We start from the raw sequence: 57,671 nt of genomic DNA, 5'->3' as shown, positions 1-57,671 counted from the left end.
CAAGCGCTGGGGCCGGCCGGACGGGGTCGGTCCGTTGGCGCTCACCGCCTGGCAGTTGACAGCGGGCGGGTTGCTGATCGCCCCGGTCGCCCTCCTCGTCGAGGGCGCGCCGCCCGCGCTGGACGGCCGGGCGGTCGGCGGATACCTCTACCTCGCGCTGGCGAACACGGCGGTGGCGTACTGGCTCTGGTTCCGGGGCATCGGCCGGCTCAGCGCCACCCAGGTCACCTTCCTCGGCCCGCTGTCGCCGCTGACCGCGGCCGTCATCGGCTGGGCGGCGCTGGGGCAGGCGCTGACGCCGGTGCAGGTGGCGGGGATGGTGCTGGCGTTCGGGGCGACGGTGTTCGGTCAGATCGGGCCGCGTGGCGGGCGGCCGTCGGCTCCCGCCGCTGGATCGTTCAGTTTCTCTGAAAGGAATGGTCGAAAAGAGTCGATGGACGTGACGGTTCCCGCTTTGCGACGGTAGCCGGGCCGCGGGGACGCGGTCCCCGGTCGACCCACGACCACCGAGAGGCAAGGGACATACGTGGTTGTCCTGGACCGGACACGCACGCGCACACGCACGCACGGCGCCGCCCGGTGCGGGCGGCCACCGGCGGCGCGGCGGTGGGGCGGGTGCTGGAGGCTTTGCGGGAGGCGGCTGCGGGGCTGGGGGAGCGGCGATAACGTCACGTCGTCCGCGCGTGACGTAATTCCCGGATTCCCGGAGGTTCCTGTGGTCGACGTCGTGTGTCTTGGCTGCGGGAAGCCGCTGGCCGGGCGGACCGGGCGCAAGGGGCGGAGTTCCGTGTACTGCTCGGCCGCCTGTCGGCAGAGGGCGTACCGGGAGCGGCGGGCGGCGCCCTCGGACACCGCCCAGGGGCTCATCGAGGAGGTCGGGCGGCAGGTCCGTGAGCTGGTCCCGGCGCCGCCCGCCGTCTTCTACTCCGGGGTGAGCGAGCTGGCCACCTCCGTGGGGCGGTTGCGGCGCATCGCCCGGATGGCCCGCGACACGGCGAAGGACGACGGAAACGAGAAGGACGACGGAAACGAGAAGGACGACGGAAACGAGAAGGACGACGGAAACGAGAAGGACGACAGGAGCGAGGACGACAGATGCGAGGGGGAAGGGAACCGTGGGCCCGGCGCGGCGGATCTCGTCACGGCCGGTCCCGTTACGGAAGTGGCCCTCGCGGAGAGCGACTTCGCCGCGCTCGTCGAGTCCTACCGGCGCGAACTGCGCGTGCACTGCTACCGGATGTCGGGCTCGTACGACGATGCCGAGGACCTCGTGCAGGAGACGTTCCTGCGGGCCTGGCGGGCCCGGGACGGGTACGCGGGGCGGGCGAGCGTACGGACGTGGCTGTACCGGATCGCCACCAACGCCTGCCTGGACTTCCAGCGACGCACGGCGCGCCGCCCGCAGCGGTACGAGCCGCTGCCCGGGATGAACCACGGCGGTGCCGAGCCCCCGGCCCGCATCACCTGGCTCCAGCCCTACCCCGACGACGACCTGCCCTCCACCGAAGAGCAGCCCGACGCGCTCGCCGTCTCCCGGGAGACCATGGAGCTCGTCTTCCTCGCCGCGATCCAGCATCTGCCGCCCCGCCAGCGCGCCGTCCTCGTCCTGCGCGACGTCCTGGGGCTGGCCGCCGCGGAGACCGCCGCGGCACTGGAGATGACCGTCGCCTCGGTCAACAGCGCGCTGCAACGGGCCCGGCCCACCCTGCGCGACCACCTGCCCCGCCGCCGCGCCGACTGGACCGCGGAGGCGGACGCCCGCGAACGCGAGATCCTGGCGCGCTACATGGCCGCCGCCGAACGCCTCGACCTCACCGAGGTCGCCACCCTGCTCAGCGAGGACATCACGCTCACCATGCCGCCGAACCCGTTCTGGTTCGTCGGCCGCGAGGCGCTCGTGGAGTTCCTGTCCGTCAGCCTCGACCCCGCCTCCCCGATGTTCCTCGGCCACTGGCGCCACCTGCCCGCCCGCGCCAACGGGCAGCTCGCGGCAGGGGGGTACGTCCGGCGCCCGGGTACGACCGTCTACCGCGCGCAGGTCCTCGACGTCCTCCGTATCGAGGGCGACCGGATCGTGGAGATCACCTCCTTCGAGCCGCATCTCTTCCCGGCGTTCGGACTGCCGCTGAGGCTGCCCGCCGACCGATGAGTGAGAGACGGCGCGTACGTCTGCATGACCGACTCGTACGGCCCACTTGTACGGCCGACTCGTACGGGCCGCTCTTTCGGCCCACCTCACGGAGGTTCACCATGCTGCTCACCGACAAGACCGCGGTCATCTACGGCGCCGGCGGATCCATCGGCGGCGCCGTCGCCCGTACCTTCGCCCGCGAGGGTGCCCACGTGCACCTCGTGGGGCGTACGGCGGCGACGCTCGACGCGGTGGCCAAGGACATCGAGGCGGAGGGCGGCCACGCCAGGACGGCGGTCGTCGACGCGCTCGACGAGGCGGCGGTCGAGGCGCACATCGCCTCACTGGACGCCGTCGACATCTCCTTCAACCTCGTCACCCGGGGTGATGTACAGGGCGCCTCGCTGCTCGACATGCCCGTCGACGACTTCGTACGCCCGGTCGTCACCGGTATCCGCGCCAACGTCGTCACCGCCCGCGCCGCCGCCCGCCGCATGGCCGAGCGGGGCTCCGGCGTGGTCCTCACGCTCAACAGCGGTTCGGCGCACGGCAGTCCGATGATGGGCGGGACGGGTCCGGCCGACGCGGCGATCGACACGCTGGTACGGAACCTGGCGATGGAACTGGGGCCGCGCGGGGTGCGGGCCGTCGGCCTGTGGGCGGCCGGTGTGCCCGAGACGCTGACCCGCGAGAAGCTCGCCGCGGTCGACAGCGCCATGGCCCTAGACGAGAACGCCCTCCAGGGCCTGCTCGCCAACCTGGCCGGAATGCGCATGACCCGCCGCAACCCCACTCTCTCCGAGATCGCCGCGACCGCCGCCTTCCTCGCCTCCGACCACGCGGGCGGCATCACCGGCACCTTCGTCAACGTCACCGGCGGGATGTTCCCGGGCTAGGACGGCCGGCTGGGGCGACTGGCTGGGACCACCGGCTAGGACGACTGGCTGGGACCACCGGCTAGGACGACTGGCTGGGACCACCGGATAGGGGGACCGGCTAGGACGACCGACGGCCGCGGCGGTCGCGCCACCACGTCCGGGTCCACGCAGTGCAGACGGCCGACCCCGGAGGCGACCAGGCTCTGCGCGGCGTACCCGCCCGTGCCGCCGACGCCGACCAGCAGCACCCGGGCCCGGCGCAGCCGGAGCTGGGCGTCCCAGGGGCTCGTCCGGGGGCCGAGGTCCATCCAGCGCAGCAGCGGCACACCCCGGCTGTAGCGCAGCCGTTCCCGCTCGGACACCGGCACGGGCGCCGCCGCGTCCTCCACGAACCCGGCGTCGAGCAGGTCCGCCATCGCCTGCCGGGCGTCCTCGGGCGTGAGGTCGGGAAGTTCGGGATGCGCCCGCAGCACCTCGCCGACCACCGCCGACGGCTCCCGCGTTCCGTCCATCGTCTCGACCAGCGTCCAGACCCAGCCCTGCGGGTCCTCGATCTCGGCGCCGATGCCGTGGATGACACTGCCGATGCGGACGTTGCCGTCGATCGTGCGGTACGGCCGGTGCTCGGGCTTGATCCGGGGCCTGCGGAGCGTGTCGACCGGCACCGTCACCAGGACCCCTTCCCGTTACAGGTACATGCCTTGACACTCTGGTCCCCCGAGTCGAGCCTTGACAAGACGCGGTCGGCGATCGCGCCCGCAACGCTCAACGTCCGTATGGGCGAGAGGAGTTGGGGTGCCCACCAAGATTGTGATCCGCCCGTTGGACAAGAAGGAGACCACGGGCGACAGCAGTGGAGGCAACGGCGGCTGATCCGTTTCGCCGGACAGGCCCTCGGCCACCGCAGAGCCCACACAGAGAGGGGGCCACATGGCCGCCAAGATCGTGATCCGCCCGTTGGACAAGAAGGAGACCACCGGGGACAGCAACGCGAACGGCACCTGACCGGAGCCCGGCATGCGGGGAACCCCGTATCCCACCCTCGGTGAGCTGCTGCGACGCGCTCACGCGACGGTGGCGGCACGACCCGGTGCACTGCGGTTGCGTGTCGTCGGGACCTCGCGTGCCGGCCGGCCGCTGTGGCTGCTGTCGGCCGGACACGGCCCCCGGCACATCCTCACGGTCGCCGGCGCGCACGCCAACGAACCGGTGGGCGGGGTCACCGCGCTCTCCCTGGCCGAGAGGTTCGCGCGGGAGCCCGCACTGCTCCAGGAGTCCGGCTGCGCCTGGCACTTCCTGCTCTGCCTCGACCCCGACGGCGCGAGCCTCGCCGGGCGCTGGCTGACCGGGCGGTCCGGCGAGGGGCGGTCCGGCGAGGGACGCGCGGCCGAGGCCTCGCCGACCCTCCGGGGTTACTACCGGCGCTTCTACCGGCCCGCCTTCGCCGCGCAGCCCGAGTTTCCGCCGGTCGCGACTGACCCGCGTCCGGCGATGCCGGAGTCCGAGGCACTGGTACGGCTCATCGACGAACTGCGCCCGGTCGTGCAGTTCTCCCTCCACGGTGTCGAAGTGGGCGGATCCTTTCTGCAGTTGACTCGCGCGGTGCCGGGGGCGGCGGCCGCCTACCGTCGGATCGCCGAGGACCTCGGCATTCCCCTGGAACACCGGCCGTTCGACGGCATGGGATGGCTGGCCGAGAGCCCGGGCGTGCTCGTCCTGCCGGACAGCAGCCCCACCGTGGAACGGGACCCGTCCGGCTTCACCTCACAGGCGACCTGGCTGTACGCGATGCGGCACGGAACCGTGTCGGCGGTCGTCGAGGCGCCCTTTTGGAGCGTGGCGGGCGTCAGCGATCCACGGCCCGTCGCCGAGCCCCGGCGCGAGGTCGCGGAGGCGAGCGAGATCCTGCTCGGCCGGGCCAAACAACTGGAGGCGGTGGTCGGGGAGCTGGGGCCCAGGTCACCGCAGACCCCCGAAGAGATCGCCCACTTCACCGCTGCCCGCGAGCTCATGGACATCGGCCCCGGAGTCGTGGACACCTGGAACTCCGCCGAACTCGCCACCACCGTGGGCAACTCCGTCTCGCTCGGCGTCGCCGCCCGGCGCATCCCGCTGCGCGCGGCGGCCATGATGCGGCAGGCCCTGGGCGGCGCCCCCGCGCTGGACACCCTCGTGGAGGTCTGGGCCCGTGAGCTGGCGAGCACCTTCGACGCCCGCTGGGTCCCCGTGGCCGACCAGACCGAGCTCCAGACCCGCACGATGCTCGCACTCGCCCGCGCCCTGGTGTGACCCCGGGCGCCCACACGCACCCACACACGCCCACGCGCGCGCTCATGCGAAAGGGGGCTCCCGGCACAACGCCGGGAGCCCCCACCCACGTACGACCGACTACGCGGACGCCGCCGCCGCGTCCGCCGCCTGGGCCTTCAGCGCGCGCTCGACCCCGGAGCGCGACTCCGAGATCAGGCGCCGCAGGGCCGGGGTGGGCTCGGCCGAGGCCAGCCACGCGTCCGTCTTGGCGAGGGTCTCCTCGGAAACCTGGATGGACGGGTAGAGACCGACCACGATCTGCTGGGCGATCTCGTGCGAACGGGCGTCCCAGATGTCCTTCACCACGGAGAAGTACTTGTCCGTGTACGGGGCGAGCAGTTCGCGCTGGTCGGTCTGCACGAAGCCGCCGATCACCGCCTCCTGCACGGCGTTCGGGAGCTTGTCGGACTCGACGACGGCGGACCAGGCCTCCGCCTTCGCCTCCTCGGTGGGACGCGAGGCCCGGGCCGTCTCCGCGTGCCGCTCACCGGCCGCCGTCTTGTCGCGCTCCGCCTCGGCGCCGATCTCCGCCTCGTCGTAGCGCCCGACCGCCGCGAGCCGCTGGACGAACGCCCAGCGCAGCTCGGTGTCGACGGCGAGGCCCTCGATGGTCTCCCGGTCCTCCAGCAGGCCCTCCAGGAGGTCCAGCTGCTCCGGCGTACGAGCGGTCGCCGCGAAGGCACGTGCCCAGGCGAGCTGGTGGTCGCTGCCGGGCTCGGCGGCGCGCAGGTGCGCGAGCGTCGCGTCCGTCCAGCGGGTCAGCAGCGCCTCGCGGGCCGCCGGGTCGGCGTACAGCTCGATCGCCAGCTTCACCTGGCGCTGCAGCGACTGCACGACACCGATGTCGGACTCCTTGCCGATGCCCGACAGGACCAGGGACAGGTACTCGCGGGTGGCGAGCTCACCGTCGCGGGTCATGTCCCAGGCCGAGGCCCAGCACAGGGCACGGGGCAGGGACGACTCGAAGTCGCCGAGGTGCGCGGTGACGAAGGCGAGCGAGTCCTCGTCGAGGCGGACCTTGGCGTACGACAGGTCGTCGTCGTTGAGCAGGAAGACCGCCGGGCGGCGCTTGCCGACCAGCTCCGGTACGGCCGTCAGCTCGCCGTCGACGTCCAGCTCGACGCGTTCGTCGCGCACCAGCTTGCCGCTGTCGTCGTCGAGGTTGTAGAGGCCGATGGCGATGCGGTGCGGGCGGAGGGTCGACTCACCCTTGGCACCCTCCGGGAGCGCCGGAGCCTCCTGACGGATCGCGAAGGAGGTGATGGCCCCGTCCGCGTCGGTCTCGACCTCCGGCCGCAGGATGTTGATGCCGGCGGTCTGGAGCCACTTCTCCGACCAGGTCTTCAGGTCGCGCCCGGAGGTCTCCTCCAGGGCGCCCAGCAGATCGCTGAGGCGCGTGTTGCCGTAGGCGTGCCGCTTGAAGTACGCCTGCACGCCCTTGAAGAACTCGTCCATGCCGACGTACGCGACGAGCTGCTTCAGGACGCTCGCCCCCTTCGCGTACGTGATGCCGTCGAAGTTGACGAGGACGTCGTCCAGGTCGTTGATCTCGGCCATGATCGGGTGGGTGGAGGGCAGCTGGTCCTGCCGGTACGCCCACGTCTTCATGGAGTTGGCGAAGGTCGTCCAGGAGTGCGGCCAGCGCGACTGGGGGGCGTAGGCCTGGCAGGCCGCCTCGGCGTAGGTGGCGAACGACTCGTTCAGCCACAGGTCGTTCCACCACTCCATGGTGACCAGGTCGCCGAACCACATGTGGGCCAGCTCGTGCAGGATCGTGGCGGCCCGCACCTCGTACGCGGCGTCGGTCACCTTGGACCGGAACACGTACTGGTCGCGGATCGTCACCGCGCCCGCGTTCTCCATCGCACCGGCGTTGAACTCCGGCACGAAGAGCTGGTCGTACTTCTTGAACGGGTACGCGTAGTCGAACTTCTCCTGGAACCACTCGAAGCCCTGCCGGGTGACCTCGAAGATCGCGTCCGAGTCGAGGAACTCGGCGAGCGAGGGCCGACAGTAGATGCCGAGCGGCACGCTCTGTCCGTCCTTCTCGTACACGCTGTGCACGGAGTGGTACGGCCCGACGATCAGCGCGGTGATGTACGTGGAGATCCGCGGCGTCGGCTCGAAGACCCAGGTGTCGTCCTTGGGCTCGGGCGTCGGGGAGTTGGAGATCACGGTCCAGCCGGAGGGCGCCTTCACGGTGAACTGGAAGGTGGCCTTCAGGTCGGGCTGCTCGAAGCTCGCGAAAACCCGGCGCGCGTCCGGGACCTCGAACTGGGTGTAGAGGTAGGCCTGCTGGTCGACGGGGTCGACGAAGCGGTGCAGGCCCTCACCGGTGTTGGTGAACGCGCAGTCGGCCACGACGCGCAGGACGTTGCGGCCCTCCAGGAGTCCCGGAAGCGCGATCCGCGAGTCCTCGAAGACCTCGGCGGGCTCGAGAGGGTCCCCGTTCAGGGTCACCTCGTGAACGGCGGGAGCCACCAGGTCGATGAAGGTCTCCGAGCCGCTCTCCTCGACGTCGAAGCGCACCGTGGTAACGGACCGGTAGGTGCCGCCCTCCTGCGCGCCCGAGAGGTCGAGATCGATCTCGTACGAGTCAACGGTGAGCAGCTTCGCCCGCTGCTGCGCCTCTTCGCGGGTCAGGTTTGTGCCAGGCACGCGGTCATCTCCTCGTTATGTGACGGTTGCGCCATCCTTCCATGGGACCTGCACGGATGCGATGTCCGTTTCCCGCCGGTGCCAGGCACACGCGCGCGCGAGCCTGGAGACATGACGACGCACACGACGACGCACACGACGGACGCGACGACGGACATGACGACGTACGCGACGACAAACGCGACGACGTACACGGCACGTCCCATCCATCCGGCGGTCCTGAAGGATCTCCGCACAGCTGACGATGCGGACCGCCCGATGGTTCCCTTCGCGGACGAGGAGGGCGGTGCGCCGCTGCGCTGCTGTCTACGGCGCAGCGAACCCGGCGAGCGGATCGCCCTCGTCTCCTACGCGCCGCTGCGCCGCTGGGCCGCCGAAACGGGCGTCGACCCGGGCGCGTACGACGAACAGGGCCCGGTCTTCGTCCACGCCGACGACTGCTCGGGCCCGGACCTGCGCGGCTACCCCTTCCCGGGCGCTCACCGCACGGTCCGCCGCTACTCCGCCGAGGGCCACATCCTGGGCGGCCGTCTGGTCGAGAACCCCGACGCCCTTGACGAGGCCTTCGCGGAGGCCTTCACCGACCCGGAGGTGGCGCTCGTCCACGTACGGGCCGTGGAGTACGGGTGCTTCCTCTACGAGGTGCGGCGGGCGTGAGAAGGGGCGATCACCGTGCGGTGACCGCCCCCGGGGCACGTGGCAGGGCTGTCAGCCCTTGAGCTCCGCCGCCACCAGCTCCGCGATCTGGACCGCGTTCAGTGCGGCGCCCTTGCGGAGGTTGTCGTTGGAGACGAACAGGGCGAGACCGTGCTCGGCCGTCTCGTCGGCGCGGATGCGGCCCACGTAGGACGCGTCCTTGCCGGCGGCCTCGAGCGGGTTCGGGATCTCGGAGAGGGCGACACCCGGGGCGCCGGCCAGCAGCTCGGTCGCGCGCTCCACGCTCAGCGGACGCGCGAAGCGGGCGTTCACCTGGAGGGAGTGGCCGCTGAACACCGGGACGCGGACACAGGTGCCGGAGACCTTGAGGGCGGGGATCTCCAGGATCTTGCGGGACTCGTTGCGGAGCTTCTGCTCCTCGTCCGTCTCGTGCAGACCGTCGTCGACGATCGACCCCGCGAGCGGGAGCACGTTGAAGGCGATGGGGCGCTTGTAGACCCCCGGCTCGGGGAAGTCGACCGCGCCGCCGTCATGGGTCAGCTTGTCGGCGTCCGCGGCGACCTTCAGTACCTGGCCGTGCAGCTCGGCCACGCCGGCGAGGCCGGAACCGGACACCGCCTGGTACGTCGCGACGACCAGTGCCTCGAGCCCCGCCTCCTCGTGCAGCGGCTTCAGGACCGGCATGGCGGCCATCGTCGTGCAGTTCGGGTTGGCGATGATGCCCTTGGGGCGGTCCGCGATCGCGTGCGGGTTCACCTCGGAGACCACCAGGGGCACCTGCGGGTCCTTGCGCCACGCGGAGGAGTTGTCGATCACGACCGCGCCCTGCGCGGCGACCTTCTCGGCCAGCGCCTTGGAGGTCGCGCCGCCCGCGGAGAACAGCACGATGTCCAGGCCGGAGTAGTCCGCCGTCGCCGCGTCCTCCACCGTCACACCGTCGAGCACCGTCCCGGCCGAACGCGCCGAGGCGAACAGCCGCAGCTCCTCGACCGGGAACTTCCGCTCGACGAGGATCCTGCGCATGACCGTGCCGACCTGACCGGTGGCTCCGACGATTCCGACCCTCACGGCGACTCCCTTAGCGTGCGTTTTACGTGGTCCAGCGCTTCCATCATGCGTCTGACCCGTGCCCGCGTGTCCAATCCTTTGCCCGTGCCGCCCGAGGAATGGGACGCGTCCGCCGTCCGGTGTCCGTTCGGCATCCGAAAGAAACCCTTCCGTCGGCCGCCGGGGACCGCAAGCCGTACGGCGTGGGCGTCCCCGCGGGCCCCGGCCCGGTGTGACGTACGACTCCTTCGCGTTCGGCCGAACGTTTCCGCCCGCACCGGCGTCGTAGAGGAAACGCGGGAGGGGAGGGGCGGAGTGCTGCGCAGAAAGGCACGCCGTGCCCAGGGGGCGGACGATCCCCTGGACGCGGCCCAGGAACGCCGGGTGCGGGCGGTGCTCGCGCTCGGTGGCGTACCGCAGACGGACCTGCCGGACGGGGTGCAGCAGGTCCGCCTGCGGTTGCTGGAACGCGCGGCGAAGGGGGACGAGGCGCCGCGTGACGTGTCCGCGTGGGCGGCGGTCGTCGCCTCGAACCTGGCGATGGACTGGCACCGGGCCAAGCGGCGCCAGGAGCGGCTCGGCGAGCGGCTGGCCTCGCTGCGGCAGCCCGCGGACGCCCGTGACGAGGACTCCAGCGTGCTCTCGCTCGCCGTGGCGCAGGGCCTGGACGAGCTGCCCGACGCCCAGCGCCAGGTCCTCGTCCTGCGTTTCTACGCCGATCTGTCCGTGCGCGGGATCGCCGAGGAGCTCGGCATCCCGGAGGGCACGGTCAAGAGCAGGCTGCACTCGGCGGTCCGCGCCCTGCGCGCCCGCCTGCACGAGGACGAGGTGGTGTGACGTGGCCGAGTATGAGGGAGTGGACGCGCTGTTGGCCGCGATCACTGATGAGGCTCTGCCCGAAGGGGCCGGCGACGACCCGGAGTTCATGGCCGAGCACCGGTCGGCGGTGGCCGATGTGGCACTGCTGCGGGAGCAGTTGGCGGCCATCGGGGACGCGCTGGCGGACCGTGCGCAGGAAGCGAAGCCGGTCCCGGTGCGGGCGCCCAGAAAGCGCACCCGCCGCCCCGAAGGCGCACCCAGGAACCGCGGGCGCCGTCCCCTAGCCCTCGTCGTGGGCACCCTCGTCGTGGCCACTGTGGCCGCGATGGTCGTCGGCATGGGCTGGATCCTCGCGCACAACGGGGGAGGCGCGATGAGCACGTCGGACAGCAGCGGGGCCAAGGCGGCCGACAGCGGGAGCGCGGGCGAGGGGGCTTCGCTCAGCGGACCGGGCTACCTCGCGTGCGCCCGGCTCGTCGCGGAGGGCACGGTCGCCGACGTCGAGCCGCTCCCCGGCACCACGGAGAACCGGATCACCCTCCACGTGGACCGCTACTACAAGCCGGAGAAGGGGAAGGCCGAGGTCGTCCTCGTACTGGACGAGGAAGTGGCTCCCCGGCCGCGCGAGGGCGAGCACGTGCTCGTCGCCCTCCACGACGACCCGGCGACACCGACCGACTGGACCACGGGGGCGAAGGCCGTCGCCGACGAACGCGCGTGGATCGTGAAGGCGCTGCCCGAGTCCCGCACTCTCACGTGCCCGTGAAGAAGGCACGTGCCCGTGAAGAAGGCACGTGCCCGTGAAAAAGGCACGTGCCCGTGAAAAAGGGCGGGCGCCCGTTCCCGGACGCCCGCCCCTTCACCGACGCAGGTGTTACGGCGTGACCTTCTCGATCTTCACGCTGCCGAGGCCGGCGGCCGTGCCGCGGGCGTTCACCAGCTGGACCCGGCCGAAGAACTCGCGTCCCTCGGGGGCCGGCGCGGCCGCGGTGACCTCGCCGGAGACCGTCGCCGTACCGCCCGTGGCGAGCTTCACCGGCGCCGACTCGTCGACCTTGACCGAGCCGAGCGCGGAGGAGAAGAACACGTCACGGTAGTCGTACGCGGTCGAGCCCGACGGGACCGAGTAGCCCACGACCTCGATGGTGTACGTACCGGCGGCGGGGTGGGGGATGGAGACCGCCTCCTCCGAGTCGCCGTCCGCGGACTGCGCGACCTGCTTGCCGGTGGAGTCGTACACCGTCAGGTCCAGGTCGGCGGCCGTGTCCGAGACGTTGCCGATGGCGACGTCGAGCGACGCGGCGCCGGCCGGCACGTCGACCGTGCTGGTCTGGGTGGCGCCGCCCGCGATGGTCGGCCGGGCCGTCTTCGAGGAGCCGAGCGGGCCGCCCTTCAGGGTGCCGTCGATCGCCGCGAAGCCGTTCGTCACCTTCCAGGAGGCGGTGACCGGCGTGCCGACCTTGGCCTCGGGGACCGTCACCACGGCCGGGTCGAAGGCCGCGCCGAGCACGGTGGCCTCCAGCTTGTACGGGTTGTCGAGCAGCGGCGAGGTACGGCGCGCCTCGACCTCGACCTCCCAGACACCGGGCTGCGGGTCCGCGTACGAGCGCACGTCGGGCTTGCAGCCGTTGGTGTTCGGGTAGTTGCTGTAGCAGTACGGCGTGCCGGTGTCCTCGACCGGGACACCGTAGGGGTGGATGGAGATGAACCGGGTCTGGCTCAGGTCCTTCAGCCCGCCGATCGCGACCTCCAGCGCCTTCGCGCCCTCGGGCACGGTCAGGAAGTACGACCGCGTGCTGTTGCGCTGCACCGAACTCGACGCGGAGTAGCTGTACTTGAGCGGCGTGGAGACCACGACCGTCGTCAGGATCTGCTTGTCGAGACCCTCGGTCCGCGGGTCGTCGACCTCGAGGATCGCGCTCTTGATGCCGGCCGAGGAGGCCTTCGCGGCGACCTTGACGGTGACCGGCTTGTTCAGTTCGAGCTTGACCTCGTCGGAGCCGACGATCCGGAAGGTGCCACCGGCGTTGTTCTCGAAGTGCAACTCGTGGCGGATCGCCTTGTCCGGGCCGGACGTACGCGTGATGGTGATCTCGTAGGACTTCTTCACGCCGACCTTGAGGCCGCCCTCGCGGTCGTAGAGGCCGGTGCCGAAGCCCGGGGTCTTCAGGGCGTAGTCGATCGCGGTGTCGACCGGGGCCTTGACGGTGTAGTCGTGGGCGGTCACGTCGTCCTTGATCGACTTCCACGCGTCCACGATGTTGATGAGGCCCGCGCCCTCCTCGTACGCCTGCACACCCTTGATGTGGTCGGCGGTCGAGGTGAGGGCCGTGCGCAGCTTGGCGGGCGTCAGGTCGATGCCCTTCTGCTTGGCGGCGCTCAGCAGCAGCGCGGACGCGCCGGCGGCCTGCGGGGAGGCCATCGAGGTGCCCTGGAGCATCGAGTAGCCGGCCGGCAGGGAGTAGCCGGCCTGGGCGACCGGGGAGCCCGGCAGCCAGGTCTGCGTGGTGTTGATCGCGGCGCCGGGCGCGGTCAGCGTCGGCGTGAAGCCGCCGTCCTCACGCGGACCGCGCGAGGAGAACGGCATCATCGCGTACTTCTTCTCCACGACGGAGCCGTAGTTGGCGGCCCAAGTGTCCTTGGAGATGGACGCGCCGACCGAGATGACCTTGTCGGCCAGGCCGGGGTCGCCGATGGTGTTGGCGCCGGGGCCGGAGTTGCCCGCGGAGATCACCAGCTGGACACCGTAGGTGTCGATGAGACGCGTGTAGAGCTCGGAGCGCGCGTTGTTGCCGTCGTTCAGCGCGGGCAGGCCGCCGATGGACATGTTCACGATGTCGACGCCGTGGTTGACGACGAGGTCGATCATGCCCTCGGTGAGCGCGACGTTGGTGCAGCTCGGGCCGAACACGCAGGCGCGCGACGAGACGATCTTCGCGCCGGGGGCGGCGCCGTTCATCTTGCCGCCGAACAGGCCGTTCGCGGAGGTGATGCCGGCGACGTGCGTGCCGTGCTCGCTCGCGATCAGACCGATGTTGACGAAGTCGGCCTTCTTGCCGACCCAGTCGCCCCCGTAGGGGTCCATCGGCACGTCCTTGCGGATCTGCACGACGAACGGCTGGCTCTCGACGACGTCGGTGGCCGGGTTGTCGGTCCCGAAGTGACCGATCTGGTAGCCGTCCTTGTACGGCTTCATCGCGGTGTCGTCGCTGAAGTCGTGGTTGTTGTTCACGTCGACGGTGACGGTGCCGGCCGCCGGGTCGTACAGGACGCCCCACGAGTCGGTGGTGTCGCCGTCACGGTTCACGTCGCCCGCGGCGTCGCCGCCCGCGGTCGCGGACTCCCGGAACGTGCTGATCTCGTACGAGCCCGCCGGGGACGTCCAGGTCTGGCCGCCGTAGGTGAAGGTGGGCCCGGAGACCGCGCTGACCATGGGCCGCCAGCTCAGGTCGTTGTCGAGGATCGGGTCGGTCGAGGTGACCCAGTCGACGATCTTGCGCTCGCCGGTGGTGGTCTTCTGCAGCGCCGGGTGGCTCAGGTCCACACCGGAGTCGAGGATGCCGATGGTGATGCCCCGGCCGTCCGCCTTCGGGTTCTTCTTCACGAAGTCGACGGCGCCCGTCTCGAAGGACGGGTTGTACGGGTTCTCGGCGGGGGTGTTCTTGTCGGGCGCGGCGTAGGTCTTCGTGGCCTTCGAAGAGGCGCCCTTGACCGTGTCGGCGCTCGGCGTCGGGTCGTCGAGCGCGATGTCCTGGCGCAGGTCGATGCCGTGCACCGAGGTCAGCTTGGTGGCGGCGGCGATGGCCGCGTCGGCCTTGGCGGTCGGGACGGTGGCCCGGACGTAACCGAGCTTGTCGTACGTCTGGCCGACGGAGCCGCCCTTGACCGCGTCCATCTCCTGGGCGACCTGCTCGGTCTGCCCGGGAGCGGTGGCGATCATCATCGTGACGTTCTTGGCGCCGTCGGCCTTGGCCTCGGCGAGGAGGTCCGCGTCGTCCGAACCGAGCTTGGCGCTCGCGGACTTGGTGCCCGGGTCGGGCGTGGCGGGTGCGTGGTCCGCGGAGAAGGCCATGGGTATCGGCCCGGCCGCGGAGAACGCGGCCACCAGGCCTGCGGCCACGGCGATGCGGGCCACGCGTCTCGCGCCCGATATCGGTGCGCGCTGAGGATCGGTCATCAGCATCCCTTGTAGGTAAAGGAACGAGCGTGGAGTGACCGGTCCCGACGTTCCCACGGGACACGATCACATCAGTCCGGTATGTGGACCCGGATGACCGCTCAGCTTTACCTAAGGGGCAGTTGTTTGGGGAGAGTTGACCGAGGCGGGATGGAACCATGGCGTAATTCCGCCATGCGTCATGACGGTCAAAGCGCGATATGACAGGACATCGACAAGCAAGGTCGGCCGATCCCCGACCGACCGTCGCCCGCTCGCGGCCGCTCAGGCCTCCCGTGTGCGCGCGTAGTGGCGGGACGCCTTCGCGCGGTTACCGCAGGCCGCCATCGAGCACCAGCGGCGGGTGCCGTTCCGTGAGGTGTCGAAGAAATGCAGGATGCAGGTGTCGTGGGCGCAGCGGCGGATGCGGTCGGGGGCGGTGGCGAGCAGTCCGAGGTAGTCGCGGGCGGCGAGCCAGGCGGGCCCCCAGGACGGGTCGCCGAACTCCGCCTCCTCGCCGGGTCCCTGTCCGGTCAGCGTCACGCGGACGCGGCCGTGCGCGAGGACGGCGTCGATCCGGGCGGCGGCTTCCTCCAGGGTGCCGTCGACGGCCGAGCGCAGGGCGTCACGGGCTTCCCGTACATGCAGCAGCACGGCGTCGTCGGCCGGGAAGTCCAGCCCGTTGGCCGCCAGCCACACCGCCAGGCCCTCGGTGTCCGTCAGCAGGTCCTGCGTCACTCCCTCGCGGTTCCAGCGGGTGTTGAGCAGGTCGAGCGAGATCGGCTCCCCGGTGAGCGGACGGGGATCGGCGGTGGTGGGCATGAGGGGCTCCCTTCAGTGCTAACCGCTCAAGGGTAGGTCACTGGTTGACGCCCTTCACTCTAACCCCTAATGTCAACGACAAGGGTTAGCTCCTCCGTGGGGCGGCCAACGACAGACGGGACCGTCATGACCTTGCGCACCGGCCACATCGGCCTGAACGTCACCGACCTCGACCGCTCGCTCGCCTTCTACCGCGACCTCCTCGGCTTCGGAGTGATCGCCGAGGGCAAGGAGGAGGAACGGCGGTACGCGTTCCTCGGCTCGCTCGCCGGAGACGGCCGCCCGGTGCTCACCCTCTGGCAGCAGGCGCAGGGGTCGTACGACCAGGCCCGCGCCGGCCTCCACCACCTCGCCCTCGAAGTGGACTCGGTCGACCGGGTCAGGGAGTACGAGACGGCCCTGCGCGACTACGGCGTCGACTTCGCGTACGAGGGCGTGGTCGCCCACCGTGAGGGTTCGGCGTCCGGCGGCATCTTCTTCCACGACCCCGACGGCACCCGCCTCGAGATCTACGCGCCGAGCGGGGTGGAAGGGGCCCCGGTGCCGTCCGCCACCGCTCCCACCTGCGGTTTCTTCTAGGAGCTATGGAGAGCGGGGCGCGTCATGACATACCACTCAGGCTCACGGGCCGTACAGGAACGGGTGGGAGTGCGCGAGGCCGCCGACCATGTGGGGCGGTCCGTCGGACAGGGCATCCGTCCCGTGGCCGCCGCCTTCCTCGAACTCCAGCCGATGCTGGTGCTGGGCGCGGCCGATCCGGCCGGCGGAGCGGTGTGGGCCTCGCTGCTCACCGGCGAGCCCGGGTTCGTGCGGGCGACGGGTGCCCGGCAGATCTCGGTCACGGGCGGTGGCCTGCGCGAGGGCGACCCACTGGCGCCGGCGCTCGCCACCCCGGGCACCTCCGTCGGCACGATCGCGCTGGACCCGCGCACCCGCCGCCGTATGCGACTCAACGGACGGGCCCGACCGACCCCCCGCGGCTTCGCCGTCGAGGCCGACCAGGTCTTCTCCAACTGCCCGAAGTACCTGCAGAAGAGGGAGTCGTACGAGAAGGTCGAGCGCCCGCCCGGCACGCCCCGCCGGTCCGCCGGACTCTCCTCCGGGCAGCGGCGGTTCGTCGAGTGTGCCGACACCTTCTTCCTGGCCACCGTCCACGCGCACGGCGCCGACGCCAGCCACCGGGGCGGCAACCCCGGTTTCGTCCACGTCACTTCACCGAACGAACTGCACTGGCGCGACTACCCCGGCAACTCCATGTTCCTGACCCTCGGCAACCTGGAGACGGACCCGAGGGCGGGGCTGCTCTTCCTGGACTGGGAGTCGGGGACGGTGCTGCAACTGACGGGCACGGCACGCACGGAGTACGCGGCCGACGGGGAGCGCACGGTCGGCTTCACCGCCACCGAGGTCGTGCAGACGCCTGCCGCCAGCCCGATCCGCTGGTCGCCGCCGGAGTACTCACCGGCCAACCCGTCCCAGCCGTAGGCGACGTGCCATGCCCCCGTGCCGTAACGTCTGGGCATGCCGAAGCAGTTGAGGGTGGCGGCCTACGCCGTATGCGTGCGGGACGGGCGGATGCTGCTGGCCCGCTGGGTCGCGGGTGACGGAAGCAGGCGGTGGACCCTGCCCGGCGGCGGCATGGACCACGGCGAGGACCCCTACGACACCGTCATCCGCGAGGCCGAGGAGGAGACGGGCTACGCGGTCGAGCCTCTCGCGCTGCTCGGCGTCGACTCCGTACTGCGTTCGCACCCGCGCCGGCTCGGCTCGCCCAACGACTTCCACGCCCTACGGATCGTCTACGAGGCCCGCGTCACCGGCGGCGAACTGCGCCACGAGACGAACGGCTCCACCGACATGGCGGCCTGGCACCCGCTCGACGAGGTGCCCGCCCTCGACCGGGTCGCACTGGTCGACGTGGCGCTGCGGCTGTGGCGGGAACGACCGCCCCTGGGCCGCGTCGGCTCCGAAGAGGCGGGGAAGTAGCCGCGGGGGAGCAGCGACCGGGAACTGGTCCCCTACCCCGGAAAATGAACACGGAGTGACCGTGTCCCGGCCGTTCGGAGAGGGGTCGTGGGCGCGCAGGGTGCTCCAAGATCCACGTACGGTGATCGGCGCCGGCAGTTGCCGCCTCGTTAACGTCCAGGTCACCCGCGATGCGAACGATCCAGTGTGAGCGGGGAGTTGCCGCAACGAACCCCCCGCGACCACTGCCGACGCGTTCGCACTCGGGGAGACCGCGCCATGTCGCGCATACGCTCTGTCGCCACTTCCGCCGCCATGAACCGCCGTACCCTGCTCGCCGCCACCGGGGCGGTGACCCTCTCCGCGGGCATCGGCTACGCCCTGCGGCCCGACTCCGAGGCGCACGCCGCCACCACCGGCACCGGCGAGTCGGCCGTCGCCGTGTCACTCCCCCACTCTCGGCTTCGCTCGAGCGGGGGGACCCCCATGGCGCCCGCCGCCCCCCTCGCTCCCTACGAGCGCGGCACCACCCTGGAGAGCGTGGCCGCGCCGCGCTCCGGCTCGGGCGGCTACCGGCGGCTCGGTGACGGCCCCGCCTGGAAGCGGGTCGTACGCGGCGACCTGGCCGCGGCCAAGTCGGGCCGGGCCGACCGGCGCACCGCGCTCGCCGCGTTCGTGCAGTTCACCGACCTGCACCTGATCGACGTCCAGCACCCGCTGCGGCTCGAGTACCTGCGTACCGGCGCCGCGAACGCCTGGCGTCCGCACGAGTCGCTGACCGTGGCGGGCGCCGTCTCGCTCGTCGAGCGGGTCAACGCGCTGCGGGGCGCCCCCGTCACCGGCTCCCCGCTGCACTTCGTCATGACCACCGGGGACAACACGGACAACAACTCCAAGACGGAGCTGGACTGGTTCCTGAAGGTCATGAGCGGTGGCCGGATCAGCCCCAACAGCGGCGACCCGCGCCACTACGAGGGCGTTCAGAACAGCGGCCTCAAGCTGTACTGGCAGCCGGACGCGGCCCTGCGCGACGCCGACAAGCAGCGCGGCTTCCCGCACCTGCACGGCTTCCTCGCGGCCGCCATCCGTGAGCTGCGCAGCCCCGGCCTCGGCCTGCCCTGGTACTCCACCGTCGGCAACCACGACGCGCTGCCGCTGGGCTGCTACCGGCACGGCGACTCCTTCCTTGCCGAGTTCGCCGTCGGCGGCAAGAAGCTGATGACGCTGCCCGCCTCGGCGAGCGTCGCCCTGCGCGCCGCCATCAAGAACGACAAGGACCCCAAGGGCACCCAGCTCAGGGATCTCCTCAAGGCGCACGCGCGGCAGCTGCGCTCGGTCACCCCGGACGAGTCGCGCGCCCCCTTCACGCCCGCCGAGTACCTCAAGGCGCACCTCGACCCCGCGCACACCGGCCCCGGCCCGATCGGCCACGGCTACTCACAGGCCAACCTCGCCGCGGGCACCCAGTACTACGCCTTCCGCATCTCCGACGACATCATCGGGATCAGCATCGACACCACCGACCCGGGCGGCCACTACATGGGCTCCATCGGGACGACCCAGCTGCGCTGGCTGGACAAGACGCTGAGCGACAACAAGGACTCGTACGCCATCGTCTTCAGCCACCACACCAGCAAGTCGATGACCAACCGCCGCACCGACCCCGCGCACCCGAGCGACAAGCGCCACGGGGGCGAGGACGTGGTCGCCACGCTCGCCAAGCACCGCAACGTGCTGGCCTGGGTGAACGGCCACACCCACAAGAACGAGATCATCGCGCACTCCGCGCCGAACCACGGCTCCTTCTGGGAGATCAACACCGCCTCCCACGTCGACTTCCCGCACCTCGCCCGCATCATCGAGGTCGTCGACAACAAGGACGGCACGCTCTCCCTCTTCACCACCCTCATCGAGTCCGCGGCACCGCACCGTACGGACTTCTCCGACCTCAGCCAGACCGGGCTCGCGGCCCTCTACCGCGAGCTCGCCTTCAACTCCCCGGGCCGCAGCACCGAGCTGGCCGGCGCCTCGCGGGACCGCAACACGGAGCTCGTACTGAAGAAGGCCTGAGGAAGCCCGAAGAACGGCCGAAATCCACTCAACTGGCGTACAGGCGGGCAACCTTCACACCGGCCCGCCGAGTCCCTCCCCCCGACCGGGTTCACCGCTGAAGGGGGAACGGCATGTCAGTGCGTACGGGACTGGTGGCGGCGACGGCGGTGGCGCTTGCGGCCGCTCTGGCGGGGCCCGCGGTGGCGGCTCCCGCCGGGGCCGGTCACCACGGTGCGACCCGCGCCGCCATGGACGCCGCGGTGCAGGACGGAGTGCCGGGCGTGACGGCGACGGCGCGGGACACCGACGGCACGTGGTCGGCCACGGCGGGCGTGGGTGACGTGCGGACGCGCACGCCCCGCGGTACGGCCGACCACTACCGCGTGGGCAGCATCACGAAGACGTTCGTGTCGACGGTGCTGTTGCAGCTGGAGGCGGAGCGGCGGCTGTCGCTGGACGACAAGGTGGAGAAGTGGCTCCCGGGCGTGGTCCGGGGTCATGGCCACGACGGACGCCGGATCACCGTCCGCCAGCTCCTCAACCACACCAGCGGCATCTTCAACTACACGGCGGACGAGGACTTCGCCCGCACGTACTTCCTGAAGGACGGCTTCCTCGAACACCGCTACGACACGAAGACGCCCGAGCAGCTCGTGGCGATCGCGATGACCCACCAACCGCTCTTCGTGCCGGGTACGTCCTGGAGTTACTCCAACACCAACTACGTGCTGGCCGGCATGGTGATCGAGAAGGTCACCGGCCACTCCTACGCCACGGAGATCCGCCGCCGCGTCATCGAACCGCTCGGCCTGCGCGCCACGTCCGTCCCCGGCACCAGGACGACGCTCCCACGGCCCAGCAGCCACGCGTACTCGAAACTGGCCCGGACGACGACGGGCCCGACGTACGACGTCACGCGGCTCAACCCCTCCCTGGCCTCCTCGGCCGGGGAGATGATCTCCGACTCCGCCGACCTGAACCGCTTCTACGCGGCCCTGCTGGGCGGCCGGCTCCTTCCGCCGCAGCAGCTGAAGGAGATGAAGACCACGGTGAAGGCCGACGAGATCCCGGGCGCCCGCTACGGCCTGGGTCTCATCGACCGCAAGCTCGACTGCGGGGTCCATGTGTGGGGCCACGACGGCGGCATCCACGGCTCGACGTCCTCCGCCGTGACGACGGCGGACGGCCGCCACTCCCTGGCCTTCAACTTCAACGGGGACTGGTCGGGGGACAGCGATGCGGTGATCGAGGGGGAGTTCTGCGGCAAGTAGGCCCCTGAACCACCTCCTTGACGCAAGTCCGAGCCCGAGGTTCCCCCGGGCGCCCGCACGAGGAGGGGCCGCCGGATCTCCGGCGGCCCCTCCTCTCCCCTCCTGGTACCGCCCCGGTCCGTCACTACCGGGGCAGGACCACGACATACGCCGCCGGATCCCGGTCGTTCGCCGCCATCAGCGCGGTGCGGACCACCGCCGCCTGCTGCTCCATCGCCTCGCGCAGCTTCCGCGGGGTGATGTGGACGACCGTGATGCCCAGCCGCTCCAGGTGCTCGCGCTTGCGGGCGTACTCCGACCAGAGGGCGTCGTCGTCATGGCCGTGGCCTTGCCGGTGTTCCTGCCAGGGCGCCCGGGTGTCCAGCTCCATGGCCACCGCCTGCTCGGGCCAGTACGCGTCGAGGCCGCCCAGGTGGGGCCCGCCCGGCAGGTGCAGGTCGACGTTCCAGACCGGGTCGGGCAGGCCGTACTCCCGCACCATCCGGTAGAGGCGGTCCTCCGCGATCGCCCGGCCCTCCGCCAGCAGCGAGTCCACCGCGTCCACCACGTGCGGCCGGCTCAGCAGCCGGGCCTGCGTCAACTCACCTACCACCGAGGCCGGTTCGCAGTGCCCGGCGCGCACCGCCTCCGTCAGCAGCCGCCGTACCGCGCCCGCGTCCGACAGCTCCGCCACCGCGTCGGCGAGGGCGCGCGGCACGGGGGCGACCGGGACACCCGTGAGGTACGAGGGGGCGGGCAGCGAAGGCGTACGGACGATGTGGGCGCAGCCGTGCGAGCGCAGCCGGCGCAGCCGGGGGACCAGGACGTCGATCTTGTCGAGGGAGGTCAGCGGGGGCGACGAGGTGAATCCGTGCAGGGTCAGCGCCGCCAGGCCCGTGATCAGCGCGTCCGCGTACGGTCGCGGGGCGTGCGGTTCCTCGGCGCCCGGCTGGACGGGGATGCCCGGCGCCGGCTCGCGTGCGGGGGTGCGACCCGCGAACAGCAGGACGGCGTGCAGGCGTTCCTCGGAGGTGGGCGGCCCCGGGTGGAGGAGGAAGACGCCGGGGAGGATCTGCTGCCAGGGGCCGCCCGGCCGGCACTGCTCGTTCGTGTCGGCGGCCGTGACGCCGTGGGTGCGCAGCTGGGCGGCGGTCAGGACCCGCCGCTGCGTGTGGGACAGGTGGCGGAGGGGGTGGGGGGGGAGTGGGGTGTTGTGGTTCATGACCGGGGGTTTCCCGCGCCCGCTCCGTCCCCTAACCGCTGTTACACGCCTGTCGACAAATCCGGACAAGCTCGCCCTAAAGTACGGGCGTTCGACTGCCGAAAGACGCTGGTCCGGATCGGGGTTACGGGGCCCGGTGCGCGGGTTCGGTAACGGGGCCCCGGGCGGCCGCATGGGCGACCCGGGGCCCCGTCACTTCCCGGCCGTTGCCGCTACGACCCCGCCGCCGTGTCGCACGCCTGTCCCCGCAGGGTGCGCGCCAGGTCGTCCCGCGCCTCCAGGACCAGACGGCGCAGGGCCGGTGCCGCGTCCTCGTGGGCGGTGAGCCAGGCGTCCGTCGCGTCCAGGGTCTCCTGGGAGTCCCGCAGGGACGGGAACAGGCCCTTGACGACGTCCATGCCGATCTGGATGGACCGCTCGGCCCAGACGCGTTCGATGGCCGCGAAGTACTTCGCGGCGTAGGGGGCCAGCAGTTCCCGCTGGGAGGGCTGCGCGAAGCCCGCGATGGTCGCCTCGACCAGCGCGTTGGACAGCGCGTCCGACTCGACGACCTGCGCCCAGGCCTGGGCCTTGACCGCCGCCGAGGGGCGGGCGGCGAGGCAGCGGACCTGGTGGCGCTTGCCGGAGGCCGTGTCGTCGCGGGCCAGTTCGGCCGCGAGGAGGGACTCGTCGGCGACGCCGTGCGCCGCCAGCGGTTCCAGCAACGCCCAGCGCAGCTCCTGGTCGACGTCCAGGCCGTCGACCTTGGCGGTCCCCTCGATGAGGTGCAGCAGCAGCTGCAGATCGGCCTGCTCGGAGGCGACCGTCGCGAAGAAACGGGCCCAGGTCAGCTGGTGCTGGCTGCCGGGCTCGGCGAGCCGCAGTTCCTTCAGGGCGCCCTGGGCGAGGAGCCGGCCGCCCTCCGCACGCCAGTCGGGGGCCGCGTAGTGGACGAGCGCGGAGTGCGCCCAGGCGTGCAGCATCTGCAGGACGCCGATGTCGGACTCGCGGCCCGCGAAGCTCAGCACCAGTCCCACGAAGTCCCGGGCCGGCATCAGCGCGTCCCGGGTGAGGTTCCACAGCGCCGACCAGCACAGCGCGCGGGCGAGCGGGTCGGTGATGTCGCCGAGCCTCTCGCGCAGCGTGGCCAGCGAGTTCTCGTCGAAGCGGATCTTGCAGTACGTGAGGTCGTCGTCGTTGACGAGGACCAGCTCGGGGGCGTCCGCGCCGACCAGCTCCTCGACCACCGTGCGGGGGCCGACGACGTCGACCTCGGCGCGCGCGTACCGCACCAGGGACCCATCGGCGCCCTCACGCCGGTACAGGCCCACCGCGACGCGGTGCGGGCGCAGTTCGGGATGCGACTCGGGGGCCTCCTGGAGCACGGCCAGCTCCGTGATGCGGCCCTCGGCGCTCAGGATCACCTGCGGGGTGAGGGAGTTCACCCCGGCCGTCTGGAGCCACGCCCGCGACCAGGTGGCCAGATCGCGCCCGCTGGTCTCCTCCAGCGCCGACAGCAGATCGCCGAGGCGCGTGTTGCCGTACGCGTTCCGCTTGAAGTAGCGGCGCGCGCCCTCCAGGAACGCGTCCTGGCCGACGTACGCGACGAGCTGCTTGAGCACGCTCGCCCCCTTCGCGTACGTGATCCCGTCGAAGTTGAGCTTGGCGTCCTGCAGGTCGCGGATGTCGGCCGTGATGGGGTGGGTGGAGGGCAGCTGGTCGGCACGGTACGCCCAGGCCTTGCGGCGGTTGGCGAAGGTGATCCAGCCGTTCTCGAAGCGGGTCGCCCCGACCAGCGCGAACGCGCCCATGAAGTCGGCGAAGGACTCCTTGAGCCACAGGTCGTCCCACCACTCCATGGTGACGAGGTCGCCGAACCACATGTGCGCCATCTCGTGCAGGATGACGTTGGCCCGGCCCTCGTACGACGCCTGGGTCACCTTGCCGCGGAAGATGAACTCCTCGCGGAAGGTGACGAGCCCCGGGTTCTCCATCGCGCCGAGGTTGTACTCGGGCACGAACGCCTGGTCGTACTTCCCGAACGGGTAGGGGAAGTCGAAGTGGTCGTGGAAGAAGTCGAGCCCCTGCTTGGTCACCAGGAACACGTCGTCGGAGTCGAAGTGGGGCGCCAGACCCTTGCGGCACATCGCGCCGAGCGGGATCTCCAGCGTCGTACCGTCCTCGAAGGTGCGCGCGTAGCTGTCCGTGACGTAGTGGTACGGGCCCGCCACGAACGCGGTGATGTACGTGGAGATCGGCTTGGTCTCGGCGAACTTCCACACACCGTCGACGAGTTCACCGACGCCGTTGCTCCAGACCGTCCACCCCTCCGGGGCCCGCACCTCGAAACGGAAGGGGGCCTTGAGGTCCGGCTGCTCGAAGTTCGCGAAGACGCGCCGGGAGTCGGCGGGCTCGTACTGGGTGTAGAGGTAGACCTCGCCGTCCTCGGGGTCGACGAAGCGGTGCATGCCCTCGCCGGTGCGGGAGTAGGCACACTGCGCGTCGACGACCAGCTCGTTGTCGGCCTGGAGGTCCTCCAGCCGGATGCGGGAGCCGTCGAAGACCTCGCCGGGGTCCAGGTCCTTGCCGTTGAGCGACACGGCCGTGACGCTCGGTGCGAGCAGATCGGCGAAGCTCGCGGCGCCGGGCTCCGCGCAGCGGAAGCGGATCGTGGTCACCGAGCGGAACGTACGCGGCTCGGCCTCGATGTCGCCCAGGGCGGAGCGCAGGTCGAGGGAGACCTCGTACCCGTCCACGGACAGCAGCGCTGCCCGCTCCTGGGCCTCGTCGCGGGTCAGATTGTCACCGGGCACGGGCGGCACTCCCTCGGGGTGTCACGGAATGGATATGGATACTGCGGAACGGATGTCCGGCATCCGGCGGTGGACACGGCTGGACAGGAGCGATCCTGCCATGTGCCCCTGACGCGGGACAGCCGGGAACGAGGCGGGACACCCGGGAATGAGGCGAGCGGCCTCCGGTGTTGCTGCGGGAAACACCGCTTTCCGAGGAGAACCATGCCCGAGACCGCCTCCACCAAGACCCCCGTCGACTTCTGGTTCGACCCGCTGTGCCCCTGGGCCTGGATGACCTCGCGCTGGGTGCTGGAAGTGGAGAAGGTCCGGGACATCGAGGTCCGCTGGCACATCATGAGCCTCGCGGTCCTCAACGAGGACAAGCTGGACCAGCTGCCCGAGGAATACCGGGACATGCTCGCCACCAAGGCCTGGAAGCCGATCCGGGTGGTCACCGCCGCCTGGCAGAAGCACGGCGAGGACGTCCTCGGCCCGCTCTACACCGCGCTCGGCACGCGCATCCACAACCAGGGCGAGGGCGCGACCATCGAGGCGATCGCGGGCGCGCTCGAGGACGTCGGCCTCCCGGCCTCCCTGCTCGACTACGCCGACCAGGAGGACTTCGAGTTCGACGCCGAGCTGCGCGCCTCCCACAAGGAGGGCATCGAGAAGGTCGGCCAGGAGGTCGGCACCCCGGTGATCGCGCTCCCCGGCGACGACGGCGAGCAGATCGCCTTCTTCGGCCCGGTCGTCACGCCCACCCCGAAGGGCGAGGCCGCGGCCAGGCTGTGGGACGGCACGCTGCTGGTCGCCTCGACCCCCGGCTTCTACGAGATCAAGCGCACCCGCACGAAGGGCCCGGACTTCAGCAACCTGTAAGGGCCACCAGGAGTCATTGCGGCTCGGGCATCTTCTGGGGCGGGTCGAACGGCTTGACCCTCGATGCCGTGCGGATGTTGCGGCAGTCGAAGTCGGTGCGGCCGCAGATCCAGTAGTCGTCCACATACGCGTTCGGCTTCTGGAGGTTCGCCAGCTTGCGGATGATGTCCCGCTCCCGGTCGTCCCGGGGCTGGCGGTGCGGCTGGTAGGACCCACACGTGTAGCAGGGGTACGTCATTTCCCTCGGCATCCCGCAACGATGCCCCGGAAGCCCGCATACCGTAAGGCCCCGTGAGGCTCCTTTTCGCTCCTCACGGGGCCTTCGGGGTCCTGCCGAAAAGACCCGGACGGCGGGCTTCCGCCGGAGCGCACACGTGAGCGCGCCCCGACCGGAATACTGGCGGGTCATGAGTACGACGAGCATGACCCACAGCGCCGTGAGTCCCGCAGCTTCAGTGAGCACGACCCTGCTGCTCGCCCGGCACGGCCGGACCGTCTGGCATGCCGAGAACCGCTACGCCGGAGTGAGTGACGTCCCCCTCGCCGACGAGGGGCACGCCCAGGCCGAGGCGCTCGGCCGCTGGGCCGCCGCGCACCCCGTGGACGCCGTCTGGACGTCGACCCTCTCGCGCGCCGTCGCCACGGCCGAGCCCGCCTGCCGCGCCCTGGGTCTCACCGCGCACCGCGAACCCGCCCTGCGCGAATGCGACTTCGGGGTGGTGGAGGGCCGCACCCTCGCCGAGTTCGAGGCCGAGAACCCCGCCCGGGCGAAGGCGTTCCGGGTCGACCCGGTGTCGTACCCCTTCCCGGAGGCGGAGGACCCGCGCACCGCGGCGGCCCGCGGGGCGGCCGTCCTGCGCCGGATCGCGGCCGCGCACCACGGCGAACGCGTCCTGGTCGTCGCCCACAACACCCTGCTCCGGCTGGTGCTGTGCTCGTTGCTGTCCATCCCGCTGGGCGAGTACCGCAGGGTCCTCCCGCGGCTGCGCAACGCCGCGATCACCGAACTCCGTATGACGGACGGTGCCGCCGCGCTGCTGTCGCTCAACGTGCCCTGCGCCTGACGCGAGCCGTGCGCACAGGAGGGCCCCCGCGAGTCACGTCCTCGCGGGGGCCCTCCGTTTCTCCGCCTGCCACGTGAAAGGTGAGAAGACGATCACGAGCAGGACGTTTCATACCCGCCTCAGGGGGTCGGCAGCAAGACGTTCGCGCGGGACCTGGCCGCCGCGTATCGCCTGGCCACGTCCTGCCAGTCGACGACCTGCCACATCGCGTCGATGAAGTCGACCTTCTGGTTGCGGTACTGGAGGTAGAAGGCGTGCTCCCAGGCGTCGAACACCAGGATCGGCACCGAGCCCTGCCCCACGTTGCCCTGGTGGTCGTAGATCTGCTCGACGACGAGGCGACCGCTGAGCGGCTCGTAGGCGAGGACGCCCCAGCCGGAGCCCTGGGTGGTCGCGGAGGCCTTCGTCAGCTGCGCCTTGAATCCGGCGAAGGAGCCGAACGACTCGGTGATCGCGTCCGCGAGCTCACCCACACCGTCCACGGCGAGGGGCTCACCGCCGCCGTTCCCGCTCATGTTCGTCCAGTAGATGCTGTGCAGGATGTGGCCGGAGAGATGGAAGGCCAGGTTCTTCTCCAGCCCGTTGACCGCTCCCCACGACTCCTTGTCACGCGCCTGCGCGAGCTGCTCCAGCGTGTCGTTGGCCCCCTTCACATACGCCGCGTGGTGCTTGTCGTGGTGCAGCTCGATGATCTCCGGGCTGATCACGGGTGCGAGTGCGGCGTAGTCGTACGGCAGCTCAGGGAGTGTGTAGACGGGCATGACGAAGTCCCCTCCGGCCTCGTAAGACCTTATTGCACATAGCTTGCAAGTGCACGCTAGCAACAAAAAGGCCCTCGTGTGGGTCGCACGAGGGCCTTTCGGGGGAGCGGGAACGGTCAGCGGGCCGCGCGGGCCCGCTGCCATACGTATCCGACGGCCGCCAGGAGCAGCGTCATGCCGCCCGTCGAGTACAGCTGCACCCGGGTGTCCGGCTGCCGGGCCATCAGGACGAAGATCGCGGCCATGCCGGCCAGTGCCACCCAGGTCAGCGCCGGGAACAGCCACATCCGCACGACCAGCTTCTCCGGTGCCTCGCGCTCCACCCGGCGCCGCAGCAGCAGCTGCGAGACCGCGATGAAGATCCACACGACCAGGATCACCGCGCCGATCATGTTCAGCAGCCAGGGGAAGACGTCGTCCGGCCGCCAGTAGCTCAGCAGCACGCACACGAAGCCGAAGACGCAGGAGACGAGCACCGCGACGCGCGGGACCCCGGCCGAGACCCTGCCGAGGGCCTTCGGCCCCTGGCCGCGCTCCACCAGCGAGTAGGCGATGCGCGAGGAGCCGTAGATGTTGGCGTTCATCGCCGAGAGCAGCGCGACGAACACGACCACGTCCATCAGCCGGCCGGCGCCCGGGATGCCCAGGTGGTCGAGGGCGGCGACGTACGGGCCCTTCTCGACGACCTCCTTCGAGTCCCAGGGGACCAGCGTGACGATGACCGCCATGGAGCCGATGTAGAAGAGCGCGATGCGCCACATCGCCGTACGGACGGCACGCGCGACGCCCTGGACCGGATTCCGCGACTCGGCCGCCGCGATGGTGACCGTCTCCAGACCGCCGTACGCGAAGACCGACGCGAGCAGACCGACGACCAGCCCCTCGCTGCCGTGCGGGAGGAAGCCGCCCCGGCCGGTGAGGTTCGAGGTGCCGGGGGAGTCCGTGCCGGGGAGCACGCCCGCGACGGCCAGCACACCCAGCACCAGGAACAGGCTGATCGCGCCGACCTTCAGCGCGGCGAACCAGAACTCGAACTCGCCGAAGTTCTTCACGGCGGCGAGGTTCGCGACACAGAAGACCACCATGAACAGGGCGACCCAGGCCCACTCGGGCGTACCCGGCAGCCAGCCGGTGACGATCTTCGCCGCCCCGATCCCTTCGAGCCCCACGGCCGTGCAGAGCAGCACCCAGAAGGACCACCCCGCGGTGAAGCCCGCCCACGGTCCGATCGCCCGCTCGGCGTGCGCCGAGAACGAGCCCGAGGACGGATACGCGGCAGACATCTCGCCGAGCATCCGCATCACCAGCATGACCAGCAGACCGGAGACCGCGTACGCGATCACGATCGACGGTCCGGCGGCGGCGATCCCCGCGCCGGACCCGACGAAGAGACCGGCGCCGATCACGCCACCGAGGGCGATCATCGACAGATGGCGCTGCTTGAGGCCGTGGGACAGCGGGGCGTGTGCGTCGGGAGCGGTGGGTGGGGTGTCGAGGGTGGTGCGGGACATGAGAGCGGGTGGTCCCTTACGTGCGAGTGGGCAAAAACGCCCACAGTCTGGGCAGCCTCTCCGCTCAGGGGGAGAGGCTGCCCACTATGCGGACACCCGCGGTACGGAGCGTGAGATTTCCTTTACTCGGCCACGGACGTGCGGTGCGTGCTACTCGGCCACGGACGTGTAGTGCGAGGCGTCGCCCTCGATCGAGTAGCTCTCCTTGCCCTCGATGCCGACCGGCACGTCACCGGCGACGGTCACCCGGTGCAGGCGGCGCGGCCGGCCGTCGTAGTTGTCGATCGCGTAGTGCTGGGTGATCCGGTTGTCGAACAGGACCAGCTGGTTCGGGGACCAGCGCCAGCGCAGGATGTTCTCCGGCCGGGTGACGTACGACTGGAACAGGTCGAGCAGCTTGCGGGACTCGCCCACCGACAGCCCGACGATCCGCTGCGCGAACCCGCCGATGAACAGCCCTCGCTCGCCGGTCAGCGGATGGACCCGGACGACGGGATGGGCGGTACGGAACTTGATGGACGTGAACTGGGCGCGCTGGGCGGCCTGTTCCTCGTCGATCTGCTCGTCCGGCACCGCGTAGTCGTAGTCGTTGGTGTGCTCGGCCCACAGGGTGTCGGCGAGCGCGCGCAGCGGGACGGGCAGGTCCCGGTAGGCGGCCGCCGAACTGGAGATCAGGGTCTCGCCGCCGTACGGCGGGATGGTGATGCTGCGCAGGGTGCTGGCCTGGGGCGGGTTGAGGACGAAGGTCACGTCGGTGTGCCAGTGGTTGGCGCGCCCGCGCTCGCTGTCGACGGGGAGCACGTTCGGGACGCCGTCGACGGCGGCCACCGTCGGGTGGGCGGTGGTGAGGTCGCCGAAGTGGCGGGCGAAGGCCTGCTGGCCCTCGTCGTCGAGGTGCACGTCGTCGAAGACCAGGGCCTTGTGGACGTTGAGGGCCTCGCGGATCGCGGTGACCTGTTCCTCGTCGAGCGGCTTGGAGATGTCTACGCCGGAGACCCGGGCGCCTGTGTTCGCGGTGACCTTGCTGATCTCGATGGACATACGGGGTCCTTTCAGACGAGAGCGGGCTGGAGGTACTGGTTGGCGGGGCGGGGGAGGCCGTAGCGCTCCCGGAGGGTCCGGCGCGGTCCGTACTCCGTGCGGAGCAGGCCGCGGGCGCGCAGGATCGGGACGACGTGGTCGACGAACAGACCGAGGCCGGAGGGAAGCACGGCGGGCATGATGTTGAAGCCGTCGGCGGCGCCGCGCGTGAACCACTCCTCGATCGCGTCGGCGACCTGCTCCGGCGTACCGGCGAAGGTGAGGTGCCCGCGTCCGCCGCCGAGCCGCCCGATCAGCTGCCGTACGGTGAGCCGTTCGCGGCGGGCGAGTTCGACGACGAGGGTGTAGCGGCTCTTGGCGCCCTCGATGACGTCCTCGGGAGGCAGGTCCGCGGGGAGCTGGGCGTCCAACTCCAGTGTTCCGGATTCCAGTTGCAGAAGGTGCTCCAGACGGTCCACGCCGTGCGTGTACACGATGTGGTCCTCCAGGACCTGCTCGCTGGCCCGCGCCTCGGCCTCCGTCGAGCCGAGCACCGGGACGATGCCGGGCAGTACCTTGATGTGCTCGGGGTCCCGACCGGCCGCCGCCGTACGGGACTTGAGGTCCGTGTAGAAGGCCTGGGCGTCGGCGAGGGTCTGCTGCGCGGTGAACACCGCCTCCGCGTAGCGCGCCGCGAACGTCTTGCCGTCCTCGCTCGACCCCGCCTGCACGAGCAGCGGGTAACCCTGCGGCGAACGGGGCACGTTGAGGGCGCCCTCGACCCGGAAGTACGTCCCCTGGTGGCGCGGCGGGTGGATCTTGGCGTCGTCGCCCCATACGCCGGCCGCCTTGTCGGCGACGATCGCGTCGTCCTCCCAGCTGTCCCAGAGCTTGAGCGAGACGTCCAGGAACTCGGCGGCGCGTGCGTACCGGTCGGCGTGCGCGGGCTCGGCGTCGAGGCCGAAGTTGCGGGCGGCCTCCGCGCCCGCCGTGGTGACGATGTTCCAGCCCGCTCGGCCGCCGCTGATGATGTCGAGAGAGGCGAACTTGCGGGCGAGGTTGTACGGGGAGTTGTAGGACGTGGACGCCGTGGCGATCAGGCCGATGTGCTCGGTGGCCGTCGCCAGCGCGGTGAGCAGGGTGAGCGGTTCCAGGGCACCGGCGGGCCGTTGCGCGAGGTTGCTCCACAACTGGGGTCCGTCGGCCAGGAAGAGGGAGTCGAAGGTGCCGCGTTCGGCGATCCGGGCCAGTTCGACGTAGTGGGCGAGTTCGACGTGGGCGTACGGGTCGCTCTCCGGCAGCCGCCACGACGCCTCGTGATGGCCGGTGTTCATCAGGAAGGCGTTGAGGTGGAGTCGGCGGGTCATGCGTGGTCCTCCGTCACACCGAGGGCGGCAAGGAGGCGCTCCCGGTATTCACTCAGTACCGGCTCCCGGTAGGAGCGCGGGTGGGGGCGGTCGATGGTCAGGTCGAGACCGATCCGGCCCTGGTCGAGCACGAGCACCCGGTCGGCGAGGACGATCGCCTCGTCCACGTCGTGGGTGACCAGGAGCACCGAGGGGCGGTGGCGCTCCCACAGCTCCCTGAGCAGCACGTGCATCCGGATCCGGGTGAGCGCGTCCAGCGCGCCGAACGGTTCGTCGGCGAGGAGGAGTTCGGGCTCGCGGACCAGAGAGCGGGCCAGGGCGGCGCGCTGGGCCTCGCCGCCGGACAGCTCGTTCGGCCAGGCGCGTTCGCGGCCTTTCAGACCCACCTCGGCGAGGGCTTCGCGGCCCTTGTCGGCCGCTTCCTTGCCGTTCGTGCCGAGCAGCACGTTGTCGAGGACCCGCCGCCAGGGCAGCAGCCGGGAGTCCTGGAAGACGACCGACACCCGCTCCGGGGCGGTGAGCCGGCCGCTTCCGACGACCTCGTGGTCCAGGCCCGCGATGGCCCGCAGCAGCGTGCTCTTGCCGGAGCCGCTGTGCCCGAGCAGGGCCGTGAACTGTCCGGCGGGCAGGTCGAGGTCGATGTCGTCGAGGACCTTACGGCCGTCGAACGACCGTGTAAGACCCCGGAGCTGGACGGCGGGCGCGGTGGTCAGCTGCTGAGCGTGCGGCGCCATGACAGCACCCTCCGTTCGACGAGACGGACCGCGCTGTCGGAGACCAGGCCGAAGACGCCGTAGATCAGCAGGCCGACCAGGATGACGTCCGACTGGCCGTAGTTCTGGGCCTGGAACATCATGTAGCCGAGGCCGCTGGTGGCGTTGATCTGCTCCAGGACCACCAGGCTCAGCCAGGAGCCGGTCACCCCGAGGCGCAGCCCCACGAAGAAGCCGGGCAACGCGCCGGGGATGACGATCTGGCGGACGAACTGGAGCCTCGACAGGCCCTGGACCTCGGCGAGTTCGACGTAGCGGTGGTCGATGCCGGACAGCGCGGCGTGCAGGTTGAGGTAGATCGGGATGTAGACGACGATCGCGATGATGGCGATCTTGAAGGTCTCGCCGATGCCCAGCCAGAGGATGAACAGCGGGATGAGGCCCAGGGTCGGGATCGCCCGGTTGAGCTGCACGGTCCCGTCGATCAGCGCCTCGCCGATCCGGCTGAGCCCGGCCGCCAGCGCGAGGACCACGCCGGCGGTCAGGCCCAGCGCGAAGCCGTATCCCGCGCGTTCCAGGGAGGTGCGGACGTCGGTGGGGAGCGTGCCGTCGGTCCACAGGTGACCGGCGGTCTTCAGGACCGTCCAGGGCGCCGGGATCGCGCCCGGGTCCAGCTGTCCGGCGGCGGAGGCGGCCGCCCACAGGGCGAGGAAGAGGGCGGGGCCGATGAGCCGGGAGGCGGGCAGACGCTTGCCGGGAGCGAGGCCGCGGCGCCTCCTGCGCCGTACGGCAGGCGGGTCCTCGGCGGCGGTCACCGGCACGGCGGTCGAGGTCGTGGTGGTCGTCATGGCCGTCACTTCCGGTACTCCGCCGGGACGGCCTTCGCCGCGATGCCCTCGAAGCGCCGGTCGAAGAGCGAGCCGACCTTGAACGCCTTCACGAAGCCGCCCTCGGCCAGCAGATCGGCGGTCTCCTGCTCCCACTTCACCGCCTCGTCCCAACTCGGCGGGAACAGCGGCTTGTTGGCGAGCTCGGTGATGGACCGGGCCTGTGCGAGCGTGAGGTTCTGCGTCTTGACGTAGAACTCCTCGTTCCAGGCGTCCGGGTGTTCGTAGGCCCACACCTGCCCCTGCGCCCAGCGCGGGATGTACGCGGCGACGGCCGCCGCCTTCGCCGGGTCGGCCAGCACGGAGGTGGGCGCCCACAGCAGGTTGAGCAGGTCGACCACGTCGGTGGTGATCGCGCGGGCGCCCTTCGACTCGTACTGCTTGAGGTACGCCGGCGCCTGGCTGTTGGCGAGCGGGGCGATGTCGACCTGGCCCGACTGCAGGGCCGTGAAGAACTGGTTGCTGGTCAGCGGGACCAGCTTCACCTCGTCGTACGCGAGCCCGGCCTCCTTCAACGCCCGCAGCAGGACGACGCCTTGGGCCTGGCCCTGGGAGAACGCCAGCTTCTTGCCCTTGAAGTCCGCGACGGTGTGGATGTCGCTGCCTGGCTTGGTCGCGAAGAGGTAGTTGGGCTTGCGGGTGATGTTGATCGCGACGATCTTGGCGTCGTAGCCCTGGTAGTGCGCCTGGATCGGCGGGATGCCCGCGTTGTTGGCGACGTCCAGGGACTTGGCCCGGAAGGCGTTGATGACATCGGGCCCGGCGCCGATGTTCACCCAGCTGGAGACGGTGAACGGCAGATCGGTGAGGCCCGCGAGCTTGAACTGGAGCTGCTGGAGGTTCTGATACGAGGCGATCTTGAGGCTCGTACCCGAGGGGACCTTGGCGGACAGCGGGGCGGACAGGGACCCCTTGGACTTGCTGTCGGCGGCACTGGCCCCCGCGCAACCGCTCAGACCGGCCGCGGCGGCCACGCCGAGCAGGGAGGACAGGAACAGCCGCCGGTCGACACCGGGCGCGAAAGGGGACGACGAAGGAGACAGTCGTGGCATGGGAGGACTCCGGGGATCCAAGTGGCGGAAATACGCGCGGAATTCCGGGCAGGCGGAATTCAACAAGGGAGGGAGGTGAAAGAAGCGAAATACGCGCGCATGGGGAAGCGGGAGGCGCGCGCCGAAGGCGCGGCGGAAGAAACCGGGTGATCGTCGACGCGTCGACGCGTCAGCAGGTCACCACATCAGCAGGCCGACACATCAGCAGGCCGGCACACCGGCAGGTCAAGGCATCGACGCGGCAGTGACCCGGCGTCAGCAACAACGCGTGCGTGCGACCCGCATAAGGTCGACGACGCGGCACTTGGTCAGCGGAACCTGCACCCGCGAGCTGCTCATGAGGAGGATGCTCCTGTCCTCGTACGACCGCTGTCAACATTCCGAGTTTCTGAATTAATTCGTCCCCGGTGACAGGCTCAGCGGATCCCGGTACACCACGTCGAGTGCCACGGATCCACCCGCCACCGCGAGCACGGATTCCGGGAAACTGGTCGGCAGGACCGAAGCAGCCCGGTCCGCCCCCACCTCCGCGCGCAGCGCCCCGAGGCAGTCCTCCCGATACACGGTCCCGACCTCCGCGACGACGACCGTGTCCGGGTTGAGCACGTCCAGCAGCAGCCGGGCCGCCCGCCCGACCGTCCGCGCCCGCTCCAGCAGCAGACGTACGGCGACGGGATCGCCGTCGGCCGCGGCGCCGACCACATGCATCGGGTCGGCGACGGTGATGACGCCCGCCTCCCGCGCCCGCCGGCACAGCGTCCGCTCGCTCAACTCGGCCTGAAGGCAGCCGGTCCGGCCGCAGTCGCACCGCTCCGAGCCGCCCGGCAACGGCAGATGGGCGATCGCCCCGGCCTGGGAGCGGGGACCGTGGTGCACCTCGTCGTGGGTGGCGAAGGCGGCGTCCACCACGTTGCCGACGAACAGGTGCAGCACGCTGCGGCTGCCGCGCGCCCGCCCGAACAGCCGCTCCGCGTTGACCAACGCCCGTGCGTGCCCGTCCACGTGGACCGGCAGCCCGGTCTGCGCGCCGAGCGCGTCCCGGACGTCGACGTCACGCCAGCCGAGCAGTGCGTGCTCCACGATCGTCCCGGAGTCGCGGTCCACCCAGCCGCCGGCCGCGACACCGATGCCGAGGGGGGTGCGGCCGGGGTGGTCGGTGAGCAGGGCGGCCAGCCCTGCGGCGGCGTTCGCGAGTATGCGGCCGGGCTCCGTGCCGCCGTCGTGGGCGAGCCGTCGCTCCATGACGACCCGGCCGCGCAGATCGAGCAGGGCGACGGTGGTGTACGGCACGGCCACGTGGACTCCGCCGACCACGAACCGGGAGTCGTCCAGGTGGACGGGGACGTGGGGACGTCCGACGCCGTTCGACTGCCGGGGCGCCGGAGCCTCCCGGATCAGGCCGAGCGCGGTGAACCGGGCGCAGTAGTCGGTCACCGAGGCGGGGGAGAGGCCGGTCAGTCGGGCGACGGTGCTGCGCGCGACCGGGCCGTGTTCCAGGACGGAGCGCAGGATGACGCTGGCGCTGGTGCGGCGGCGGTCGCCGACGGCGGCGCGGTGGGGTGTCGTGGGCGGGGCGGGGGCCAGGGAGGTACGAGGCATGGCGCTTCCTAGGGAGCGTGTCCGAAACGGTCGCGTCTCGGCGAGCCGGATGCGCTCCGCCCGCCCTACCCGGGGCGACAGGTGGCGGTGCCCTGGCGTCGCAGGTCGACATAGCGACGCGACGCGAAGTTCTCGGCCTGGGCAACCATGCCCTGAAGGGTAGGTCTTACCCCCGATTCCGGCCAGGGCCCCCATCCCTCGTCCCCACCGGGGGTGCGCCGCCGGCTCCCCGCATCGGCCTACGCCTCCGAACCCCGGCCGAGTCGAGGCCTTCAGGGGCGCGGGGAACTGCGCGAACGGCCTCCACCGGGCCGCAGCCGGACGAAGACGCCCGACGGGGTCTGGGGCGGAGCCCAGAGCGATGGGACGGGTAGGGGCGGCGGGGGGGGGGGAATTGGTGGGACCCTACAGCCCGCGCGCGAACCTCCCCATGGACAAAACCATCCCACCTCAGTGACCAGCATCACGCCCCGATAGGTGTATGCGGCCTCCTTTGTAAGGGCTCCACCAAGCCCGGGATCCCCGCTTTGTCGATCGCACACGGTGATCCACCCGCCCCCCTGGGATAGCGTCACCGTGTCCCGACCCCCCCGTCACCCGCCGGAGTCCCCATGAGCACCGCTGCCGCCACCCCCCGCCAAGGCATCCGCCCCGGCGAGGTCCTCGCCGACCTGCTCCCGGCCTCCCGCGTCAGGGACATCACCCTCGTACTGGGCGGAGCCGCCCTCACCGGTCTCGCCGCCCAGATCTCCCTGCCCGTGCCCGGCTCCCCGGTCCCGGTGACCGGCCAGACCTTCGCCGCCCTCCTCGTCGGCACGGCCCTCGGCGCGGGCCGCGGCTTCCTCTCGCTCGCGCTCTACGCCCTCGTCGGCATGGCCGGCATGCCGTGGTTCGCCGACGGCGGCTCCGGCACCGCCGCCCCGTCCCTCGGCTACATCCTGGGCATGATGCTCGCCTCCGCCGCCGTGGGCGCCCTCGCCCGCCGCGGCGCCGACCGCTCGTTCCTGCGCACGGCGGGCACGATGCTGCTGGGCGAGGCGATCATCTACGCGGTCGGCCTCCCGTACCTGGCCGCCGCCACCGGCATGTCGCTGAGCGCGACCCTCGCGGCGGGGTTCACCCCGTTCCTGATCGGCGACGCCCTGAAGGCGGCGCTGGCGATGGGCGTCCTGCCGACCGCCTGGAAGTTCCTCAACCGCTGAGGCCGTAGCCCCCTCGGAAGAGGTTCGCAGTCCCCTCAAAAGAGGCTCGCCGGGTCGTACTCCGACTCCGACCCGGCGAGCCTCTTGCGCGTTCCGGGCCCGTACAGCCGCACCGCGCTGTCCCCGCAGTACGTGTGCGTGCGCAGAAACAGAAGGCGGGCCAGGACGCCGCGCACACGGCGTCCCGGCCCACCCGGTCACGACTGCGGCTGCCGGCGAGGCCGCCGCTGGGCCCACCACATCCCCGCCGCCCCGACGGAGACGAGCGCCGCCCCCGCCGCGCCGAGCGGCAGAAGGTCACTCCCGGCGCCGGTCTTGGGCAACTGGTCGCCGCCGGGTGTCACCGGCTTGTTCTCGGTGTCGAGCAGCAGCGGAGTGGCCGGGGCGTTCGGCGACGGGTTCGTCGTACCGAACGGCACCGGGCCCTGCTGCCAGAACGTCTTCTTTCCGTCGCTGTCCTGCACCGGCAGGCAGATCTTCCCGGTCTTGCTCAGATCGAAGGTCGCGGCGACGGCGTACGACTGCGACTTTCCGGCCGCGAGATTGCCGACATCGCACACGAATCCACTGTTCGAACCCTTGGGCAGATCCTTGTCCGCCATGGCGGAACAACCTTTGACGCTCTTGACCTGTAGGCCGTCGAATCCGACCACCAATAGCCGGATCTTTCCGCTGTCCTTGGTTCCCTCATTCTTCACCGTGGCGGTCAGCGCCGTTTCGTGCGTGCTGTTGTCCACCGAGATCTTCTCGGGCAGCAACGTGGTCAGCTTCACGCCCGCCGGTGCCGGGTCCACGGCCTTTCCCCCCTTGCTGCTCCCCGGTCCCTGGTCGTCCGCGACGGCGGTGAAGGAAAGGATCATCACGGCCGAGAAAGATGCCGTGAGCAGCGATCCCGCGATGGTCGTCGTGTGACGAGAACTCATGTTCGCCCCCCTTGGCTGCGCCTGAATTCGCAGTACTTGAAGAGGTACCACAAGATTTCTCCGCACTATGCTGGTACGGCATGAAGTGTGACCATTGTGTTTCTGCTGTGGCGGACGATTGTGGCGGGTGTTGAGGGGGTGCAGGGGTTTGACGGGGAATACGAGTGGCGGTGTTCCGGGATTATTGGTGACGGGTCGATATCGGCTGGCCGAGAGTATTGGCCAGGGGGGAATGGGGCGGGTGTGGCGAGCCACCGACGAAATGCTCGACCGGCAGGTCGCCGTCAAGGAAATGCGGATCGATGGACTCGACCCGGAGGACACCCGAACCCGCCGCGAACGCACCCTGCGCGAAGCCAGGGCCACGGCCCGGATCGATCATCCCAATGTCGTGCGCATCTACGACGTCGTGGACGAGGGCGAGCGGCTGTGGATCGTCATGGAACTCGTCGCCGGCCGCTCCCTCGAACAGCTCGTGGTCGAGGACGGACCGCTCGACCCGCCCGCCGCGGCCCGTATCGGGCTCGAACTGGTCGCGGCGCTGCGCCAGGTGCACGCCGGGGGAGTACTGCACCGGGACATCAAGCCGGGCAACGTCCTGGTCGAGCGGCGGGGCCATCGTGTCGTCCTCACCGACTTCGGCATCGCCGCGCTCCAGGACGCGGAGGCGCTCACCATGGTCGGGATGCTGGTCGGCTCCCCGGACTACATGGCACCCGAGCGTGTCTCCGGACGCCCCCAGGGCCCGCCGTCCGACGTCTGGTCCCTGGGCGCGACGCTCTGCGCGGCACTCGGCGGCCGCTCTCCGTTCTCCCGTTCGACCACCCTGGCGACCTTGCACGCGGTCCTGTACGAGGAGCCCGAACTCCCCGCCACAGCCGGTGACTTGGGGGAGATCCTGGCCGCCCTGCTGGAGAAGGAGCCGTCGACCCGACCGGGTCTGGAGGAGCTGGAGACGGCGCTGCGCCCGATCGCGTTCCCCCGACCGGAAGAGACCGAATCCCCGGAAGCGGGGCCCGTACCCGAACCAGCGGCGGGAACACCGGAATCACCGGAAGCGCCAGGGGCACGGGAGACACCGGAAGCGGCAGAGACGCGGGAGGCGCCGGAGGTACCAGAGGCATCCGAGACGTCAGTGGTGGGAGGGGCGGTTGAGGCTCCGGACGCGCCGAAGATGCCGGAGACACCGGAGACACCGGAATCCGTGCCGCCCCCCGTCCCCCCGTTCCACCAGGAGTCGCCCACACGCGCGCTCCTGGACGTGAGCCTCATACGCGCCGCGCACCACCCCCCGCCCCAGCGGGACCCCGAACCGACCCCGGAACCGGACTCCGAGCCGGACCCCGTACAGGACGCCATCCCGGAGCCCGCCCCCACACCCGATCCAACGCCCGAACCCACACCCGATCCAACGCCCGAACCCACGCCCGATCCAACGCCCGCCCTCGAACCCACGCCCACACCAGCCCCTGAGGCCACGCCCACGCCCACACCCGCCCCCGTCTTCACACCCGCCCCCGTCCCCAAAGCCGCCCCCGAGCCCAGCGCACCCCCGCCGCTTCCCGAACCCCGCTCCCTCGCCACGCACACCACGGTCTCCCGCGCGGTGGTCATGCCGCCGGGCGAACTCCCCGGCCCCGCCGTGCCCTCCGTCCCACGCCGGGGCCGGCGCCGGATGGGCCTGGCGGCGGCAGGTGGCGTGGTGATCGTGGGAACCGTCGTCGGGCTCGTCATGACGCAGACCGGCGGCTCCTCCCACGACACGACCGGCGCGTCCACCTCCACCTCCACCTCGACCTCCACCTCACCATCGGCCTCGTCGACGTCACCGAACTCCGCGCAGACCTCATCCACCGACCCCTCTTCCCCACCCCCCACCGTCGACGGCACGTCACGCCCGCCGAGCCTGCCGGCGGGCGCCCGGAAGGAGGCCGGGCTGTACGCGTGGGTGCCGCCGCAGGGCTGGCAGCGGGTGGCGGAGAGCGGTTCCGAGGTGCACTACACCTCGCCCGACCGTGCGCAGGAGATCGTGGCCAACGCGACCCCGGCCCGGGGTGACCTGCTGGCGCAGTGGCAGCAGGCGGAGGTGGGCACCAGCAAGGGCCTGAACTACCGCCGGATCCGACTGGAGCGCACCACGTTCCGCGGCGCGCCCGCGGTCGTCTGGGAGTACACCGTCACGGCCAAGGGCCGGCTCTGGCACGTCCGACTGCTCGGTTTCCGCTCCGGCGGCACGTCGTACGAGATCAGCACCTGGTACCACCCCGACATCGAGGCGACCGCGCTCCCCGTCTACGACGAGGTCAAAAAGAGCTTCACGCCCCTGTGAACAGACGGGGAGGGGCCCGGCGGCAGCTGCCGCCGGGCCCCTCCCCGTTACCGATTCCGCCGGATTCGGCGTCCGGGTGCTCAGGCCTCCGACGTGGCGTCGACCGGCTCCCCGGCGCCCACCGGCGCGCTGACGCCCGCGGGCTCGGTCGCCGCGGAGCCGCCGAGCTTCTGCTTCACGAAGGCGATCGCGAGCACGATCGCGGCGACGAGCAGCGACAGCAGTACGGTCTCGCGTCCGTCGTGTTCCGTGTCGGTCAGCATGTAGCCGAGGACGAAGACGATCAGTGCGGCCGTCGCCCAGGTCAGGTAGGGGTACAGCCACATCTTCACGACCAGCTTCTCCGGCGACTCGCGCTGGATGATCTTCCGCATCCGCAGCTGCGAGAAGCAGATGACCAGCCAGACGAACAGGGCGACCGCGCCGGAGGAGTTGACGAGGAAGAGGAAGACCGAGTCCGGGAACTTGTAGTTGAAGAAGACGGCGACGAAGCCGAAGACGACCGAGACGACGATCGCGGCCATCGGCACACCGCGCGAGGTGGTCTTCGCGAACACCTTGGGCGCGTCGCCGCGCTCGCCGAGCGAGAACGCCATCCGGGAGGCCGTGTAGAGCCCGGAGTTCAGGCAGGACAGCACGGAGGTCAGCACGATGAAGTTCATGATCTCACCGGCGTGCGCGATGCCGAGCGAGTCGAGGGCGGCGACGTAGGAGCCCTTGTCCTTGATGGAGGGGTCGTTCCACGGCAGCAGGGACACGACGACGAGGATCGAGCCCAGGTAGAAGACGCCGATGCGCCAGATGATGCTGTTGGTGGACTTGGTGACGGCCCGCTGCGGGTCCTCGGACTCACCGGCGGCGAGGGTCGCGATCTCGCTGCCCATGAAGGAGAAGACGACCAGGAGCACACCGGTGAGGATCGCGCCGGGCCCGTGCGGCAGGAAGCCGCCGTGGTCGGTCAGATTCCCCAGGCCGGCCTTCGGGGCGTCGACACCCGGCAGCACGCCGAAGATCGCGAGCGCGCCGACGATGATGAACGCGCCGATCGCCACGACCTTGATCCCGGCGAACCAGAACTCGAACTCACCGTAGGAGCCGACGGAGACCAGGTTGGTCGCGGTGAGCACGACCATCACGATGAGCGCCCAGCCCCACTGCGGTACGCCGGGCATCCAGCTTTCGAGGATCTTGGCTCCCGCGGTCGCCTCGACGGCGAGCACGACCACCCAGAAGAACCAGTACAGCCAGCCGATCGAGAAACCGGCCCAGCGCCCGAGCGCGCGGTCCGCGTGCGCGGAGAACGAACCGGAGGTCGGGTTCGCGGCGGACATCTCGCCCAGCATCCGCATCACCAGCACCACGAGCGTGCCGACGAGGGCGTAGGAGAGGAGGATTCCGGGGCCCGCGGTGGCGATACCGGAGCTGGAGCCCACGAAGAGGCCGGCTCCGATGACGCCACCGATGGCGATCATGGTCAGATGCCGGTTCTTGAGTCCGGCCTGGAGGCCTGAACCGGGTTCTCCGGGGCCTCCGTGGCCGCTTACGGCCTTTGTGGGGGTCGGCTGCGAGGTCATGAGGGGGATTCCTTTGCGCCGGGTGAGCAGATTTCCGTACGAGCGGTGTACGGACCCGAGCGAGTCCTTGTAGGGACCCTGTAACGAGCCGGTCCAGTGAATCGGAGGCAAAGGAATTCGTGAACCTTTGAATCCAGATCGTTACTTGAGGTTTCCTTGAGGTTTGTAGCCTTGCTCACAGTTTTTGCTGGCGGCACCCGGCGAGGCCGATCCGAAACAGCCGTGTCACACTCGGACCATGCGCGTGTATCTCGGCTCCGATCATGCCGGTTTCGAACTCAAGAACCACCTCGTCGAGTGGCTCAAGGCCGCCGGGCACGAGCCCGTCGACTGCGGGCCCCTCATCTACGACGCCCAGGACGACTACCCGCCGTTCTGTCTCCGCGCGGCGGAGCGTACGGCGGCCGACCCCGAGGCCCTCGGCATCGTGATCGGCGGCTCCGGCAACGGGGAGCAGATCGCGGCGAACAAGGTGGACGGGGTCCGTGCCGCGCTCGCCTGGAGCGAGGAGACGGCGTCGCTGGGCCGTCAGCACAACAACGCCAACGTGGTGGCGGTGGGTGCGCGTATGCACTCCGAGGAGGAGGCGACGAAGTTCGTGGAGGTGTTCCTCTCCACGCCCTTCTCCGGTGACGAGCGCCACATCCGCCGCATCGACATGCTCTCGGCCTACGAGAAGACCGGCGACCTCCCGCCCGTCCCACCCCACCACCCCCAGCAGGCCTGAGTCCTCGGCTGCGGGTGAGTGGGGGCTGGTCGCGCAGTTCCCCGCGCCCCCAAGGGATCGGGGCTGCGCCCCGAACCCCCGGCCGCGCGGAGTTCTTCGACTGCGGGTGAGCGGGGGTTGCTCGCGCAGTTCCCCGCGCCCCCAAGGGTTCGGGGCTGCGCCCCGAACCCCCGGCCGCGCGGAGTTCTTCGACCGCGGGTGAGCGGGGGCTGGTCGCGCAGTTCCCCGCGCCCCTAAAAGCCCCCACCCCGGCCGACGCCAGAGGACAAGCCCACCCACCCCGGCCCGCATCTCCAGCCCGTCCGGCGTCTGAGGACGAGGCCGTTCAGGCCGATGCGGGAGGTCCGGGGCGGAGCCCTGCGTGGGTCCAGGGGGCGTAGCCCCTGGTGGGGTTGAAGGGGCGGCAGCCCCGCGACGGGTTCGGGGGCGTGCCCCCGGTGGGGTGCAGGGGCGGAGCCCCGCGGGGTCCAGGGGGCGTAGCCCCCAGTGGGGTTGAAGGGGCGGAGCCCCTGGGGATGGGACGGGTAGGGGCGGCGGGGGCGAGACACCCCCCGAGCCGTCGACGCCGTAGAAGACACTGCTGCACGAGGAGGACCCCGTGCCCGAGGGGCACACGATTCACCGGCTGGCCGAGGACTACGAGGCCAGGTTCGCAGGCGGGCCCACCCGCGTCACCAGCCCCCAGGGCAAGTTCACCGACGCCGCCGCCCTCCTCGACGGCACCCCCCTCGAACACGCCGACGCCCACGGCAAACACCTCTTCCTCGCCTTCCGCGCCGCCGACTGGGTCCACATCCACCTCGGCCTCTTCGGCAAGGTGAACTTCGGCGACGCCCCCGCCCCGCCCCCCACCGACACGGTCCGCCTCCGCCTCGCGAACGCCACGTCGTACGTCGACCTCCGCGGCCCCACCACCTGCGCCCTGATCACGGACGACGAGAAGCAGGCGATACACGCCCGCCTCGGCCCGGACCCCCTCCGCGCCGACGCGGACCCGTCGACGGCGTACCGCCGCGTCTCCCGCAGCCGTACGACGATCGCCGCGCTCCTCATGGACCAGAAGATCATCGCGGGCGTCGGGAACGTCTACCGCGCAGAAGTCCTCTTCCGGCACGGCATCGATCCGTACCGCACGGGGAAGGGCATCACCTCGACGCAGTGGGACGCGATCTGGACGGACCTGGTGGCACTCATGCGCGAGGGCGTCCGCAACAACCGCATCGACACCGTCCGCCCGGAACACACCCCGGAGGCCATGGGCCGCCCACCGCGCGTGGACGACCACGGCGGCGAGGTGTACGTGTACCGCAGGGCCAACCTGCCCTGCCACATCTGTGGCGGCGAGATCCGCACCGCCGATCTCGCCGCCCGCAACCTCTTCTGGTGCCCGACCTGCCAGAACCGCTGAACCGGGTTCGGACCCCCTCGGGGGGCTAGAACCCGTGCGGCAACCAGGGCGCGACCGCCGACGAGAAGCCCACCGAGGCCTCCGCGACCGCGCCCTGCCGCAGCTCCCGCACCCGCCCCGCCGCCGCGAGCGAGGCCAGGGACACCCCGCCGAGATACGCCGCCCCCAACTCCCGTACGGACAGCGCGAGATCGGCGGCGTCCGACGTACGCACACAGGTCGCGCCCTTGGTGTCCCCGGTGAGCCGCCAACGCCCCTCGTTCCAGGGGCAGAACACGTCCTCCACCTCGAACACCACGTCCACCGGCGCCTGATACGTCCGCGCCTCCAGCGCGGCGCCGACATCCACGAGCCGCACGTGCAACGCGTCCCGCATCCGCACCGCGCAGCGGCGGATGTCGGACACCATGTACTGCCACGCCTCGTCGACGGGGCGACCGTAGGCGTGCACCGTGGACGTCAGGTCGATCTCGAAGAGGAACCGCCACAGCGCCGCGTGCGCTGCCGGGTCGAGCGCCTCCAGTTGGTCGAGGCGGACGGTGAACCCGGCCCCGCGGTGGTCGCCGTCCTGCTTGATCCGGTACCGGGCGTAGCCCACGACCTCGTCGTCCCGCTCGGCGACCACGCACTGCAACGGAGACGCCCCGTCCCGCTCGCTCTCCGGGTCGAGCAACATCGCCCGGTCCCAGCCGGGCCGCCGCGCCAGCATGCCGGGCCGGCCCGGGACCAGCCGCGCGTACACCGTCTCGCAGGCGTCGAGTACGTCGGTCGGCGCGGCGTACCGCAGACGTACGTCATCGGTGCCGGGCGGTACGGACAGTCGTACCCGGGTCGTGTCGATCTCGACGTTGTACTGGTGGGTCGCGATGCCGTAGCCGAACCGGCCGTAGATCACCGGCTCCGACGCGGTCAGCACGGCCAGCGGTTCGCCCCATGAGCGGATGTCGTCCAGCTGCCGCCGCATCATCGACGTGAGCAGCCCGCGCCGCCGGTGGGTGGCCGCGACGCTCACCATCGTGATGCCCGCGGCCGGTACGGAGGTGCCGCCGGGGACGGTGACCCGGAAGGAGAACGCCCCCGCGGTGCCCACACACTGGTCGGCGTCCCAGATCCCCAGGAAACGGTCGTACTCTGTGAGCGCGTTCATCACCTCGCGCTCCTCGGACGACTCCGGTACGCCCCCGAACGCGCGGACCAGGTTGTCGTACCACGTGTTCCACTCGGGCTGCCGCAGCACCCGCAAGTCAGTCGTCATACGCCATGCCTACCAGGGCAATGCGGTACGAGCGAGGGAATTTCCCCCACCTCCGGAGGCGCCGTTCACTGTGATGTTGAGCGCTCGGACGGGGGACAAGTGGGACCTCCCGTGCCAAGCACCTGGTCCGATGGATAGGGTCCCGAACTAATGGCAGCAGGACGAGAGCGGCGCGCCGAAGCCGAGACGTTCACGGCCCGGTTGAAGAAGCAGTGGCACCGGGCTCGCATTGGCGTGCGCAGATCCGCCGTCGACTACTTCCGCGGTGACGGTTCGGACTGGATCGCACTGGCCGGTCTGCTGCTGACCATCCCCGTGATCGCGGCCACGACACTGATGAACTCGGTCTGGTGCTCCCCGGCCGCGCTGGTCCTGCCGATCGTGGCGGGCGGCCTCCTGCTGCGCCCCGCCAGCCTGCTCGGCCTGTACGCGGCCGCCGCCACCGCGCTGATAGTGGAGTCCGTGAAGCTGGGCCCGTACACCGAGGGTCCCTCCCGAGTCACCCCGGGCGTGGTCCTGGTGGTCGCGGCCTGCGGCTTCTTCGGCCTGCTGATCGCCCAGTTCCGCAGCCGGGTCGGCGTGCCCTGGCGGCGCGGCGGCACCATGCTCTTCGACCTGCGCGAACGCATCCGGGTGCAGAGCAAACTGCCGAGTCTGCCGTTGGGCTGGCACCGGGAGATGGCGCTGCGCCCGGCGGGCGGTCAGTCGTTCTCGGGGGACTTCGTCGTGGCCGCACGTACGAACGGCGGCCGAACCCTCGAAGTCGTCCTGACGGATGTGTCCGGAAAAGGTATGGATGCGGGGTCGCGTGCCCTGCTCCTCTCCGGGGCCTTCGGCGGCCTCCTGGGATCGCTCCCACCCCACGCCTTCCTCACCGCCGCGAACGGTTACCTCCTGCGCCAGGACTGGGACGAGGGCTTCGCCACGTCGATCCACCTGGTCCTGGACCTGGACTCCGGCGACTACGAACTCTTCTCCGCCGGGCACCCGCCGGGCCTTCAGCTCAGCGCGGGCAGCGGGCGCTGGGAGGAGAAGGCCGCGGAGGGTCCGCTCCTCGGGGTCTACGACGGTGCCCAGTTCGACCCCGTCAAGGGTTCCCTGCGGCCCGGGGACGTCCTGATGCTCTTCACGGACGGTCTGGTGGAAACCTCCGACCGTGACATCGTCGAGGGCATCGACCGCCTCACCGGCGAGGCCGACCGCTATGTCGCGGGTGGCTTCCACGGCGCCGCGTGGCACCTCATCGAGGCGGTCGCCAAGGACGTCAACGACGACCGTGCCCTCCTCCTGATCTGCCGAGAGGGCCCCACGGCAACCCGCTGACGACGGCCCTGGGTTCGGCCGCGGGCTTGCTGCGGGCCGGTGGGGACTGGTCACGCAATTCCCGCACCCGGGCACGGACCGTACATCCCGCCCCTTTTGTGCGGGTCCTTCGCCGGGGTGGTTGTCATGCTCGGTCTGATGGCGGTCACCGTCCCCGCCCGCGCGGCGCCGCGGCGGGAGACACTGGAGGAGTGACGCAGACTCTCCTGACCCTGGCTGAAATAGAGGCCCTCGCCCGTACGGCGCACGCCGCCCAGACCGACAAGGCGGGGCGGCCGTACGCCGAGCACCTGCAGGCAGTCGTGGACGGGGTCCGTGAGCGCGGGGGCGACGACGAGCAGATCGCGGCGGCCTGGCTGCACGACGCCGTCGAGGACGACGTGCTCTCCGAGGACTGGCTGCGCGAGGCCGCGCTGACCGGGCGGACGAAGGACATCGTGCTGGCACTGACCAAACGCGAGGGAGAGCCCCCGGAGTCGTACGCGAAACGCATTCGGACGACTCCGGGAGCTCTCGTGGTCAAGGCCTCGGACCTGGCACACAACGCCGATCCGGCCCGGCTCGCGGTCCTCGACGAGCACACCCGCGCGCGGCTGACGAAGAAGTACGCCGCGATGCGGGCGCTGCTGGGGCTGCCGCCGGGCTGACGGTGGCTACGCCGGGGTCCTGGCCCGTTCGCGGGCCAGCTCCGTGGCGTCCCGCTTGAACGCCCACTCCATGCTGGGCTCCATCGCGAAGCGGAAGACCCGCCGGACCGGCGCCGTGCACAGCAGGGTGACGGCCACGCCCGCGACGAGGGTCACGAAGATCTCGCCGAGCGGCCGGTGCAGCCACTTGTGGTCGAACCAGCCCCAGTAGTCGCCGCCCTTGACCAGGAAACCGTGCAGCAGATAGCCGTACAGCGTGCCCGCGCCGAGCGCCGTGAACCACATCCTGCGGCGCGGCACCCAGGCGAAGAAGCACGCGGTCAGCACCAGCGAGCAGCCGAGGAGGGCGAGCACCATCACGGGGCCGACCCACCAGGGGACACCCAGCTCCTGGGCGCTGTCGCGGTGGTAGAACCAGCCCGGGTTCATCCGCGGTACCGCCCACCAGCTCACGACCAGCGCGGCGGCGAACACCGGCACCGACAGGATGCGCACCTCGCGGCGGCGCACCAGCTGGAAGTGCTCGGGCTTCATGCACAGGCCCAGCACGAAGAACGGCAGGAACTGGAGCGTCCGCTGCAGATCCAGGTCGTCACCGATGGACGGTGAGGTGGTCGCGAGCATGGCCACGAGGAGCGCGAGCGGAAGCGGCCAGCGGACCAGCTTCCACAGCGGCGTCGTCAGCCGCCAGATGAACAGCGCGCACAGGAACCAGGTGAGGAACCAGGGGTCGAGCAGGCTGACCGGCAGCGACGGATCGTCGTCGGCCCAGCGCTTGAAGAGGACGTACGCCACTTCGAAGACGACGTACGGCACGGCGACACCGGTGACCAGCCGCTTCAGTCGGTCGGCGCGCATGTCGAAACTGCGGGAGAAGTAGCCGGAGATGATGATGAAGGCCGGCATGTGGAAGGCGTACACGACCATGTACGCGGCTTCGAGGACGCGGCTTTGACCCTTCAGCGGCTCCCAGGCGTGACCCATGGCCACGAGCACGATCGCCAGGTACTTGGCGTTGTCGAAGAAGGCGTCACGCGGTTTGCCGGGCTGGGTGGCCGTGGCGGCGGCGGTGGCGGCCGTGGCGCCGGCCGGCTTCGAAGTCCGGTCGGAGGGTCGGCTCGGGGCCGAGCGCGGGGTCGGCACTCCCTCCACCGGCAGCTCTGCCGGGGGGAGCGGCGTTCGACGGGGCCCGTTCGGGTGGAGCGAGTTCGTCACGGACCCTCCCACCAGGAACCGCGGGGAGCGGAGGGAGCGGGGGAGACGATCCAGGACCTTGCTGCTCTTGCGGGGGACGAGGCGGCTTGGAACATCTGAGGCACCCTAGCGTTGTCTGTGTGTCTTCGTAAAACTCCTGGCGTTATTCCTGCTTATCACGTGTGAGTTCGTCCGTGAGTAACGTTTCGAGTACCCCGGATTCGAGGATTACCCCTTACTGCATACGGCAGTTGTGGCGCCGTTCTGTCCGTATTCGTCATGACTAATTGGTGCATAACACTCGCGGGCGACTCTGGTGAAATGTCCAATCTTCGGCCTCTTCGGGGTATCTTCCGGGTGCCCTTCGGGGTTTCTTCGCCGCGCCTGTGGCGACAATTCGAAATTCCTGCGAACGGGATGTGTGGACACGGCAACGATCCCTCTGAATTTCCCATACGGGGGCACCGCCGAATTACCGTACGGGGCCGCGCAGTTGGTCCGCCCCGGTACAGTGGGGGCGGGCGGCTTCCCGGCGGTCCCGACCGACGATGTGTCACCTGCGGCATACGGGGGCCGGGTTGGTGGCACGATGGTTCTGGCGGGGGTGTGCGGGGCTGCACCCCCGGGCCGGGAGAGCGGACCGACCGTAGGGTGTGATCAGTTGTGGCCATCTCGCTGTCAGTGGTACTGCTGTTGGCGATCATCCTCGTGGTGCTGATCCGAGGGGGATCGATCAAGGCGGGGCCCGCCATCGTCGCGGTGCTCTTCGGTTTCTTCCTCGCGTCGACCGGAATGGCTCCGTCCATCCAACGGTTCCTCGACTCGATAGCGCAGACGATCAACTCGATCAGTTTCTGATCTCCGGGCGGGACGGGCCGACGCTTTCCCGCCCTCATTCGTGGACGCGGACCCCGACGGCCGCGCCCGGGGCCGACCGCGCTCTCCATGCCGGCTTGATCAGTGATCCGAGATCCGACCGACCGGGAAAACGATCGACGATCCGACCGGTCGACAAAACGATCGACGATCCCGACCGGCCGCCGAAACGATCGGCGATCCGACCGGCCGGGAAAACGATCAGGGCCGGGCCGGAGGAGTGATCCTCCGGCCCGGCCCTGAGCCGTATGGAGCGGGCGACGGGAATCGAACCCGCGTAGCTAGTTTGGAAGACTAGGGCTCTACCATTGAGCTACGCCCGCACAGAGAGCGCCGCAGGTCAGTGACCCCGGCACAGGAGGCATCGTAGCGGGTCGCACCCCATCCCCGCACACCCCGTTCCGCGACCCCACAAGCGCTCGTGAAATGCGGCAGCCGCGCTGTCTCCGGGCATGTACCCTACGTGTCGCACCGACGGGGTGTGGCGCAGCTTGGTAGCGCGTCCGCTTTGGGAGCGGAAGGCCGTGGGTTCAAATCCCGCCACCCCGACCACCAGCCGGTTCCGGCGACACGTCAGGCCACGGATCAGGCGAGAGAACAGACGCCCCACGGCCGATGGCCGGGATCGCAAGATCGCCTTTTGGGGCGTGTACCGCCTGCGGTTACTATGCAGGTTGCGCGCCCGTGTGTCTGCACTGTTACGTCTCTCAAGGGCCGCGAATCCGCTGAGGCTCTGCCCGATCTCGGCAGAAACAAACAGCAGAACCCCGCAGCAGTACCCCCAAGAAGTCAGCCACAAGGAGACCGAACCGTGAAGAGCGCCGTGGAGAACCTGAACCCGACTCGGGTTCGGCTCACTGTTGAGGTGCCCTTCGAGGAGCTCAAGGACAGCCTCGACGCGGCGTACAAGAAGATCAACCAGCAGGTCACGGTGAAGGGGTTCCGGAAGGGCAAGATCCCGGCGCGCATCATCGACCAGCGGTTCGGTCGCGGCGCCGTGCTCGAAGAGGCCGTCAACGACGCGCTCCCGAAGTTCTACACCGAAGCGGTCAACGAGGCTGAGCTGAACGTCCTCGGCCAGCCCGAGGTCGACATCACGGAGCTGAAGGACGGCGAAACGCTGAACTTCACCGCCGAGGTCGACGTCCGCCCGACCATCGAGATCCCGGACTACTCCGGCATCGAGGTCGAGGTCGACGCCGTCGAGGTCGCCGACGAGGACGTCGAGAAGGCCGTCGAGGAGCTCCGTGAGCGCTTCGCGTCCACCTCGCCGGTCGAGCGCGCCGCCGAGGACGGCGACGTCGTCACGATCGACCTGGAGGCCAAGGTCGACGGAGAGGTGCTGGAGGACGGCGTCGCCTCCGACGTCTCCTACACCATCGGCTCCGGTGAGCTGCTGGACGGCATCGACGAGGCCGTGAAGGGCCTGGAGGCCGGTGGCGAGGCCACCTTCGCCTCCGAGCTCAAGGGCGGCTCGGCGGCTGGCAAGGAGGCCGAGGTCACCGTCAAGGTCACCCAGGTCGCCGCGCGCGAACTGCCCGAGCTGGACGACGACTTCGCGCAGCTCGCCTCCGAGTTCGACACCCTCGACGAGCTCAAGGCGGACAGCCGCAAGCGCCTCGAGAACATGAAGCAGTACGACCAGGCCACGCAGGCCCAGGAGCGTGTCCTGGAGAAGCTGCTCGAGCTGGTCGAGGTCCCGGTCCCCGAGAAGCTGCTCGAGGACGAGATCAACACCCGTAAGCACAACCTCGAGCACCACCAGCTCGGCCAGATGGGCCTCGACCTCGCGAAGTACCTGGAGATCCAGGGCAAGACCGAGGAGGAGTTCGACGCCGAGACCAAGGAAGCGGCGATCAAGGGCATCAAGACCCAGTTCGTCCTGGACGAGCTCGTCAACAAGGAGAAGCTGAACGTCAACCAGGAGGAGCTCACCGAGCACCTCATGCGGCGTGCGGCCTCCTCCGGCATGTCCCCCGACCAGTTCGCCCAGGCGGTCGTCGAAGGCGGCCAGGTCCCGATGCTGGTCGGCGAGGTCGCCCGCGGCAAGGCCCTCGCGGTCGTCGTCGAGGCCGCCACGGTCAAGGACACGAACGGCGAGGTCGTCGACCTCGACGACGAGGAGGACGAGACGGAGTCGGCCACCGAGGTCGTCGCCGAGGTCACCGACGGTGACGAGGCCTCCGCCGAGGCTTCCGAGGAGAAGCCCGAGGCGTAAGCCCACGGCGCTTCAGCAGCTGTATGACGGGCCCCTGGGGACTTCTTGTCCCCGGGGGCCCGTCGGCCTTTGGGGGTGCGGGGAACTGCGCGCTCAGCCCACGACAAGCCGCACCCGCCGTTGGACCACCCGTGGCAGACGCGACCGCGGCTTTGCGGGGGTGGATCGCACAGTTCCCCGCGCCCCCGACGGGGCGCAGCCCCGCCAAACCCCCTGTCCAATCCAGCGGAGCGCATGCGCTCACAGCGAACAGTTCCTTCTGCGGGATTCCCCGGAGGGACCCGCGCGTTAGGGTCCATGAATACGAGGGCAGGGGAGTCCCCGAAGCCGCCCCGGGCGGTTGTCGCACCGGGGTCCCACGCCCCCAGCAGAAGACGTGAGACGGCCCGGCGCCGTCGTAAGACGAGCAGGTGGATACGTGACGAATCTGATGCCCACAGCTGCCGGCGAACCCTTCGGTGGTGGCCTCGGCGACCAGGTCTACAACCGACTGCTCGGCGAGCGGATCATCTTCCTCGGCCAGGCGGTCGACGATGACATCGCCAACAAGATCACGGCGCAGCTGCTGCTCCTTGCCGCCGACCCGGACAAGGACATCTACCTCTACATCAACAGCCCCGGCGGATCGATCACGGCCGGCATGGCGATCTACGACACCATGCAGTTCATCAAGAACGACGTGGTGACGATCGCCATGGGCATGGCTGCCTCGATGGGGCAGTTCCTGCTCAGCGCGGGTACCCCCGGCAAGCGCTTCGCCCTGCCGAACGCCGAGATCCTGATCCACCAGCCCTCGGCCGGCCTGGCGGGCTCCGCGTCGGACATCAAGATCCACGCCGAGCGGCTGCTGCACACCAAGAAGCGGATGGCCGAGCTGACCTCCTTCCACACCGGTCAGACGGTCGAGCAGATCACTCGTGACTCGGACCGCGACCGTTGGTTCGACCCGATCGAGGCCAAGGAGTACGGCCTCATCGACGACATCGTGCCCACCGCTGCCGGTATGCCGGGCGGTGGCGGCACCGGGGCGTCGTAAGCCCCTCAGCGCCCCCCAGGGCGGCGCGTGGCCTCTCTGTCGCTCCCGGGCACACCCAGTGCCCCGGAGCGGCGCAGACGGCCCTCCAGCGCCCCCAGCCGACCGCCCCAGGCTCTTACAGGCTCTTCAGGAGACACAGTGAACGACTTCCCCGGCAGCGGCATCTACGCCCGCACGCAGGCCGAGTACACCGGTCCTCGTGCGGAGTCCCGCTACGTCATCCCGCGCTTCGTCGAGCGCACCTCGCAGGGCGTGCGTGAGTACGACCCGTACGCGAAGCTGTTCGAGGAGCGCGTGATCTTCCTCGGCGTGCAGATCGACGACGCCTCCGCCAACGACGTCATGGCGCAGCTGCTGTGCCTGGAGTCGATGGACCCCGACCGTGACATCTCGGTCTACATCAACAGCCCCGGTGGCTCGTTTACGGCCCTCACGGCCATTTACGACACGATGCAGTTCGTGAAGCCCGACATCCAGACGGTCTGCATGGGTCAGGCCGCCTCGGCCGCCGCGATCCTGCTGGCCGCCGGTACGCCGGGCAAGCGCATGGCGCTTCCGAACGCCCGCGTGCTGATCCACCAGCCCTACAGCGAGACCGGCCGCGGCCAGGTCTCGGACCTCGAAATCGCCGCGAACGAGATCCTCCGGATGCGCGCGCAGCTGGAAGACATGCTGGCCAAGCACTCGACCACGCCGATCGAGAAGATCCGCGAGGACATCGAGCGCGACAAGATCCTCACCGCTGAGGACGCGCTCGCGTACGGCCTGATCGACCAGATCATCTCCACCCGCAAGATGAACAGTTCCGCGATCGTCTGACGTATCGCTGTATCGTCTGCCGCTCGTCTGTCGCCCGTTGGCGTGGTTCACGACAAAGTGAACCGCGCCAAGGGGGGCCCGAACGGGGGGCTCGGCAAGGTACCGTCGGACATAAGGCAGCACCAGGAGCCGCTGGACCTAGGCGTCTCCCAGGCGAAGGGGAAGCACACCGTGGCACGCATCGGTGACGGCGGCGATCTGCTCAAGTGCTCGTTCTGTGGCAAGAGCCAGAAGCAGGTCAAGAAGCTCATCGCAGGCCCCGGTGTGTACATCTGCGACGAGTGCATCGATCTCTGCAACGAGATCATCGAAGAAGAACTCGCGGAAACGAGCGAGGTCCGCTGGGAGGAGCTCCCGAAGCCCCGCGAGATCTACGAGTTCCTCGAGGGGTACGTGGTCGGCCAGGAGTCGGCCAAGAAAGCCCTCTCGGTCGCGGTGTACAACCACTACAAGCGGGTCCAGGCCGGTGAGAACGGCGGCGGTCAGAACCGGGACGACGCCATCGAGTTGGCGAAGTCCAACATCCTCCTGCTGGGCCCCACGGGCTCCGGCAAGACTCTGCTCGCCCAGACGCTCGCGCGCATGCTCAACGTCCCGTTCGCCATCGCCGACGCGACGGCGCTGACGGAGGCGGGGTACGTCGGCGAGGACGTCGAGAACATCCTGCTGAAGCTCATCCAGGCGGCCGACTACGACGTCAAGAAGGCCGAGACGGGCATCATCTACATCGACGAGATCGACAAGGTGGCCCGTAAGAGCGAAAACCCGTCGATCACGCGAGACGTGTCCGGCGAGGGCGTCCAGCAGGCGCTGCTCAAGATCCTGGAGGGCACGACGGCCTCCGTTCCGCCCCAGGGCGGACGCAAGCACCCCCACCAGGAGTTCATCCAGATCGACACGACGAACGTCCTGTTCATCGTGGGCGGCGCCTTCTCGGGCCTGGAGAAGCTCATCGAGTCGAGGGCGGGTGCCAAGGGCATCGGCTTCGGCGCGACGATCCGCTCCAAGCGCGAGCTCGAGTCCAAGGACCAGTTCGAGGCCGTCATGCCCGAGGACCTGGTGAAGTTCGGCATGATCCCCGAGTTCATCGGCCGGCTGCCCGTCATCACCTCGGTCCACAACCTCGACCGGCCGGCGCTCCTCCAGATCCTCGTGGAGCCGCGCAACGCGCTCGTGAAGCAGTACCAGCGCCTGTTCGAACTCGACGGCGTGGAGCTGGACTTCGAGCGCGAGGCCCTGGAAGCCATCGCCGACCAGGCGATCCTCCGCCAGACCGGCGCGCGCGGCCTGCGCGCCATCATGGAGGAGGTCCTCCAGGCGGTGATGTACGAGGTTCCCTCGCGCAAGGACGTGGCGAGGGTCGTCATCACGGCGGACGTCGTCCTGTCCAACGTCAACCCGACGCTGATCCCGCGCGACGCCCGCGGGCGTGGCCCGGGCGAGCAGAAGACGGCGTAACCGCCACCGCACGGACGTACGGCGAAGGGGCCCCGGTCAACCGACCGGGGCCCCTTCGCCGTTGCTGTGCTCGCGGTTGACGCGGGCGGTCAGATCTTGACGCGGACGTCGTTGCGGAGCTTGGCGGCGGTGGCGGCCGCGTCGTCCAGCGAGCCGCTCTTGCCGGTGAGGAAGGCGGCGATGTCGACCGAGGTGACGGAGGCGACCGTGCTGTGGTCGCCCCAGACGCACAGAGGCACCTTCACGGTCTTGGGAGCGCCGGCCGTCGAGGTCGACGAGTCGGTGTTCGTGATCTCGGCCGCCTGGCACTTCAGGATGCCGTTGCTGAAGCCGGAGGGCGTGAACTCCTGCGGGCTGCCGAGCAGCTTGCCCTTGGTCTTGTCCTTGCTCTGGTCCTTCTCGGACTCCGTCTTCAGCTTGGCGAACATGGCGTCGACGACGGCCTCCGGGTCGTCGATCGTGCCGTACACACCGCTGAAGGACAGGTTCTTCGCGGTCAGACCCGTGCCGTTCGCGTAGCCCGCGCCGGCGTCCTTGGCGTTCTTCACGCCCCACTTCTCGAAGTCCTTGATGTCGCTGTCGGACATCGTGGGGGTGTCACCGGAGCTGTCGGACTTCTTGTACGTGCCGTTGATGACCGTCGCGGGCGTCGTCAGCTTGTGCGGGCCGTCGTCCGCGACCGAACCACTTCCGCTGCTGCTACCACCGATGACGAGATACGCCGCCACGGCGATCGCGGCGACGACCGCGACCGAGCCGATGACGATCGCCGTCTTCTTCTTGCCGCCGCCGGGCGCGGGCGGCTGCGGGGCGCCGTAGGGCTGCTGGCCGTAGGGGGGCTGCTGCCCGTAAGGGGGCTGCTGGCCGTACGCGGGCTGCTGACCGTACGGGGGAGTCTGCGGCGGGACACCCTGGGGAGCCTGCTGGGGGTAGCCGTAGCCGGGCTGCGGAGGAGCCTGCTGCGGATAGCCGTAACCGGGCTGGGGTGCCTGCGGCGGCTGGCCGTAGGGGCCCTGCTGCCCCGGCTGACCGTACGGCCCGGGCTGCTGGGGCGGCCCACCGTACGGGCCCGGCTGGTTGTAGCTCATCTCTGGGTTCCCCTCCAGATGCTTATGTGTTCCTGACATCCTGGCGTAACCCCTGGGGTGCCACGGCAGTGGGGGGCGGACCGTTACGAAAGAATCGTGTTTCGGGACAGGGCGGTGACGCCCCTAAACTGACCCCGTGACCGAGAACTCTCAGCAGCCGCAATCAGAGCCCACTCCCGAACTGCCGACCCAGTACGCGCCGGCCGACGTAGAGGGGACGCTGTACGAGCGTTGGGTAGAACGCGGTTACTTCGAGGCGGACGCGAAGAGCGAGAAGCCGCCGTTCACCGTTGTCATTCCGCCGCCGAACGTCACGGGCAGCCTGCACCTCGGGCATGCCTTCGAGCACACCCTCATCGACGCGCTCACCCGCCGCAAGCGCATGCAGGGCTACGAGACGCTGTGGCAGCCCGGCATGGACCACGCCGGCATCGCCACGCAGAACGTCGTCGAGCGGGAGTTGGGCAAGGAGGGCAAGTCCCGCCACGACCTGGGCCGGGAGGCCTTCGTCGAGCGCGTCTGGCAGTGGAAGGCCGAGTCCGGCGGACAGATCTCCGGCCAGATGCGCCGCCTCGGTGACGGTGTCGCCTGGTCCCGCGAGCGCTTCACCATGGACGAGGGCCTGTCCCAGTCCGTCCAGACCATCTTCAAGAAGCTCTACGACGACGAGCTGATCTACCGCGCCGAGCGCATCATCAACTGGTGCCCGCGCTGCCTCACGGCGATCTCGGACATCGAGGTCGAGTACCAGGACGACGACGGCGAGCTGGTCTCCATGAAGTACGGGGAGGGGGACGACACGATCGTCGTCGCCACCACCCGTGCCGAGACCATGCTCGGTGACACCGCCGTCGCCGTGCACCCCGACGACGAGCGCTACAAGCACCTCGTCGGCAAGAACATCCGCCTCCCGCTCACCGAGCGTTTCATCCCGGTCGTCGCGGACACCCACGTCGACCCGGAGTTCGGCACGGGCGCGGTCAAGGTCACCCCGGCCCACGACCCGAACGACTTCGAGATCGGCCAGCGCCACAACCTGCCGAACATCGCCGTGATGGACGAGCACGCGGTCATCACGGTCCCGGGTCCGTTCCAGGGCCTGGACCGGCTGGAGGCCCGCTCCGCCATCGTCGCCGCGCTGCGCGCCGAGGGCCGGATCGTCGCCGAGAAGCGGCCGTACGTCCACTCGGTCGGCCACTGCTCGCGCTGCAAGACCACCATCGAGCCGCGGCTGTCCATGCAGTGGTGGGTCAAGGTCGGCCCGCTCGCCAAGGCCGCCGGTGACGCGGTCCGTGACGGCCGGGTCAAGATCCACCCGCAGGAGATGGAGAAGCGGTACTTCGACTGGGTCGACAACCTCCACGACTGGTGCATCTCACGGCAGTTGTGGTGGGGTCACCGCATTCCGGTCTGGTACGGCCCGAACGGCGAGGTCGTCTGCGTCGGCCCCGACGACGAGGCCCCGACCGGTGAGGGCTGGCACCAGGACACCGACGTCCTCGACACCTGGTTCTCCTCCGGCCTGTGGCCCTTCTCGACCCTCGGCTGGCCCGAACAGACCGAGTCGCTCGCGAAGTTCTACCCGAACTCCGTTCTGGTCACCGGCTACGACATCCTCTTCTTCTGGGTTGCCCGGATGATGATGTTCGGCCTGTACGCGATGGACGGCACCCCGCCGTTCCACACCATCGCCCTGCACGGCATGGTCCGCGACCAGTTCGGCAAGAAGATGTCGAAGTCCTTCGGCAACGCGGTCAACCCGCTGGACTGGATGGACAAGTACGGCTCGGACGCGCTCCGGTTCACGCTCGCGCGCGGCGCCAACCCCGGCGTCGACGTCCCGATCGGCGAGGACTGGGTCCAGGGCTCGCGCAACTTCGCCAACAAGATCTGGAACGCCACGCGCTTCGCGCTGATGAACGGCGCGACGGTGGAGGGCCCGCTGCCGGACGCCTCGGCGATGTCGGCGACCGACCGCTGGATCCTCTCCCGTCTCAACG

46 protein-coding genes, 2 tRNA genes and 1 pseudogene (2 of these 49 cut by a window edge) are annotated in these 57,671 nt (G+C 70.2%); 27 read left to right on the top strand and 22 right to left on the bottom strand.

Annotated features, from left to right (window positions below):
- The 3 genes from ACFZDJ_RS05505 to ACFZDJ_RS05495 form a co-directional block, all read left to right on the top strand.
- A protein-coding gene (locus ACFZDJ_RS05505) for an EamA family transporter (RefSeq protein ID WP_391056261.1) crosses the window boundary here: on the top strand, positions 1-466 show its final stretch. Its footprint begins 497 nt before the window's first position; only the last 466 of its 963 coding nucleotides appear in the window; the start codon falls outside the window, past its left edge; the stop codon is at positions 464-466.
- Positions 467-715: 249 nt separating this feature from the next.
- Positions 716-2,149 carry an RNA polymerase subunit sigma-70 gene (locus tag ACFZDJ_RS05500; protein ID WP_391056259.1) on the top strand — a complete coding sequence of 478 codons (1,434 nt, stop codon included), beginning with the start codon at positions 716-718 and terminating at the stop codon, positions 2,147-2,149.
- A gap of 101 nt (positions 2,150-2,250) precedes the next feature.
- Positions 2,251-3,027, top strand: coding sequence for an SDR family oxidoreductase (locus ACFZDJ_RS05495; RefSeq protein ID WP_391056256.1), 777 nt, complete (start codon positions 2,251-2,253; stop codon positions 3,025-3,027).
- A 131-nt stretch (positions 3,028-3,158) separates the two neighbouring features.
- Here the strand turns inward: ACFZDJ_RS05495 and ACFZDJ_RS05490 are convergent.
- Positions 3,159-3,644, bottom strand: a pseudogene (locus ACFZDJ_RS05490) (ThiF family adenylyltransferase); the annotation flags it as partial.
- A 382-nt stretch (positions 3,645-4,026) separates the two neighbouring features.
- Here ACFZDJ_RS05490 and ACFZDJ_RS05485 point away from each other — a divergent pair.
- Complete coding sequence (locus tag ACFZDJ_RS05485; protein ID WP_390927261.1) at positions 4,027-5,298, top strand: M14 family zinc carboxypeptidase; 1,272 nt, start codon at positions 4,027-4,029, stop codon at positions 5,296-5,298.
- A 99-nt stretch (positions 5,299-5,397) separates the two neighbouring features.
- On the opposite strand, the gene pepN (ACFZDJ_RS05480) is transcribed toward ACFZDJ_RS05485, so the two are convergent.
- The gene (gene pepN / locus ACFZDJ_RS05480; protein ID WP_391056253.1) at positions 5,398-7,977 is read right to left on the bottom strand and encodes an aminopeptidase N; all 2,580 of its coding nucleotides are present in this window, start codon (positions 7,975-7,977) and stop codon (positions 5,398-5,400) included.
- 156 nt (positions 7,978-8,133) lie between these two features.
- On the opposite strand from pepN (ACFZDJ_RS05480), the gene ACFZDJ_RS05475 reads away from it, so the two are divergent.
- Positions 8,134-8,634: a DUF1203 domain-containing protein gene (locus ACFZDJ_RS05475; RefSeq protein WP_391056852.1), complete on the top strand. Its 501-nt coding sequence runs from the start codon at positions 8,134-8,136 to the stop codon at positions 8,632-8,634.
- 51 nt (positions 8,635-8,685) lie between these two features.
- Here ACFZDJ_RS05475 and ACFZDJ_RS05470 read toward each other — a convergent pair whose 3' ends face one another.
- A complete protein-coding gene (locus tag ACFZDJ_RS05470; RefSeq protein WP_384905704.1) occupies positions 8,686-9,702 on the bottom strand; it encodes an aspartate-semialdehyde dehydrogenase in 1,017 nt (338 codons plus the stop codon).
- Positions 9,703-9,996: 294 nt separating this feature from the next.
- Here ACFZDJ_RS05470 and ACFZDJ_RS05465 point away from each other — a divergent pair, with 294 nt between their 5' ends.
- On the top strand, positions 9,997-10,518 hold the full coding sequence (locus ACFZDJ_RS05465; RefSeq protein ID WP_384905703.1) for a sigma-70 family RNA polymerase sigma factor: 522 nt from the start codon (positions 9,997-9,999) through the stop codon (positions 10,516-10,518).
- A 1-nt stretch (position 10,519) separates the two neighbouring features.
- Entirely contained in the window at positions 10,520-11,266 is a 747-nt protein-coding gene (locus ACFZDJ_RS05460) for a hypothetical protein (RefSeq protein ID WP_390927266.1), read from the top strand.
- 108 nt (positions 11,267-11,374) lie between these two features.
- On the opposite strand, the gene ACFZDJ_RS05455 is transcribed toward ACFZDJ_RS05460, so the two are convergent.
- The gene (locus ACFZDJ_RS05455) at positions 11,375-14,677 is read right to left on the bottom strand and encodes a S8 family serine peptidase (protein ID WP_391056250.1); all 3,303 of its coding nucleotides are present in this window, start codon (positions 14,675-14,677) and stop codon (positions 11,375-11,377) included.
- A gap of 264 nt (positions 14,678-14,941) precedes the next feature.
- A complete protein-coding gene (locus ACFZDJ_RS05450; RefSeq protein ID WP_390927269.1) occupies positions 14,942-15,478 on the bottom strand; it encodes a CGNR zinc finger domain-containing protein in 537 nt (178 codons plus the stop codon).
- 126 nt (positions 15,479-15,604) lie between these two features.
- On the opposite strand from ACFZDJ_RS05450, the gene ACFZDJ_RS05445 reads away from it, so the two are divergent.
- From ACFZDJ_RS05445 to ACFZDJ_RS05425, 5 genes are all read left to right on the top strand, one after another.
- Entirely contained in the window at positions 15,605-16,057 is a 453-nt protein-coding gene (locus tag ACFZDJ_RS05445; protein WP_391056248.1) for a VOC family protein, read from the top strand.
- A gap of 24 nt (positions 16,058-16,081) precedes the next feature.
- Positions 16,082-16,963, top strand: coding sequence for a pyridoxamine 5'-phosphate oxidase family protein (locus ACFZDJ_RS05440; RefSeq protein ID WP_391056246.1), 882 nt, complete (start codon positions 16,082-16,084; stop codon positions 16,961-16,963).
- A 36-nt stretch (positions 16,964-16,999) separates the two neighbouring features.
- Positions 17,000-17,464: an NUDIX domain-containing protein gene (locus ACFZDJ_RS05435; RefSeq protein WP_390927274.1), complete on the top strand. Its 465-nt coding sequence runs from the start codon at positions 17,000-17,002 to the stop codon at positions 17,462-17,464.
- 258 nt (positions 17,465-17,722) lie between these two features.
- Positions 17,723-19,513: a TIGR03767 family metallophosphoesterase gene (locus tag ACFZDJ_RS05430; RefSeq protein WP_390927276.1), complete on the top strand. Its 1,791-nt coding sequence runs from the start codon at positions 17,723-17,725 to the stop codon at positions 19,511-19,513.
- A gap of 113 nt (positions 19,514-19,626) precedes the next feature.
- Positions 19,627-20,766 carry a serine hydrolase gene (locus ACFZDJ_RS05425; RefSeq protein WP_391056243.1) on the top strand — a complete coding sequence of 380 codons (1,140 nt, stop codon included), beginning with the start codon at positions 19,627-19,629 and terminating at the stop codon, positions 20,764-20,766.
- A gap of 124 nt (positions 20,767-20,890) precedes the next feature.
- Here the strand turns inward: ACFZDJ_RS05425 and ACFZDJ_RS05420 are convergent, their stop codons facing one another.
- Together ACFZDJ_RS05420 and pepN (ACFZDJ_RS05415) are read right to left on the bottom strand one after the other, a co-directional pair.
- Positions 20,891-21,967 (bottom strand): hypothetical protein, encoded by a 1,077-nt coding sequence (locus tag ACFZDJ_RS05420; RefSeq protein ID WP_391056241.1) that lies wholly within the window; start codon positions 21,965-21,967, stop codon positions 20,891-20,893.
- A 212-nt stretch (positions 21,968-22,179) separates the two neighbouring features.
- Entirely contained in the window at positions 22,180-24,759 is a 2,580-nt protein-coding gene (gene pepN / locus ACFZDJ_RS05415) for an aminopeptidase N (RefSeq protein WP_391056238.1), read from the bottom strand.
- Positions 24,760-24,963: 204 nt separating this feature from the next.
- Here pepN (ACFZDJ_RS05415) and ACFZDJ_RS05410 point away from each other — a divergent pair, with 204 nt between their 5' ends.
- The gene (locus ACFZDJ_RS05410; protein ID WP_168491556.1) at positions 24,964-25,620 is read left to right on the top strand and encodes a DsbA family protein; all 657 of its coding nucleotides are present in this window, start codon (positions 24,964-24,966) and stop codon (positions 25,618-25,620) included.
- A 13-nt stretch (positions 25,621-25,633) separates the two neighbouring features.
- Here ACFZDJ_RS05410 and ACFZDJ_RS05405 read toward each other — a convergent pair whose 3' ends face one another.
- Entirely contained in the window at positions 25,634-25,870 is a 237-nt protein-coding gene (locus tag ACFZDJ_RS05405; protein ID WP_390927286.1) for a hypothetical protein, read from the bottom strand.
- Positions 25,871-26,075: 205 nt separating this feature from the next.
- Here ACFZDJ_RS05405 and ACFZDJ_RS05400 point away from each other — a divergent pair, with 205 nt between their 5' ends.
- Positions 26,076-26,684: a histidine phosphatase family protein gene (locus ACFZDJ_RS05400; protein WP_101408129.1), complete on the top strand. Its 609-nt coding sequence runs from the start codon at positions 26,076-26,078 to the stop codon at positions 26,682-26,684.
- A 119-nt stretch (positions 26,685-26,803) separates the two neighbouring features.
- On the opposite strand, the gene ACFZDJ_RS05395 is transcribed toward ACFZDJ_RS05400, so the two are convergent.
- From ACFZDJ_RS05395 to ACFZDJ_RS05360, 8 genes are all read right to left on the bottom strand, one after another.
- Positions 26,804-27,445, bottom strand: coding sequence for a superoxide dismutase (locus ACFZDJ_RS05395; RefSeq protein WP_384905690.1), 642 nt, complete (start codon positions 27,443-27,445; stop codon positions 26,804-26,806).
- Positions 27,446-27,561: 116 nt separating this feature from the next.
- Entirely contained in the window at positions 27,562-28,956 is a 1,395-nt protein-coding gene (locus ACFZDJ_RS05390) for an amino acid permease (protein ID WP_391056234.1), read from the bottom strand.
- Positions 28,957-29,106: 150 nt separating this feature from the next.
- Positions 29,107-29,997, bottom strand: coding sequence for a TauD/TfdA family dioxygenase (locus ACFZDJ_RS05385; protein WP_391056231.1), 891 nt, complete (start codon positions 29,995-29,997; stop codon positions 29,107-29,109).
- 11 nt (positions 29,998-30,008) lie between these two features.
- Entirely contained in the window at positions 30,009-31,343 is a 1,335-nt protein-coding gene (locus tag ACFZDJ_RS05380) for an NtaA/DmoA family FMN-dependent monooxygenase (protein WP_391056228.1), read from the bottom strand.
- Positions 31,340-32,077: an ATP-binding cassette domain-containing protein gene (locus ACFZDJ_RS05375; RefSeq protein ID WP_390927296.1), complete on the bottom strand. Its 738-nt coding sequence runs from the start codon at positions 32,075-32,077 to the stop codon at positions 31,340-31,342. The genes ACFZDJ_RS05380 and ACFZDJ_RS05375 overlap by 4 nt, the downstream gene beginning before the upstream one ends.
- Entirely contained in the window at positions 32,053-32,904 is an 852-nt protein-coding gene (locus tag ACFZDJ_RS05370; protein WP_385372772.1) for an ABC transporter permease, read from the bottom strand. The genes ACFZDJ_RS05375 and ACFZDJ_RS05370 overlap by 25 nt, the downstream gene beginning before the upstream one ends.
- Positions 32,905-32,909: 5 nt before the next feature.
- Positions 32,910-33,995, bottom strand: a complete 1,086-nt coding sequence (locus ACFZDJ_RS05365; protein WP_390927300.1) for an ABC transporter substrate-binding protein — start codon at positions 33,993-33,995, stop codon at positions 32,910-32,912.
- Positions 33,996-34,388: 393 nt separating this feature from the next.
- Entirely contained in the window at positions 34,389-35,594 is a 1,206-nt protein-coding gene (locus ACFZDJ_RS05360; protein WP_390927302.1) for an ROK family protein, read from the bottom strand.
- A gap of 611 nt (positions 35,595-36,205) precedes the next feature.
- Here ACFZDJ_RS05360 and ACFZDJ_RS05355 point away from each other — a divergent pair.
- On the top strand, positions 36,206-36,796 hold the full coding sequence (locus tag ACFZDJ_RS05355; RefSeq protein WP_101405161.1) for a biotin transporter BioY: 591 nt from the start codon (positions 36,206-36,208) through the stop codon (positions 36,794-36,796).
- A gap of 197 nt (positions 36,797-36,993) precedes the next feature.
- Here the strand turns inward: ACFZDJ_RS05355 and ACFZDJ_RS05350 are convergent, their stop codons facing one another.
- Positions 36,994-37,719, bottom strand: coding sequence for an LPXTG cell wall anchor domain-containing protein (locus tag ACFZDJ_RS05350; RefSeq protein ID WP_391056226.1), 726 nt, complete (start codon positions 37,717-37,719; stop codon positions 36,994-36,996).
- 232 nt (positions 37,720-37,951) lie between these two features.
- Here ACFZDJ_RS05350 and ACFZDJ_RS05345 point away from each other — a divergent pair, with 232 nt between their 5' ends.
- Positions 37,952-40,048: a protein kinase gene (locus ACFZDJ_RS05345; protein ID WP_391056223.1), complete on the top strand. Its 2,097-nt coding sequence runs from the start codon at positions 37,952-37,954 to the stop codon at positions 40,046-40,048.
- Between the two features lie 80 nt (positions 40,049-40,128).
- On the opposite strand, the gene ACFZDJ_RS05340 is transcribed toward ACFZDJ_RS05345, so the two are convergent.
- Positions 40,129-41,622: an amino acid permease gene (locus ACFZDJ_RS05340; RefSeq protein ID WP_391056220.1), complete on the bottom strand. Its 1,494-nt coding sequence runs from the start codon at positions 41,620-41,622 to the stop codon at positions 40,129-40,131.
- 238 nt (positions 41,623-41,860) lie between these two features.
- On the opposite strand from ACFZDJ_RS05340, the gene ACFZDJ_RS05335 reads away from it, so the two are divergent.
- Entirely contained in the window at positions 41,861-42,349 is a 489-nt protein-coding gene (locus ACFZDJ_RS05335) for a ribose-5-phosphate isomerase (RefSeq protein ID WP_067370189.1), read from the top strand.
- A gap of 598 nt (positions 42,350-42,947) precedes the next feature.
- The gene (locus tag ACFZDJ_RS05330; RefSeq protein WP_391056218.1) at positions 42,948-43,757 is read left to right on the top strand and encodes a DNA-formamidopyrimidine glycosylase family protein; all 810 of its coding nucleotides are present in this window, start codon (positions 42,948-42,950) and stop codon (positions 43,755-43,757) included.
- A 25-nt stretch (positions 43,758-43,782) separates the two neighbouring features.
- On the opposite strand, the gene ACFZDJ_RS05325 is transcribed toward ACFZDJ_RS05330, so the two are convergent.
- A complete protein-coding gene (locus ACFZDJ_RS05325) occupies positions 43,783-45,012 on the bottom strand; it encodes a GNAT family N-acetyltransferase (RefSeq protein WP_391056215.1) in 1,230 nt (409 codons plus the stop codon).
- Positions 45,013-45,162: 150 nt separating this feature from the next.
- On the opposite strand from ACFZDJ_RS05325, the gene ACFZDJ_RS05320 reads away from it, so the two are divergent.
- Together ACFZDJ_RS05320 and ACFZDJ_RS05315 are read left to right on the top strand one after the other, a co-directional pair.
- Positions 45,163-46,335, top strand: coding sequence for a SpoIIE family protein phosphatase (locus tag ACFZDJ_RS05320; protein WP_390927311.1), 1,173 nt, complete (start codon positions 45,163-45,165; stop codon positions 46,333-46,335).
- A 191-nt stretch (positions 46,336-46,526) separates the two neighbouring features.
- Positions 46,527-46,982 (top strand): HD domain-containing protein, encoded by a 456-nt coding sequence (locus ACFZDJ_RS05315; RefSeq protein ID WP_248002918.1) that lies wholly within the window; start codon positions 46,527-46,529, stop codon positions 46,980-46,982.
- Between the two features lie 6 nt (positions 46,983-46,988).
- Here ACFZDJ_RS05315 and ACFZDJ_RS05310 read toward each other — a convergent pair whose 3' ends face one another.
- Entirely contained in the window at positions 46,989-48,197 is a 1,209-nt protein-coding gene (locus tag ACFZDJ_RS05310) for an acyltransferase family protein (protein ID WP_391056212.1), read from the bottom strand.
- 642 nt (positions 48,198-48,839) lie between these two features.
- On the opposite strand from ACFZDJ_RS05310, the gene ACFZDJ_RS05305 reads away from it, so the two are divergent.
- Positions 48,840-49,034 (top strand): hypothetical protein, encoded by a 195-nt coding sequence (locus ACFZDJ_RS05305; protein WP_054231893.1) that lies wholly within the window; start codon positions 48,840-48,842, stop codon positions 49,032-49,034.
- A gap of 267 nt (positions 49,035-49,301) precedes the next feature.
- Here ACFZDJ_RS05305 and ACFZDJ_RS05300 read toward each other — a convergent pair.
- Positions 49,302-49,375 (bottom strand) — tRNA-Gly (locus tag ACFZDJ_RS05300).
- Positions 49,376-49,527: 152 nt separating this feature from the next.
- Between ACFZDJ_RS05300 and ACFZDJ_RS05295 the strand changes: the two genes are divergently transcribed.
- The 5 genes from ACFZDJ_RS05295 (at position 49,528) to clpX (ending at position 54,583) form a co-directional block, all read left to right on the top strand.
- A tRNA-Pro gene (locus ACFZDJ_RS05295) sits at positions 49,528-49,604 on the top strand.
- Positions 49,605-49,863: 259 nt separating this feature from the next.
- On the top strand, positions 49,864-51,270 hold the full coding sequence (gene tig / locus ACFZDJ_RS05290) for a trigger factor (protein WP_168508676.1): 1,407 nt from the start codon (positions 49,864-49,866) through the stop codon (positions 51,268-51,270).
- Between the two features lie 430 nt (positions 51,271-51,700).
- Positions 51,701-52,306, top strand: coding sequence for an ATP-dependent Clp protease proteolytic subunit (locus ACFZDJ_RS05285; protein ID WP_054231895.1), 606 nt, complete (start codon positions 51,701-51,703; stop codon positions 52,304-52,306).
- A 138-nt stretch (positions 52,307-52,444) separates the two neighbouring features.
- Positions 52,445-53,125 (top strand): ATP-dependent Clp protease proteolytic subunit, encoded by a 681-nt coding sequence (locus ACFZDJ_RS05280; RefSeq protein ID WP_060897739.1) that lies wholly within the window; start codon positions 52,445-52,447, stop codon positions 53,123-53,125.
- Between the two features lie 171 nt (positions 53,126-53,296).
- Positions 53,297-54,583, top strand: a complete 1,287-nt coding sequence (gene clpX / locus ACFZDJ_RS05275; protein ID WP_390927316.1) for an ATP-dependent Clp protease ATP-binding subunit ClpX — start codon at positions 53,297-53,299, stop codon at positions 54,581-54,583.
- Positions 54,584-54,672: 89 nt separating this feature from the next.
- On the opposite strand, the gene ACFZDJ_RS05270 is transcribed toward clpX, so the two are convergent.
- Entirely contained in the window at positions 54,673-55,671 is a 999-nt protein-coding gene (locus tag ACFZDJ_RS05270) for a hypothetical protein (protein WP_391056209.1), read from the bottom strand.
- A 136-nt stretch (positions 55,672-55,807) separates the two neighbouring features.
- On the opposite strand from ACFZDJ_RS05270, the gene ACFZDJ_RS05265 reads away from it, so the two are divergent.
- Positions 55,808-57,671: the 5' portion of a valine--tRNA ligase gene (locus ACFZDJ_RS05265; protein ID WP_391056207.1), read on the top strand. 761 nt of this gene lie beyond the right edge of the window; 1,864 of the gene's 2,625 nt are visible here — the first part of the coding sequence; it begins with the start codon at positions 55,808-55,810; the stop codon falls past the right edge of the window.

This window comes from Streptomyces sp. NPDC007896, assembly GCF_042959425.1.
Lineage (GTDB): Bacteria > Actinomycetota > Actinomycetes > Streptomycetales > Streptomycetaceae > Streptomyces.
Note: the sequence above shows the minus strand (reverse complement) of the source record. Positions and strands in the feature narration are given on the sequence as shown.

Bases quoted from the DNA above. Each gene is read 5' to 3' on its own strand.
- ACFZDJ_RS05430 (WP_390927276.1), top strand. From the start codon at position 17,723: ATGTCGCGCATACGCTCTGTCGCCACTTCCGCCGCCATGAACCGCCGT.
- ACFZDJ_RS05405 (WP_390927286.1), bottom strand. From the start codon at position 25,870: ATGCCGAGGGAAATGACGTACCCCTGCTACACGTGTGGGTCCTACCAG.
- ACFZDJ_RS05380 (WP_391056228.1), bottom strand. From the start codon at position 31,343: ATGACCCGCCGACTCCACCTCAACGCCTTCCTGATGAACACCGGCCAT.
- ACFZDJ_RS05365 (WP_390927300.1), bottom strand. From the start codon at position 33,995: ATGCCACGACTGTCTCCTTCGTCGTCCCCTTTCGCGCCCGGTGTCGAC.
- ACFZDJ_RS05320 (WP_390927311.1), top strand. From the start codon at position 45,163: ATGGCAGCAGGACGAGAGCGGCGCGCCGAAGCCGAGACGTTCACGGCC.
- ACFZDJ_RS05340 (WP_391056220.1), bottom strand. From the start codon at position 41,622: ATGACCTCGCAGCCGACCCCCACAAAGGCCGTAAGCGGCCACGGAGGC.
- ACFZDJ_RS05425 (WP_391056243.1), top strand. From the start codon at position 19,627: ATGTCAGTGCGTACGGGACTGGTGGCGGCGACGGCGGTGGCGCTTGCG.
- ACFZDJ_RS05450 (WP_390927269.1), bottom strand. From the start codon at position 15,478: ATGCCCACCACCGCCGATCCCCGTCCGCTCACCGGGGAGCCGATCTCG.
- ACFZDJ_RS05350 (WP_391056226.1), bottom strand. From the start codon at position 37,719: ATGAGTTCTCGTCACACGACGACCATCGCGGGATCGCTGCTCACGGCA.
- ACFZDJ_RS05335 (WP_067370189.1), top strand. From the start codon at position 41,861: ATGCGCGTGTATCTCGGCTCCGATCATGCCGGTTTCGAACTCAAGAAC.
- ACFZDJ_RS05360 (WP_390927302.1), bottom strand. From the start codon at position 35,594: ATGCCTCGTACCTCCCTGGCCCCCGCCCCGCCCACGACACCCCACCGC.
- ACFZDJ_RS05370 (WP_385372772.1), bottom strand. From the start codon at position 32,904: ATGACGACCACCACGACCTCGACCGCCGTGCCGGTGACCGCCGCCGAG.
- ACFZDJ_RS05445 (WP_391056248.1), top strand. From the start codon at position 15,605: ATGACCTTGCGCACCGGCCACATCGGCCTGAACGTCACCGACCTCGAC.
- ACFZDJ_RS05435 (WP_390927274.1), top strand. From the start codon at position 17,000: ATGCCGAAGCAGTTGAGGGTGGCGGCCTACGCCGTATGCGTGCGGGAC.
- ACFZDJ_RS05325 (WP_391056215.1), bottom strand. From the start codon at position 45,012: ATGACGACTGACTTGCGGGTGCTGCGGCAGCCCGAGTGGAACACGTGG.
- ACFZDJ_RS05345 (WP_391056223.1), top strand. From the start codon at position 37,952: ATGGGGCGGGTGTGGCGAGCCACCGACGAAATGCTCGACCGGCAGGTC.
- ACFZDJ_RS05395 (WP_384905690.1), bottom strand. From the start codon at position 27,445: ATGCCCGTCTACACACTCCCTGAGCTGCCGTACGACTACGCCGCACTC.
- ACFZDJ_RS05270 (WP_391056209.1), bottom strand. From the start codon at position 55,671: ATGAGCTACAACCAGCCGGGCCCGTACGGTGGGCCGCCCCAGCAGCCC.
- ACFZDJ_RS05410 (WP_168491556.1), top strand. From the start codon at position 24,964: ATGCCCGAGACCGCCTCCACCAAGACCCCCGTCGACTTCTGGTTCGAC.
- ACFZDJ_RS05285 (WP_054231895.1), top strand. From the start codon at position 51,701: ATGCCCACAGCTGCCGGCGAACCCTTCGGTGGTGGCCTCGGCGACCAG.
- ACFZDJ_RS05455 (WP_391056250.1), bottom strand. From the start codon at position 14,677: ATGACCGATCCTCAGCGCGCACCGATATCGGGCGCGAGACGCGTGGCC.
- ACFZDJ_RS05440 (WP_391056246.1), top strand. From the start codon at position 16,082: ATGACATACCACTCAGGCTCACGGGCCGTACAGGAACGGGTGGGAGTG.
- ACFZDJ_RS05375 (WP_390927296.1), bottom strand. From the start codon at position 32,077: ATGGCGCCGCACGCTCAGCAGCTGACCACCGCGCCCGCCGTCCAGCTC.
- ACFZDJ_RS05420 (WP_391056241.1), bottom strand. From the start codon at position 21,967: ATGAACCACAACACCCCACTCCCCCCCCACCCCCTCCGCCACCTGTCC.
- ACFZDJ_RS05355 (WP_101405161.1), top strand. From the start codon at position 36,206: ATGAGCACCGCTGCCGCCACCCCCCGCCAAGGCATCCGCCCCGGCGAG.
- ACFZDJ_RS05385 (WP_391056231.1), bottom strand. From the start codon at position 29,997: ATGTCCATCGAGATCAGCAAGGTCACCGCGAACACAGGCGCCCGGGTC.
- ACFZDJ_RS05475 (WP_391056852.1), top strand. From the start codon at position 8,134: ATGACGACGTACGCGACGACAAACGCGACGACGTACACGGCACGTCCC.
- ACFZDJ_RS05390 (WP_391056234.1), bottom strand. From the start codon at position 28,956: ATGTCCCGCACCACCCTCGACACCCCACCCACCGCTCCCGACGCACAC.
- ACFZDJ_RS05485 (WP_390927261.1), top strand. From the start codon at position 4,027: ATGCGGGGAACCCCGTATCCCACCCTCGGTGAGCTGCTGCGACGCGCT.
- ACFZDJ_RS05495 (WP_391056256.1), top strand. From the start codon at position 2,251: ATGCTGCTCACCGACAAGACCGCGGTCATCTACGGCGCCGGCGGATCC.